Source organism: Acinetobacter sp. MF4640, assembly GCF_002018895.1.
Taxonomy (GTDB): domain Bacteria; phylum Pseudomonadota; class Gammaproteobacteria; order Pseudomonadales; family Moraxellaceae; genus Acinetobacter; species Acinetobacter johnsonii.
The window spans coordinates 57672-113211 of sequence record NZ_MVOM01000003.1; the positions used below are offsets into that span (position 1 = coordinate 57672).

Sequence of the window (55540 nt, forward strand, 5' to 3'; positions counted from 1 at the left end):
TATAATTCCGCCGAGCCTACAATACATTCTTTACTATTAGAAATAGCTTCTGTTTTAAAAATTACTCTTCTTTTCTCTAAGAGAATATCAACCACATCAACAGTAAATAATACGGGAGTATCTAAGTAAATTGGCTTCAAAAACTTATTTTCAGATTTAAGGTATATGCACCCAGGCCCTGGTAATGTATTTGCAAAAATAGTTGAAAAAATACTTGATGCAAAAGCACCATGCACAATCCGACTTTTAAATATCGTATGTTGGGCATAACTTTCATCTAAATGAACAGGATTCACATCTCCTGAAAGTTGAGAGAAAATCTCTACATCCTTTTCCGAAAAAACTCGTAATAGCTCAACTTTATCACCTATTTTTATTTTTTCAATGTTCACAATCTACTCCTTATTCTATAAACTTTTTATAATCACTTAAAATTGAATAATAGCTTGAAGCAGGGTACACATAAAAATTATCTAAATTATTACTACTAATATGCTGAGCACCAAGACGTATATGAAAATTGTGAACACCTAAGTTCTCTTTTCGCACATCAAAATGAGATTGATCAAATTTCAACTGATCAAATGCAAATTTATAAATCAATAATGCACTTTCAATTGCAGCATATCTTGTCTTATTTTGATTTAATATCCAACTTCCCCAGCAAAAGGACTTAGGAGTTGTTTTAAAATCATATAACCTAACTGTTCCAATCCTTTCATTGTTATCATTTCTATAAATAATAAAATAAAATTCTTCGTTATTTCTTTCCCGATCTTTATACTTTCTTATCCACGCCTGCTGCTCTTCAACCAAAGCTGAAGATTGAGAAATATGCTTATTGAGTTCTGGATTACTTCTCAAATCACAAATAAATTTTGCATCATTTTCTGCAACTAATTTTAAATGTATCGTTTTTGATTTAAGTTCATTAATTTTTATGACCATACGATCAGACCTCCTTTAAAAATTCTTGGTAATCACGAATATAATCAGATTCATCAAAATGTTCGCTTGCTAAAACTAGCAAAACACAATCCTCTGAAAAATTATGCATTTCCCGCCAAACCAAGCCCTCAATCACCAACCCTTGTGTTGGATTATCTAAAATAACTTCGTCTTTCTTATGACCATCATCCAAAATAAATCGACAACTTCCTTTTAAACAAATGGCCACTTGTTTTAAATTAAGATGTGCATGAAAACCACGAGGCTTATCTACTGTATTAAAAATGTAATATAAACGCTTAACCTCAAAGGGGATGGACTGATTGGATTCAATAGCCACTAACCCACCACGGTCATCACCAAAGTTCGGTAAGTCAATTAACTTTACTAAACTCATTTTATTCATTTACCAAAGAAATCAGATATTGACCATAGTCATTCTTACTCATGCTTTGACCAATTTCCAAAATCTGCTCTTGACTTAGCCAGCCCTGATTAAAAGCAATTTCTTCTAAACATGCCACTTTATAACCTTGGCGTTTCTCTAAGGTTTCTACAAACTGTGCTGCTTCTAGTAAACTTTCATGTGTTCCTGTATCGAGCCATGCAAAACCACGGCCTAATAACTCTACGTTTAAATCACCACGCTCCAAATACATTTGGTTCACTGTAGTAATTTCTAATTCACCACGTTCAGAAGGTTTAACTTTTTTGGCAATTTGGACCACTTCATTGTCATAGAAGTACAGCCCCGTTACCGCAAAATGAGACTTCGGAAACTGAGGCTTTTCTTCTAGGGAAATTGCTCGTTGCTGTTCGTCAAATTCAACTACACCAAAACGCTCAGGGTCTTTAACTTGATAACCAAAGACTGTTGCGCCTTTTGCACGAGCAACGGCTTGTTTTAACATTGGTGTAAAGCCTTGACCATAGAAAATATTATCGCCTAGTACTAAACACACATTACTATCACCAATAAACTCTTCGCCGATAATAAACGCTTGTGCCAAACCATCCGGACTTGGCTGAATAGCATATTGAAGACGAACACCAAATTGTGAACCATCACCCAGTAAACGCTCAAAGCTCTCTTTATCTTCTGGTGTTGTAATAATAAGGATATCCTGAATTCCTGCCAGCATGAGCACAGAAAGTGGATAATAAATCATGGGCTTATCATAAATAGGTAAAAGTTGCTTTGAAACACCTTTTGTAATTGGATACAAACGTGTACCTGAGCCACCGGCCAGAATAATACCCTTTGTTGTTATTGCCATTATGCGTTTACACCTAATCTTTCACGTTGATAGCTACCATCTTGAACTCGACGGCACCAATCTAAATTATTTAAATACCATTCAACCGTTTTTCGTATGCCCGTTTCGAAGGTCTCTTGTGGCGTCCAACCAAGTTCTTTTTCAATTTTTGCCGCATCGATCGCATAACGCAAATCATGCCCTGGACGATCTTTCACAAAAGTAATCAGTGTTTCATATTTCTGCCCAGTGGACTGAGGCTTTAGCTCATCCAAGATCTTACAGATCGTTTTTACAACTTCAATATTTTGCTTTTCGTTGTGTCCACCAATATTATAAGTTTCACCAACTACACCTTCTGTGACAACCTGATATAAAGCACGTGCATGATCTTCAACGAATAACCAATCACGAATTTGATCACCTTTGCCATAAATGGGTAAAGGTTTCGCATCTAGAGCATTGAGAATGACCAAAGGAATCAGTTTCTCAGGGAAGTGATAGGGCCCATAATTGTTTGAACAATTCGTCACAATCGTGGGTAGACCATACGTACGCTGCCATGCACGAACCAAATGATCTGAACTGGCTTTACTTGCAGAATACGGTGAACTTGGTGTATAGGGCGTTGTTTCGGTAAATAAATCTGTAGTTCCCTCTAAATCACCATACACTTCATCGGTCGATATATGATGGAAGCGAAAAGCTTCTTTTGCGTCTAAGGTGAGACTTAACCAATATTTTCGTGCGGCTTCCAACAAGCTATAAGTGCCCACAATATTGGTCTGAATAAATGCAGCAGGACCATCAATAGAGCGGTCAACATGCGATTCAGCAGCCAAATGCATGACTGAATCTGGTTGAAATTCATGAAATATTCTTTCTAATACGACTTGATCACAAATATCTGTTTGGGAAAATTTATAGCGTTCACTTTTTTCAATGGATCGCAGTGACTCCAGATTACCTGCATAAGTCAACTTATCTACATTTAAAACATGATGATGGGTGTTTTCAATAATATGACGTATTACTGCTGAACCAATAAATCCAGCGCCACCAGTTACTAGAATGCGCATTTCAAGCTGTTCCTATCATTTCATCACATTTGTATTTTGGTTTTTTAAGTAAGTTACAATGTATTCCGTTTAACTGCCAGATCGGCTCTTACTTAAACTCAACACGCTTAGCCACTAACGCATATTTCACTTGCTTCAATATACGTAAAACCTCCAGTTGGATTTTAGCCCAACCCTTCTTCTTTTGCTTTTTCATCCGCGCTTTACGCTCTGCAAGCAAATCACTTGAAAGTACCGTTTTCTTTTCAGGATATAACATCATTTCCTGTATACATAAAGCAGGTGTCATCTGATACACGGGATGAAATGTATGACGTACAAATTCATCAAACATCACTTGGTCTAGTGGGATCAATTGAATTTTTTTCACATACTCCAAATATTTTTGAGCACCAACAAAACTCAGGATATAACCTGCGGTGCCTAAGTTTTTTCCAATGAGTTGAACAATATAACGCATGCCATTTGCTATTTCTGACTGAGTTTTACCTAGAAAAACCTGATCAGCAAATGCTTCCGTCTTAATAATATCCCATTCGGTACTGATCCAATCTGAGTTATTTAATAGTTCAGCAGCATCCTTCCCTAAATACACATCATCTTCAAAAATAGCCAAATGAGGGATTTGCTCATCCACCATTTTTTGCCATATCGAGACATGACTCATAAAACAAGCCAATTCCCCTGGACTTAAAAAGTCATCGTGAATGTTAAGCTGCATTTGTTCAGCTAAAGGACGTGCTAAATTGGGTGTTAGCGCATCAAAAAACTCAAACCCAATATTTTGTTTGCCGAACTCTTGCACGATGTGCTCACGACGCGCTGTGGCTGTCTTTAAGCTGATGACTATATTTTTCATATCAATACTACTTACTTCGATGCAACCAAATGCTTCATGGCATAAAATTTATCACGCCACATCCGTTTTTGTTTTTTAAGACCGTGAGAAAAACTACGCCCTTCTTTTTCTTTACGAGAAATACCTTGTGCTGCCACAGTGCCTAAAATATCACTGTCCAAGCCTGCAGGTTTCACCAAGGCAGGCCATACACCCAATCCCTTCCCATTTTTACTGAGCCACGTTTGAAAGAAAATATCGACAGGCATAGCCATTTTTTTCCCAGCCTGCATAAATGCTTCAGCACCTTGACGCGACCACACCAACCCTAAACCACGAATAGGAAAATAAAAAGCATGCCATAAGCTCATACCCTCAATATCCGTAATATCTTTGGCCAGCTTTTTCTTTTTGGTTGCAATGTTAAGCAAATACCAATCCAACTCCTTATGCTGATCTAGATACTCAATCACACCATCAAGCTTGCGTTTAAAGTCTCGATTGATTTTCATATCATCTTCAAGTACCACCAAATAGTCAGCATCCGTACTTAAAAATTTTTCCGCACAGCCATAATGACTTAAATAGCAGCCTAACTCTGAATTCATTAATCTACGGCCAAGTACGTGGTTCGCCCCTTGGTCATCATAATTTACAAATTCAGTTAAATCTTTTCCACGACCATCGACTGCAGAAAAACGCTCAAAAGGCCAGTTGACTTGATTCAGCTGCTGAGTTGCTCGTTCAAGTCGTTCCTGACTGCCGTCCAAATTAATCAAATAAGTAACAACTTTCATCATGAACCTTTAAACTAAAACTGAATGGGGCAAATAGCCTGCTAATTTTTCATGCATAGCAGTACTGATTTTTTTCGCAGCGTCACTATCAAGCTGATCCAAACTCTGTATACAACCATACTTAATCTCAGGATTATGCAACGCCTGTATAAAACTGTTCAAACTGTCCTGATTTTTAAGGTAGGCCAATTCAAGATCTGGTTTCAACTCCGCCTGCTGTTTTTGAATCTTAATGTGGTTCATTAATGAAATTGGATTCAACTGCTCTACACTACGAAATTTAAACTTGATCTGGGTTTCTAAAAGCTGTGGATGTTCCAGCAAATAATCTTTTAATGCATGGCGATCTACAATATGTGGATAATGATGGATTTCAAAAAATTTCTTAAAGCCCAAAACATCCGCACCAAGCATCTGCGCAATCATATGTTTCGGCTGAATTGGCTTTCCAAATTGGCGACTCATTAGCTGACGATATTTGAGCTTTACTTTGAGTGCAAAACTATTTTGCCAATGACCATAGATCACCAAGCTATCCGTTTTTAAAAAGTCTTCGACTTGTGCAGGCGCATTAAAAAAGAAATCGTCATTGAGATAGATAAAATATTCCGACAATCCTTCAATATTCCACAGCATGCTTTCAATGGAACGGGTATTGAAGGTCGGTAAATACTCTTCAAAACCTCTAAAAATTTCTCGGTGATCAACCACACGAATTTTATCTACAGCGCACAAACCTTGCGCTGCAAATTCATCGATAAACTCAGGACGCTGATTATCTGCCACTACATAGATATGACGACAAAAAGGGACATATTTTAAAATTGAAGCAATGTTGTAATAAATTTCGTTATTACTGGCGAAACGCGTATCACTGACTGCATCAGATGCATCGTCACCAGTCAGATATTTATGGCGTTTCTTTTTTAATTCAAGATCATTGCCATCTACCCAGGCAATCACGATATCAATATTTTGCATTCACTTGATCACTTCAAAATCTGAGTCTAATGGACAATTATTGCCAAGCATCCTTAATCCACTGTGATGGCAATACATAACGATACCATTTCCCACCACCACCATTAATCGCATCAGGTGGATTGATTTCACCATGGAAAATAATGACCTTAACCCCTTCAGGTTTTACAGGGGGCTTAAAGTATGCCAGCGGAATTTTTTGCAAACAGTGATACTTGTAACTCTTACACCAACTATCAGGCCAGTAAGAAAGTTTTTTCTCTTGATCGACATACCAAGACAAATAAGCTTGCTCATTGCGAAACTTTTGACGAATTTCATCAAAATTTTCACGAAAATAGGGCATCAATCCTGGGAAAGCTCCCAGTTTAAAACGGTAAACCGAACTATTGCCTGTAATACGCCAAGGACGTTTCCAGTCATGGATAATCAGGAAGTCCCCAGGATGGGTAAAGAAACTGTCAATATTGTCAACAATCACCACATCCAAATCTAAAAAGAGTGCATTACCTTGTAAGCCGTACAAGTCTGGCTCAAATGTAGACAATTTATTCCAACCGCGTTCAGGACTTCCTTCTGGAAGCGCTAAAGGTGGAATGGGAAAACATTCAACTGCAGGGTCAATTCCTTCGGTGCGGTCTGTTAGACAAACCATTTTAAAATCAACCGTGGTGTGACGCTTCACCATGTTATATAAACGATTGACGTACTCGGCCCCATATTTGGTGCCCCATTTCATGCATAACACAATATTTTGATCTGTCTGTGTTTCAGCCTGTTTTGACAACGAGTCGTTTACGTTTTCCTGCATGTTCTATCATCCACCAGCATTCTGCGTTGTATCATAACATTTCTTGCAATAAGTTAGTGTATGGCTTTTTCAAAGCTCTCATAATACTCAAAAATAGTTTGTGCTATGATACGAAAACGCTTTATGTAAATCCTTTGCAAGGTTCACTTAAGCCCTCATATGAAGAATATATAATCAGGTTGATATGAAAATAGCAGTTGCAGGCACAGGTTACGTCGGCCTTTCTAATGCCATGATCTTCTCACAACATCATGAAGTGATTGCACTAGACATCATCGACACGAAAGTCGACATGTTGAATCAAAAAATCTCTCCGATTCAAGACGCAGATATATCGACATTTTTAAGCGAGAAACCGCTCAATTTTCGTGCCACAACTGACAAATATGAAGCCTATCAAGGCGCTGATTTTGTCATTATTGCAACACCCACCGACTATGATACCCAAACTAATTATTTCAATACACAAAGTGTGGAAAGTGTCATTCGAGATGTGGTCGAGATCAATCCTCAGGCAACGATGATTATCAAATCAACAGTGCCAGTGGGCTTTACTCAAAAAGTCAAAAAACAATATCATACTGAAAATGTGATCTTCTCCCCTGAGTTCTTACGTGAAGGAAAGGCGCTGCATGACAACCTTTATCCCTCTCGGATTATTGTTGGTGAAAAGTCAGAACGTGCTCAATTGTTTGCAGATATGCTGATCGAAGGTGCAATCAAAAAAGACAGTCCTGTATTGTTCACTGACTCAACTGAAGCCGAAGCGATTAAGTTATTTGCCAACACCTATCTCGCAATGCGTGTCGCTTACTTTAATGAACTCGATACCTATGCCCAGTCCTTCGGTCTGGATACCCGTCAAATTATTGAAGGTGTATGTTTAGATCAACGTATTGGCAATCATTATAACAATCCATCGTTTGGCTATGGTGGCTATTGTCTACCTAAGGATACAAAACAACTTCTTGCCAACTACAATCAAGTGCCGAGCAACCTGATTCAGGCCATTGTAGATTCCAACAGTACGCGTAAAGACTTTATTGCAGACTCTATCATTGCAAAAAATCCTAATACCGTCGGTATTTATCGTTTAGTGATGAAAAGTGGCTCCGATAACTTCCGTGCGTCAGCGATCCAAGGCGTCATGAAACGCATCAAAGCCAAAGGCATTGATGTGATTGTTTATGAACCAACCTTAAATGAAGATGAATTTTTCAAATCCAAAGTGATTAATGATTTAGAGCAATTTAAACAACAAAGTGATGTCATCATCGCCAATCGTAAGTCACAGGATTTAAGCGATGTTGAAGACAAAATCTATACCCGTGATATTTTTGGAGGCGATGAATGAACGTTTTGGTAACAGGTGCAGCAGGCTTTATCGGCTTTCATGTCTCTAAAAAACTACTCGAACGTGGTGATAGTGTTGTCGGTTTTGACAATATGAATGATTATTATGATCCTGCTTTAAAGCAAGCTCGTATCGACTTATTACATCAGACTGCTCAGCAAAGTGCTGGCCAATTTGACTTCATTCAAGCCAATCTTGCCGATAAAACAGCAGTTGATCAATGCTTTTTGCAACACCAATTTGACCGTGTGATTCACTTGGCTGCACAAGCAGGCGTACGCTACTCACTTGAAAATCCAATGAGTTATGTAGAAAGCAATATTATTGGCTTTACCAATATTATTGAAGCTTGCCGCTATGCGAAAACACCACATCTGACCTATGCCAGCACCAGCAGCGTATACGGTGCAAATACCACCATGCCTTTTAGTGAGCAGCATGGCGTAGACCATCCTATTCAGTTTTATGCAGCAACAAAACGTGCAAATGAATTAATGGCGCATAGCTATAGTCACCTATTTCAATTGCCAACCACAGGCTTACGTTTCTTTACGGTCTATGGACCTTGGGGACGCCCCGATATGGCGCTGTTTAAGTTCACCAAAAACATCATTGCGGGTCAATCAATTCCCGTATTTAACCATGGTAATCACACCCGCGATTTCACATTTATTGAAGACATTGCTGAAGGCGTGATTCGCTCAAGTGATCAAATTGCTAAGGCCAACCCAAATTGGGACAGCAATCACCCAGATCCAGCGACCAGCAATGCGCCTTTCCGTATATTCAACATCGGCAATAACAATCCTGTGAAACTCATCGAATATATTCAAGCAATTGAAAAAGCCGTTGGCCAAGAAGCCATCTTAGAACTGCTCCCACTTCAAGCAGGCGATGTACCTGATACCTACGCAGATAGCAGCGCTTTAGAAAAAAGTGTAGGGTATAAACCCTCTGTTTCAGTTGAAGCTGGTGTGAAACAATTTGTAGATTGGTATCGTGACTTTTATCAGGTTTAAATAAAAGCCACTCGCTAATTAAACCAATCTAAAATAAAAACCCTAATTACTGTGTAATTAGGGTTTTTAAATACAGGTGTATTTAAATTAAATTTTAGACCGTTACACTATAAAATTTTTCTTACTAAATCACCATCCAACACAAAACTGTCCCCTATACCTATACAAATTCTTTGAGGTAGAAAAAATCTATCCTTCGGTTGAAGATCCTCAACTAAATAAGCGAAGCTTATTTAGTTGAGGATCTTAGCAATAGGATAACTTTTATTTATACTCGATGAGGTTTATGGAATGGCTTTTATTAAAAATTACAGTATCAAAAAATATTAAGTCTATACAAAACATTGGCTTAAATTATTTAAGAGAAATACCAAATTAAACACCACCAGAGCCATCATAAATAATCCTATGATGACTCTACCTTTATAAAAATAATTTATTTATTTTTCTTTTTGCATATATTTATCAATATATGATTAAGAACGCCATAATTCTCCAAGTTTTACATCCCACTCAACAGGAGAAATAACCATACGCCCTGCATTTGGGGTCAATGTGATTTCACTAAACAGCACTTCATCTTGTGACAATAGGAAGTCAATTCGGCTATAACCATATTCCAAACATAACTGCTCAGATAGCTCAACCATTTTATGCATCTTGCACGGTTCTATCACCGCTTCTGGCGTATTTTCTTTGCAATCTACGGTGAAAGGCTGTAGCACCCAAGAGGTATCATAAATATTTGAATACTCTGTACCATCACTCCCTTGGACATCGACTTCAATATACTTAGGCTGCCCTTCAAAACAGTGGACACGACATGTTGTAATGGTGGCATTCGTGTTAGCATCACGATATAAGTCAACATAATGCTCTGCCAAGATGAGCGGCGAAATATTTTTATAGTGCCACTCTCGCTTGCGGTAGTACATATTCATTTTTAAACTGTTATTTAGTTTACTTTTTGCACGTTTAATATCAAATGTACTTTTATCACGGCAAACAATCGCACTTCCACTGTCATGAGTACACTTTAAAACGAATTGGTTCGGAAATTGATTAAAATCAATACTATTAAAGTCACAATATGTCCCTACAAGTGGAACCAGATATTTTTCTCCAATCCGATCTATAACCAACTCTCTTACTGCCGATTTATCAGCTAATTTGGTATGTAGTGCACTTCTATCAAAAATCATTCGTGCAGTAACTTTCTCATTAAAACTTTCAGGTTGATTAAAATTTGGGGTATACCCTAATTTATTAATGAACCTCTTTTTTAAATATCTCTCATCAGAAACAAACAATGTTCTAAATACTTTTGCTTTATATATAAGACTGTTAATCATGGATAAAATTTTAAATACATCTCGTTTTTACCAAATAATAACAAATAAATTAGACTATGTATGCTTTAAGCATATTATTTTTTACTAAAAGTTCAAAATAACTTTAGCTGCTTTATAAACTATTTAATAACAATAAAATATAATCCATATATTTTTCAAAACAATGAAAATAAAAAAAAGGCTCCAAAGAGCCCTTTTTTTCATCGAACCATTTATTTTACATAAGTCAACCAGTGCGCGTATTTCGGGTCTTTACCCTTAACCGCATTAAAGAATGTGGTTTGAATTTGTTCAGTAATAGGACCACGCGTACCTGAACCGATTTCACGGTCATCATATTCACGAATAGGCGTCACTTCAGCAGCAGTACCTGTAAAGAATGCTTCATCCGCAATGTAGAATTCATCACGCGTAATACGACGCTCAACCACGTCATATCCTAGGTCTTTTGCAATCGTGATAATGGTTTGACGCGTAATACCATCAAGCGCCCCACCCGCGATATCTGGCGTATGTAAAACACCATCTTTCACCAAGAAGACGTTTTCGCCAGAACCTTGGCATACATAACCTTGGGGGTCGAGCAGCATTGCTTCGTCATAACCTGAATGCGCTACTTCTTGGTGAGCCAAAATCGACAAGGTATAGTTACCTGACGCTTTCGCTTTACACATCGTCACGTTTGGATGGTGATGGGTAAATGATGAAGTTTTTACGCGAATACCTTTCGCCATTGCTTCATCACCGAGGTACGCGCCCCAGCTCCACGCAGCAACCACCGCATGAATCGTATTGTCTGTTGCAGCAATACCTAATTTTTCAGAACCAATAAAAATAATTGGACGCAAGTAGCAAGACGCTAATTTATTTTCACGAACCACATCAATTTGAGCTTGCTCTAGTGTTGCTTGATCAAACGGGACTTTCATTTGATAAATTTTTGCAGAGTTCAATAAACGCTTAGTGTGTTCTTTTAGACGGAAAATAGCCGTGCCATTCGGTGTTTCATAGGCACGGACACCTTCAAACACACCCATGCTGTAGTGCAAGGTATGTGTTAATACGTGAGTTTTTGCCTCACGCCAGTCAACCAATTGTCCATCTTGCCAAATAAAACCATCACGATCAGCCAAATTCATGACACACACTCCAAATTTATATACACAGTCATGTTACCCAATGCTCACGATTGAGCTTGGATCAATTAATCTTTGCCATAATTTGCAAACGATCACTCGGGTATCGCGCCAGTCCGCAGCATTTACTTGCATGGATTGATTCGCAAGGGCTAAACGGTGGCTCTCGGCTCGTTCACTGAGATAAGCTTGAATCAATGCAGTCGCATCGTCACTGGATAAGCAACTGGCTTTTGCGGCGTCTTCAAGGATTCGTACATTGTCGGAATAATGGGCAAGATCTGGATGAGATCCGCTCCATGCCAACACAGCATACTGTGCCATAAATTCGATATCGACGATACCACCTGCGTCTTGTTTTAAATGAAAAATTCCATCTTTTTGTTGTTCTTTAGAAGAACCCAAATGGTCTTTCATTTTTTGACGCATCTTCAGCACTTCTGCGCGTACATTTTCCTCATCTCTTGGCTGTGTCAAAATCCGACAGCGCAATGCTTCAAATTTATCACGCAAACTTGGCTCACCTGCAATCGAGCGAGCACGCACCAATGCTTGATGCTCCCAGACCCATGCATTTTTCAACTGATATTGCTCAAAGGCTTTTAAACTGGTGACCAAGACCCCCGCCTCACCCGATGGGCGTAAGCGCGTATCGATTTCATAAACCCGACCATCGAGGGTCTGCGTGGTCATCAACGACATAAATTTCTGCGCAACACGCATTGCAAACTCAAATCCACTGATCGACTTCAGCCCATCGGTATCGGCTTGCTCATCCATATAATGAATAAAGACCAGATCTAAGTCCGAGCCATAACCCAGCTCAATCCCGCCAACTTTTCCATACCCCACCACAGCAAATGCCAAATGATCGATCGAACAGCGCTGTCCTTCAACATCGAGCGGATAACCATGTTTCTTTGCCGTCATTTGGTAAGCCAAATTTAAAGTTGTACTGACCGAAACTTCTGCAATATCGGTCAAAGCATCGGATACTTTCATCAACGGACTTTCAGCCAAGACATCACTGGCTGCAACCGCCAATACATTGGATTTTTTAAATAGGCGCAGCACACGCATCAAATCTTCAACGTCATCAAGCTCAATACGAAGCAACTGTTGACGCAGAGAATCTTCCAAATCTTGACGGCGCGGTAGCTCAAAGTCCATGGACAAAAATTCATCCAAGAGTACTGGATAATGGGTCAATTCTTCACAAATCCATGGACTTACGGTTGCCATTTTCACCAAGCGCTGTAACGCCCCTTTACTCTCAATCAACATGACCAAATATACGGTGCGCCGCATCACAGACTCGACCAAAGGCATGAGGCGAAGCAACGCGGCTTGCGGCTTATCTGACTGTAAAATCGCTTCAATCAAATGCGGCCAAAACATTTTTAAACGCTGCACCGCTTTTGCAGGCAGTTTTTTCAGCGCATGACCATTCCAAAATTCATGAATGAGGTTTTTTGCATTCGCATCCAACACCTCATTTAAACGCGCTTCTAACTGACTAAAGCTTTCTACAAAAGGGTCATGTTCTTTTTCTTTAATTAAATGCTCAAACTGGTAAATAACTTTGGCGCGCTTTTGGTTTAAGTGCTCAATAAATGCATCCCAACTGACAAAACCCAAGGTGTCAATCATCCTTTGTCTGAGTTCTGGTTCTGTTGGTAAAGACTGGGTTTGTTGATCATTCAGAGCTTGAATGGCATGTTCTACACGGCGCAGAAATAAGTAGGCATCTTCCAGCTCACTGACCGCTTGCCCATCCAGCAAACCCACTTCACCCAAATGATGCAAGCTCACTAAACATTGACGGTCTTGTAATTCTAATTTTGCCCCACCATAAATTAGCTGAAAAACCTGCACAATAAATTCGACTTCACGAATACCACCTGCACCCAACTTAATATCATCTTCGATATTGCGGCGTAATACTTCACGCTCAATCATGGCTTTCATTTCGCGCATGGCTTCAAAAGCGGTGTAATCGACATACTTACGGAACACGAAAGGACGAGTCATGTCCAACAACTCATTCCCCTCTTTGCCCCCTGTCACAATCCGCGCCTTAATCCACGCATAGCGCTCCCACTCGCGACCATGCTGGCTTAAATACTTCTCCAGCGCCGCATGACTAATGGCCAATGCAGAACCATCACCCCAAGGACGTAAGCGCATATCCACACGGAAGACAAAACCATCAGCCGTGATATGGTCCAACAAGTAAATGAGTTTCTGACCCCACAAAATGCAAAACTGTTGTACGTCTATGCATTTACGACCATCAGTTTCACCTTGCTCATCAAAAGCAAAAATCAAGTCGATATCACTGGAGAGATTCAACTCTTGTGCACCGAGCTTCCCCATCGCGACCACAATTAAATCTTGAATTTTATGGTTATAACCCACAGGCTGACCATGTTTAGTCACCAATGGCGCTAAGGCAAACGCTTTTGCCACACAAATGGCTGCATCGGCAAAATCCGATAACTCTCGCGTTAGCGTCATCACATCGATCAGTTGATTGGCATCCTGCCAAATCCAGCGAAACATTAAACGCGCACGTAAAATTCGGATGGTGCGCATCCATGTGCTTTCATCACTGATCTCTTTTAAGCTGTTTTGAACGACATTGAAAATTTGTTCGGTGGTCAATGGCTGAGAAAATTGATCAATTGCATAATCTTGTTCAAGATAAACCTGATGTATAGATAGGACTTGTTCCGCATATTGACTTGCGCGCAATGTCTTTTGCAATTGCTCAGCATTCATGATCGACTCTTTCGGATTGTTTTGGTTATTTATAACAGCAGATCATGAGATTAGGCGAATTATTTTATAAGAAAAGTATGATTATTCACTAAATTCTTGCTGGGATGTCGCAAGTGACAATGCTTGATGTGCGCTGTTCGAACGTGGCAGGCTGACGATAAAAGTTGAACCTACACCTTCTTTCGATGTGACTGAAATTTCACCTTTATTCAAATCAACAAAACGCTTACACAACACCAGACCTAGACCAGTCCCATTCTCCCCAGCTGTCCCCTTAAAACTAACGGTTAGTTTCGGTTCAAATAAAGATTCGATTTGCCCCAAGGTCATACCTAGACCCGTATCTTGAATGTAGATATCGATAAAATCATCACGTTTTTTGGCATCAATCGTCACAACCCCTTCGCCATGCATATGGGTAAATTTCAGCGCATTTGAGACCAAGTTTTGGATCACCGAGGTCACCATATTGATATCTGCAAAAATTTTTAAATCATCGGGGACACGGTCAATCAGTTGAATATTTTTATTGATGGCCAACGCATGCAACACATCAAAAACAATTTGAGAGGACTGCTTAAGCTTGTAATGGATGGGGTGATAAACAAAGCGCCCGCCTTCTGCCATCGCCCAATTCAATAAACTCTCTAACAAGCTATAAGTCGATTGTGCTGTATCATGCAGATAATCTGCAATGCTTTGCACACCAGACTCATCCAAACTTTTGCGCTCTTCAGCCAACACTTCTGAGAATCCAATTAAGCCATGAAAAGGCGCCCTTAAATCATGTGCAATAATTTGGAAAAATTTAGTTTTACTGACATTCATAGCCACCTGTTGTTCATACAACTCTTTGAGCTCCGCATTTTCCATACGCAAATGCAGCAAATTGAGAAAACCAGAGGCCAGTTCATAGACATTTTCTACAGCATCTTGCGTAAAAGCCTCCAACTGCTCATCAAAGAAAATCACTTGCCCTACAGATTTATCCGATACCTTTAAATCCAATGCGATGATCCGCTGATGTTTAAACCCTAAAGCAGTCACCTGCTGAGAAAGATGATGATAATGGCAATGCAGGCTATCAATCGCAATCTCCCCTTCAAAATGAGTAGCAAAATTGGCTGCAGCGGGTAACTGAAAAGCATTGAATGCGTGTTTGCCCGCATACCAACTATAAGATTCATTGCTAAACGTTAGAATTGCGGCATGTGCACCTAAAATTTTTCGCGCAAATTTGAGAAAGCTCTTAATTTTATTGTCATTACTGTTCACGCCCAACAATAAAGATAAGTGACAAGCACTTAACTGTTCTGTATCAGACCCGATATCTAGCAATTGAATACCCATTTCTGCCTCATCTTTTGTGATTTTCGGCACAAACCTATTATTTACTTGTATTTATTAGCAAATTTTCAACATTAAAACAATATAAAAATACAACAATACAAGCGTGGCATTTAACAAAAAAATTAATTATTTCAGAATTTTATCTTGTGACTACTTTCTCTTTTTGAAAACTCGTTATTTATCAGAAGGATTAAAACAAAATTGTGAGTCCATCATATGAGGACATAATTAAGCAAACCCGCACCAAACATTCAATTACTTTAAGCCATCTGTAATGTTTTATGGCGATTTGATTCAAATCTTAAATTTCAGGCAATAAAAAACCCAAGACTGAATATGCTTGGGTTTTTTAATATCTTGGTCCCGAGGGTCGGACTCGAACCGACACGTCATCTCTGACAGCGGATTTTGAGTCCGCCGCGTCTACCAATTTCACCACCTCGGGAAGGTGTTGATGCGTATATTAAACTTTTTGAAAAACTTGTCAACGCAAGTTGATAGTGATTGGCTATTTTTAAGTCATATTTGATTTTTTAGCTTTATATTTGTGCAATTTCAGCGTTTTTCTGCAAAAACGCATATACTAAGCGCAATTTTGACCTCCCTTATTTTGACGCTGCTTTCCCATCATGCAACTTTCTGATTTTAATTTCGATCTCCCTGATGAACTCATTGCCCGTTACCCTTTAGACACGCGTAGTGCTTCTCGACTGTTACACCTCGATGCTCAAGGTCAGCATCATGACTTTCAATTCACCGACATTTTAGATTTGCTCGATGCAGGTGATTTACTGGTCTTAAATGACACCAAAGTGATGAAAGCACGTCTCAAAGGCAAACGTGCCAGTGGCGGAGCTGTCGAAGTTCTGGTTGAACGCATGCAAGATGCATTTATTGCACACTGCCACATCAAAGCCAGCAACACACCCAAAGCGGGAGCTGAGCTCTTTATTGGCCCAGATGCCGTTAAAGTCACAGTGCTAGGTCGTCATGAAAATTTATTTATTGTGGAGTTTTCCCAGCCAATTTTAACGGTGCTGGATTTATACGGACAACTTCCGATCCCTCCCTACTTCAATCGTGAAGCTGAAGCCATTGATACCGAGCGTTATCAAACAGTATTTAATGATCCAACCAAGTTAGCCAGTGTCGCTGCACCTACCGCAAGCTTACACTTCGACCAAAAGCTGTTGGATCAACTTGAAGCCAAAGGTATTCAGAAAACCTTTGTCACTTTACACGTCGGTGCTGGCACCTTTCTGCCTGTACGTACCAATGACATTGCCAATCACATTATGCACAGTGAATGGTGTGATGTTCCAGAGCACGCCGTTGAGCTGATTCGCCAAACCAAAGCTCGTGGCAACAAAGTCATTTCTGTTGGAACAACCGCCACCCGTGCCGTAGAAAGTGCAGCGCAGGCACATGATGGTGAACTCAAAGCGTGGACGGGAGATACTCAAATTTTTATCTATCCAGGTTATGAGTTCAAAGTGGTGGATCGTCTTATCACCAACTTCCATCTGCCTGAATCGACCCTGCTGATGTTGGTTTCAGCGTTGTCAAATCGTGATAATATTTTGGCAGCTTATCAACATGCGGTGGCCAACCAGTATCGCTTCTTTAGTTATGGCGATGCTATGTTAGTCGACCAACTTCAACCCAAATAAGAACCTCACATGCCTATCGATACAATCAAACATTCCATTCATATTCGACGTAAAAAGAATAAAGTTGTGTTTGATAATATCGACAGACTTTGGGACATCGGCCGAGGGGCCGATTCGGCACAAGACATTCTTGACCGACTGCACCCTTGGAATGCCCCGATTACCCTGAAATTTGAAAATGTGCTGCCTATTCTACTTGGAATAGTCGGCATTTTTTTTATTGTGCCAGTGTTCTTTATTGGAGAACATATTTGGACCTTATTTAGCTTTTTATTCGGCTTAGGCTGTCTGCTTTGGGCCTATTTAAGTTATGAGCAAGATGATCCGCTTGAAGAGGTCACTGACTATCTCGAAAAACAAATTATTCATAAAAAATACCAACTCAACGAGTTCACCCCTCCACAGCATATTGGCGTAGCACTACAACCTGCATTTTTTATTGCCCATCTCAAACAGCTGTTTCCAATTTTTAATCAAGGCACCATCAGCAATGATATCCCTTATTACGCCAGTACCACTTGGCAGGATGAAGCAGGACAACAACATCAGGTTTTGCTGTTTCAATACCACTTTGTCGATGAAATTCGCGTGCGTGATAAAGATGGCAATGAGTTAAAAGTTAAAGAAGTGCATAAAGACTTATGGGGATGTTTTGTCTTTGAGGTACCCACGCAAGGACTCGCGATTACCGCATACAATAAAAAGTTTTATTATCCTTATAGCTTTCCATGGCATAGCAGTGATATTCAGATTAACCAGAAACTCAAATTTTTTGGTACTGACCAGATGCAGATGGCCAAACTTCTCTCCCCTGCATTTGTACTACGTACTGCCGATTTTTTCCGTTCTCGTGAAGGCGATTTACTTTTTCATCCTGAAAAAAATATATTGTGCTATATCAGCCCACAAAACCTGTTTGAAATATCCAGCAAAGCAAAAAAAATCAATGACATTTCGACATTGCGTGGACACTTACGCACTTTTAAATTACCTTATCTAGAGCGCTTAGAGTCTGATCTAACGCAATTTTTAAAATAATGACATTTTGCCGTTTGAGGACTGTATGGGGCTATTGATTTTCTTCTTGATTATTATTGCAATCGTGTTTGGCGTAATCGTCATTCGCAATAATATTGTGCGACACCACAATGCAACCATTCGCGCATGGTCGGATGTAGCAACCTATGAGCGTCAGAAAATAAAAATTCTAGATGGCTTAGAACCTTTGGTCGAACAATACTCCAGCTTTGAAAAAGGTACCTTGGAAAAAGTTACTGAGCTCCGTCAGAACATTCTCAACCTGAACTTGAACAATACGGATGTCAACCAATTACAGCGCATTGAAGCATTAAACCAAGAGCTGATGCGTAGCCTCAATGTCGTGGTCGAAAACCACCCTGAACTTAAAGCCAATGACATTTATCTAAAGATGATGAATGAAATTGAAGAGCAAAATGAAAATGTCGGTGCTGCGATCAGCATCTTTAACCGCAATGTCGAACTGTTTAACAACCACATTCAAATCTTTCCGAACAACATTGTAAACACCATGACTGTCAGTAAAAAAGCTGTGCGTCCATTCCGTGACGCTGCTGCGCTGCAAAATTTTGATTACCGCCCCAATTTCAACTAAAAGATCGCTTTAACACAAACAACAAATCCAAGGTACTTAAAATGAGTGCCTTTTTAACCTCTACGTTCACAGCCTCGTCCAGGCGATCAACTCTTTTTGATTCTAATCACGACTCACTCGTCGCCATGACATAAATTCAAACCGAAACAGCCCTTACAGCACACAACCCTACTCCGAAATGCTTTGCGTTAAAAGTGTTACAACACTGGTGTTTATTTGCATAATCAAGGAAAATAGCCTCCTTTTAGCGGCGAACTGTTTTTTCGCTCTTGCACTGCAAGCAGAGCAGTGCTTTGCTCTTGTTCAGGATATTTTATGAAGTTTGAAAAATTAGGTCAGTCGGGTCGCGCCCGTCGTGGTCGTTTAACTTTAGAGCATGGTGTGGTTGAAACCCCTGTGTTCATGCCTGTCGGTACTTATGGTACGGTGAAAGGCATGCTCCCGCGTGATATTGAAGACATCAAAGCGCAAATTATTTTAGGTAACACCTTCCATCTTTACCTACGCCCTGGCCTTGAAGTGATTAAAGAGCACGGCGGCCTGCATAAATTCATGAAGTGGGATAAACCCATTCTGACCGATTCAGGCGGCTTCCAAGTCTTCAGTTTGGGCGCGATGCGTAAAATTAAAGAAGATGGCGTAACGTTCCGCTCTCCAATTGACGGCTCTAAAGTATTTTTGTCTCCTGAAATCTCAATGGACATCCAACATACATTGAACTCAGACATCGTGATGATTTTTGACGAATGTACGCCTTATCCTGCAACGCATGAAGAAGCGCAAAAGTCGCTACAACTGTCATTGCGTTGGGCAAAGCGTTGTAAGACTCAGCATCATGATGTGCTTGAAAATAAAAATGCGCTCTTCGGCATTATTCAAGGCGGTATGTATGAAGACTTACGTGATGAGTCTTTAAAAGGCTTGCTTGAAGTTGGTTTTGACGGTTATGCCATTGGTGGCCTCTCTGTCGGTGAACCGAAAGAAGAAATGATCAAAGTGCTGGATTACCTTCCAGAAAAAATGCCGGCAGACAAACCGCGCTACCTAATGGGCGTAGGTAAACCTGAAGACATCGTAGAAGGCATCCGCCGTGGCGTCGATATGTTTGACTGTGTCATGCCTACACGTAATGCCCGAAATGGACATTATTTTGTGACCGACGGTTTAGTGCGTATCCGTAACAGTAAATACCGTCATGATCAAAGTCCGCTTGATCCACACTGCGACTGTTATACCTGTACCAACTTTACTCGCGCTTATTTATTCCATTTGGAAAAATGTGGCGAGATGCTGGGTTCAATGCTAGGTACTATTCACAACTTACGTTACTACCAACGTTTCACTCAAGACATTCGTGATGCATTGGATAATGATCGCTTTGATGCCTTTGTTGAAGATTTTTATGCACGTCGTGGTTTAGAAGTTCCACCTTGCCCCCAAGATTAATTGTTGTGAGCATTTGCGCTTGGTAAAAAGACAAGGTAAATTGCAGAACAAGTCTATTTATGATCAATTCGTTGGTCACCGTTTTTTTAGTTTAGGAATTTGAAATGAGCCTTTTTATTTCTACAGCTCACGCAGCGGGTGAAGCTGCACAACAACCAAGTATGGTCGCAAACTTATTGATGATTGCTGTTTTTATTGCAATCTTCTATTTCTTAATTTGGCGCCCTCAAGCAAAACGTGCCAAAGAGCACCGCTCCTTGGTTGAAAGTCTTGGCGTAGGCAGCGAAGTAGTATTTGCTGGTGGCTTAATGGGTAAAATCACTAAACTCGAAGGTGACTTTGCAGTGGTTGAACTGAGCCGCGGTGTAGACGTAAAAATTCAACGCGCAAGTGTGATTTCAGTTCTTCCTGAAGGCACATTAAATAACCTTTAATCAAAAAAATTAGTCGTGCATCCGCACGACTTTTTTCATTTTAAGAAGAAAACAAATGCGTTACCCAGCATGGAAATATCTACTGATTCTCGTGGTTTTGATGATCAGTACATTATATGCCCTGCCTAGTTTGTATCCGGATGAGCCTGCGGTTCAAATTTCTGGTGCCAAAGCTGGTACCCAAATTGACCAAAGCATCGTACAAAAAGCAGAGCAGATTTTAAAATCTGAAAGTATTTCAAGCCATGACAACAGTTTTAGCAATAATGCTGCACTGTTACGTCTTGACTCTAGCGAAGCACAATTAAAAGCCAAAGAAGCGTTACGTCGTGGCCTTGGTGATGACTATGTTGTCGCGTTAAACTTGGCGCCAACCACGCCAGAGTGGCTACAAAAAATTGGTGCAAAACCAATGAAGCTCGGTCTGGACTTACGTGGTGGTGTCCACTTCTTATTAGAAGTGGATATGGATAAAGCAATTTCTCAGCGCATGGAAACCTCTGCGACTGATTTACGTCGTCAGTTCCGTGACAACAAAATTAAATTTAACAGCCTTGCATTAAACAACAACACCATTACCGTTCAGTTCGCCAACAACGATGATCGTACTGCGGCTCAAGACTACTTGCGCAGTAATGGTAATGAGTTTAATCAGCAAGCGGTCGCAACTGCGACAGGTTCAACCTTACGTTTAACCTATACCGATGTTCGCCGCCAAGAAATTCAGTCTTATGCGGTGAACCAAAACTTAACCACTTTACGTAACCGTATTAACGAGTTAGGTGTGGCAGAAGCCTTGGTACAAACACAAGGTAGTAACCGCATCGTGGTTGAGCTTCCAGGTGTTCAAGACACTGCTGAAGCAAAACGTGTCTTGGGTCGTACAGCAAACCTAGAGTTCCGTTTGGTCTCTGACCAAAATGACCAAGTGATTGACCCTTATACGGGCAAGAGCAATGGTCAACCGCTTCCACCAGGAACCGAGCTTTTTGCATATCAGTCTTTAGACAGCGGACGTGAATTACTTTTAAACCGTAACCGTATTTTAACGGGTGAACGTGTTCAAAACGCATCAAGTGGCTTTAGCCAAGACACTGGCGGTGCTGAGGTAAACATTACCTTAGACACAGCAGGTGGAAAACTGATGGCCGATGCAACCCGGAATGCGGTGGGCAAGCGTATGGCTGTGTTGTTCATCGAAAATAAACAACGTATTAGCTATATCACCGATCCTGCGACTGGCGTGCAAACCGAAGTCCGTACACCCTATGCAGAGTCTGTCGTGATTAACGCTGCAACTATTCAAGCAGTCCTCGGCTCTCAATTCCGTATCACGGGTCTAGATTCACCTCAAGAGGCATCTGAACTTGCATTGATGCTACGTGCAGGTGCACTTGCTGCACCAATGTACTTTGTTGAAGAACGTGTAGTGGGTCCAAGCCTCGGTCAAGAAAACATTGATAAAGGTGTGCTATCAACTCAAATCGGCTTCTTACTGGTCGCAATCTGGATGGTGGTGTTCTTCCGCGTATTTGGTTTAATAGCTAACTTTGCCTTGGTTTTCAACTTAGCCATGATTCTAACCGTCATGTCTTGGATTGGTGCCTCCCTCACCCTGCCAGGTATTGCGGGTATCGTGATTACCATTGGTATGGCGGTCGATGCCAACGTCTTGATCTGTGAGCGAATACGTGAAGAAATGAAGTGGGGAGCATCACCCAAACAAGCCATTGTGGCGGGTTATGACCGTGCTTATAACACCATTTTCGACTCAAACTTAACCACGTTCTTGGTTGCGTTTATCCTATTTGCTATCGGTACAGGCCCAATTAAAGGCTTCGCTGTGACCTTAATGATCGGTATTATCTGCTCTATGTTTACTGCTATTACAGTAACACGTGCGATTGTACAGCTCATTTATGGCAAAAAACGTAACTTGAAAAAGTTGAGCATATAAGGAGATCGATGATGACTGATGTGACTCAACAAGATTCAAAAAAATACGGCCGTCCAGATGATGAGCGTGTGATTGATTTTATGAAGATTGCGCTGCCTGCAGCCATTCTTTCTATTGTCTTAACCATCGGTAGCCTATTCTTTATTTTCACCAAGGGTCTTAACTTAGGTTTGGACTTTACTGGTGGTATTTCTGCCGAATTGAACTATAGCAAACCAGTGAAATCAGCCGATGTCTCTGCTGCATTAACCAAAGCTGGCTTTCATGACCCTGTAGTACAAACCATCGGTTCAGATCGTGATTTGATTGTGCGTATGCCTGTACAAGAAGACACAGCTGCAGAAGACTTAACCAAAACCATTACTCAAGCTGTACAGCTACCGGGTAACTCCGCTTCAGTCAACAAAGTTGATGTGGTGGGTGGACAAGTCGGAAATGAGCTCTACATTCGCTCAGCAGGTGCTGTGGCTTTAGCGTTACTGCTAATGTTGGTCTACGTAACGGTTCGCTTTGAGTTCAAACTGGCAATGGGTGCGGTACTGTCTTTATTCCATGACGTGGTGGTCACCATTGGTATTTTTGCCATGATGCAGTGGCCATTTGACTTAACTGTATTGGCTGCAATTCTGGCTCTGATTGGTTTCTCACTGAATGACAATATTGTCGTTTCGGATCGTATACGTGAAAACTTCCGTAAGATTCGTGGCGCTTCGCCTTTAGAGATCGTTAACATCGCTTTAACTGAGACCCTACGTCGTACCATTCACACCTCAATGACTTTATTGTTGGTGGTGATCTCGATGATGATCCTCGGTGGTGATGGCCTTAAATGGTTCTCTGTTGCAATGTTTGTGGGCGTTTTTGTGGGTACCTACTCTTCAATCTACATCGGTACAGCTTTTGCTTTATGGCGTGGCTTAAACCGTCAAGACTTTATTGTTCAAGTGAAGCCTGAGTTTGAAGAAGAAAATGAAATTCCATAAATGCACACCATAGTGTGAAAAAGAAAGCCTCTCAATCGAGAGGCTTTTTTATGTCGGTGTGAAGGTGTTGTACCAGCTCAATCTGAGGCAACGCATAGCCACGACAGGACTGTTCTGCCCGCCAAGCCACGGTCAACATCACATCTCCCAACTCAAAATTTTGATAAGCAAAACTCCCAATCAGCGGATGACTACACATGCCGCCATTATGCATTTGATGGGCTTGGGTGTTCAGTTCATTTAAGTTTAAACGAATGCCTAAACCCGAGGCTTTAAGCACAGCTTCTTTGGTGGTCCAGACCTTAAACCAGTATGCTTTGTCCTGATCGAACTGGTGCCACACGCGAAGTTCCTCTACGTGAAAAGCATGTTTAGCCAAAGCCTCAAAACGGACTTTTCGGCTTAATTCTTCCACGTCCACGCCTAGATCCTGCACCCGCTCACTCGTAGCTAAAGCGTAGTAGTTTTGGCTGTGACTATGATTGAAATAAAAGGAAGGTTGATCAAGTAAATAAGGTTTACCTGTCTCACTCAGCGCAATGGAGCGATCATCCACAACCATCTGCTGTTGTTCAGATAAGCATTGATTGCGATATTGATAAATGGCTTGTTTTCGCTGCGTAATTTGCTCAACACGTGACAGGCTGTGATCCACCTGCACAATGTCCCCAATCTTTTTCAGCTCAACACGTATTGTCCTTGCCACTTTGCCTTCCTATCATGGTTTCATGCATCATAAAATAAAAAAGCCCAAAGATCACTTTGGGCTTTTCAGCATCAAAACTTTAATGCCTGATTAGCGTTTGAATTTCTTCTCAGCTTTCTTAAATTTCTGAACATAACGACGCTTACGCGCTGCAGTACGTTCATCCACCTGTGACTTACGTCCTTCAAATGGGTTTTCAGAGGTTTTAAACTCAATACGCACTGGCGTACCTTCAAGTTTGTACACTTTACGGAATACGTTTTCTAAATAACGACGATAATCCGCAGGGGTTTTATCAACTTTGTTACCATGCACCACAATCGTAGGTGGATTTTGTCCACCCATATGGGCATAACGCATTTTAATACGGCGACCACCGACCATTGGCGGTTGGTGCGCATCCGTAGCATCACTTAAAATTTGTGTGATTTTTGCAGGTGAAACTTTCAAATGTGACGAATCATAAGCACGGTGAATCGATGGATATAGATCCCCCACACCCGTACCATGCAATGCAGAAATCAAATGCACTTTCGCCCAAGGAATAAAGTCAAAGCGACGATCGACATCCAATTTACATTGTTTACGATCATACTCAGACATATTGTCCCATTTGTTAATCGCAATCACCATCGCACGACCCGCTTCAAGCGCGTAACCAATCAAATGTAGATCTTGCTCAACCACACCTTCACGTGCATCAAGTACAACCACGATAACATGGGCATCTTTAATGGCCTGTAGCGTTTTCACAATTGAGAACTTCTCAATCATTTCATCGACTTTACCTTTACGGCGCACACCTGCAGTATCGATTAAGGTGTACTGACGGCCATCACGTTCATACGGGATATAGATCGAGTCGCGGGTTGTCCCCGGTTGGTCAAATGCAACTACACGCTCTTCACCCAACAAACGGTTCACTAGCGTTGATTTACCAACGTTTGGACGACCAATAATCGCTAAACGTAAGCCTGTGTTCTTGTCGTGCTCATCTGCATCTTCATCTTCAGGCACACTTGAAAGCACATCTTCAAGCATTTGCTGTACACCGCGACCATGGCTCGCAGCCACTTGCATGGGTTCGCCCATACCCAACTTGTAAAATTCAACAAGTGCAGCTTCGGCATGTACACCATCAACTTTGTTCGCCACAAGGTAAACTTTCTTACCCAGTGTACGCAGCTCACGCGCAATTTGCTCATCCGATGCGAGCAGGCCTGCGCGTGCATCGACTACAAATACAATAATATCGGCTTCATTGATGGCAGTTTTGGACTGTTCTGCCATGTAAGAGTCGATACCGCCTTCATTTTCGCCAATACCACCAGTATCAACCACAATGAAAGACTTATTTTGAAATACAGCATCACCATATTTACGGTCACGAGTCAGACCGGCAAAGTCAGCAACAAGCGCGTCTCGGCTTTTGGTGATCTGGTTAAATAGCGTTGATTTTCCGACGTTCGGACGACCAATGAGCGCAATTACGGGTTTCATAGATTAACCTTTATTCAAGATCAGCCAGTGAGACTGGTCTGAACATCAGAAACTGGAAGAAAAATTAGGTGAAAAACCTGAATAAAAACTCGGGGTTTTGACTAAGCAAACACCCCGAGGAATTTAAAAAAATACGAATTTCGACTAGTTTAACATAAGTCGAACAGAATTAACGATTCTGCCAAATGCTTAATGCACCCTTTCGTGTTGCAACATAGAGTTGATCATCAATCACGCGTAAAGTACGAACTTCACCAGACGTCTTCGCACGACCAATCAGTTCACCTGTCGCAGGGTTCAGCATGTGCAATACGCCATCCAAATCACCAACAATCAGATCTTGGCCCAACATCACTGGATTACTCAATTGGCGGTTCAGCAAGCTGTCATTTTCCCAAAGCTTTTGACCCGTGCTAATTTCATAAGCCACCAACTTGCCATCAGTTTGCGCCACAAATACACCATTACCCACCACTTCAGGGCGCTGCGTACTACTCGAATCTTCACTCCACACCACTTGCTGTGAAGCCAAATCTGTCATGGTCACTTGACCTTGATAGCTGGTCGTAATCAAGTACTGGCCTGCTACTACAGGATCACCATCAACATCATTCAAACGTTGAATATCGGAACGACCATCCGACACAGCCACACGGCGCTGCATTCGTGGCACACCTGTGAGCACATCTAAAGCATAAACATAGGCATTAGCTGAAGAAATGAGCACTGTACGCGCATCAACAGGAACAGGCGCTGCATTACCACGTAAGCTAAGTTGTACATTTGGTAAGTTATAGGTCCACACTTGCTGACCTGTTGCCAAATCATGCGCAAAAACAGTGCCATCATTACTTACAGAAATGACACGACCCGCTTGAATCAACGATGGCGCAAGAAGTGCACCTGTTAATTGTGCTGTCCATTTTTGCTCGCCAGTTGCCTGATCTAAAGCAAACAATTGACCTTTGGCGTTACCTACAATGACATGACCATCGGCAGCTTCAACGCCTGAACTCAAACCGGCTTTAGATACTTCTTTCTGCCATAGTTTTTGTTTGCCTTGATATGCCGTCACTAGACCTTTAGGGTCAAGTGCAAAAACTACACCGTTGTCTGCATCTAAGCGTAAACGTAAAGGATCAGCAGTCGAAGTTGAAGACACACTTTGAGAAAATACAGGAGTCAGGGTTTTCGCCTGCGTCAGTTTTGGAAGTGGATTCGGCTTAACTTCTTCTACTTTTCCGCTACTTGCACAACCCGCAAGTGCTAAAGTTAATACGGTTAATGCGCACGAAATTTTGTATTTTCTATTCATTCAGTTTCTTCCGCTGCTGTTTCTATAAGTGGACGTTCGATTTCAGGATCATCAACTAAAATACCAACACTTTCGAGTTTAATTTGTAAAATTTGGCGTTCTTGTTTACGTTCAACCAACTGATCCCATGCACTTTGATAGGCTTTCTTTGCATTTTCGATGTCGTTTTTAGCCACATAGACATCGCCCAAAGCTTCATCGGCTGTCGCTTTAAAAGCAGGATCTTTTACCAATGCAAGGTTTTTAATCGCATCATCAAACTTCTTTTGCGCCAATTGTGCATACGCTAAACGCAATTTCACAATTTGCACTAAGCCGTCGTCATCCACTTTCGAGTTTTCAACTTTCTTCAACGCTTTTTCAGCACTGGCATAATCCGCTTTGTCATAGGCCAATTTTGCCATCAACAATTGCGTTTGAATGGCCTGCGCCGAATCTGGTGCTTCTTTCACAATTTTGTCCGCAGTTGCAGACAAGGCTGTAAATGCATCACCTTGCGTTGCACGTGCTTCATCCATCAATTGCTGAACTTTAGCCGTGTTCATTTGGTTCTCAGCTAAAGTCTTCTTCTGCCAGTATTGCCATCCAAAAAAGGCAATCAGCGCAATTAAAATCCCACTAATAATGGCTGAACCATATTTCTTAGTGAAAGACTTTAAACTATCAAGTTGTTCTTCATCACTTAATGCGCTCATGTGACTACCCTTTCCTTATATTTTGGCTTATTTTGAAGAAAATTTTTCAATCATAAATGGCACGATGTCATCCACCGCAACCAAAGTTTGTTCAGCTGTTGCCAACTCTTTTACGGCAAACTGTGCAGCTTCCACCTCGCGCTCACCCAAAATGAGGGCAAACAATGCGCCAGACTGATCCGCTTTTTTCATTTGCGACTTCATTGAACCATGTGAACCAACTTTCAAACGAAGCGTACTTGATGCAGCATCTAACTGGTTACGAATCTGTTCTGCAAGCACCAAAGCTTTGCCTTGAGAAGCGGGATCTGCCAATAAAAACATTTCGCAGTCACGTATAGGTGTAGCGTCTTCCACTTGTTCAAGCAACAACAACAGACGTTCCATACCCATCGCAAAACCAACTGCAGGTACAGACTGATCTGCCTTGCCTTTAAGCTGACCCACTAAACCATCGTAACGACCGCCCGCACAGACTGTGCCTTGTGAGCCCAAATGCGTGGTGGTCCATTCAAAGACAGTTTTATTGTAATAATCTAAGCCACGCACCAGTTTTTGATTAATCACAAAGTTCACACCTGCATCGGTTAAATACTGCTGCAAAGTTGCAAAGTGCTGTAGCGTCTCTTCCCCCATAAAGTCATGCAACTTCGGCGCATTTTCTAAAATGGCTTGGGTTTTGGCATCTTTAGAGTCAAGGATACGTAGTGGGTTGGTGGTTAAACGACGCTGTGAATCTTCATCCAAATCATTTTTATGTGATTCTAAGAACTCCACCAATGCCGCACGGTAAGCTGCACGCTCATCAGACTCACCGAGAGTATTCAACTCAAGTTGAACTTTATCTGCCACACCCATGCGTTTCCACAGACGTGCCGTCATCAAAATCAGCTCAGCATCCATATCTGGGGTTGCGACACCAAAGGTTTCCACGCCGAACTGGTGGAACTGACGGTAACGACCCTTTTGCGGCTTTTCATAACGGAACATCGGCCCGATATACCAGACACGAGGCGTTGCACCGCGAAGCAAGTTATGCTCCAGCATGGCACGTACACAGCCTGCTGTTCCTTCAGGACGTAAAGTCAAAGACTCAGGCGGATTACCTTTGTCCAAGAAGGTGTACATTTCTTTTTCAACGATATCCGTTGCATCACCAATCGAACGTTTGAACAAATTGGTTTGCTCAACAATAGGCAAACGAATTTGCTGGTAGCCATACGCATCCATCAATGATGCGAGATGCTGTTCAAGACGTCTCCACGCTGGTGTTTGCGTAGGAAGAATGTCATTAAAACCTTTGATTGCGACAATTGAACTCATGATGAACTACGGATGATCTCTTTAGATTTAGCTTCTTCAAGCTCTGAAACACGCTGACGAACCATCGTTTCGATTTCGTCAACCAACTGATTTGTGTCAATTAAATGGCTCTTTTCACCATTACGATACACCAGTGAACGTGGACTTGCACCAACTACACCAATATCGGCTTCTTTGGCTTCACCCGGACCATTCACTTTACACCCAATCACCGACACATCCATTGGGGTACGAATATCTTCTAAACGCTCTTCTAAGGCTTGCATCACTGAAATCACGTTAAACTCTTGACGTGAACAGCTTGGACAAGCAATGAAGTTAATGCCATTTGAGCGAAGACTGAGTGATTTTAAAATATCAAAACCAATCTTAATCTCTTCTTCAGGTTCCGCTGCCAAGGAAATACGCATGGTGTCCCCAATGCCATCCAACAACAAACCGCCCAAGGCAATCGCAGACTTCACTGAACCCGTACGGTAAATTCCAGCTTCCGTCACACCCAGGTGTAACGGATTATCAATTTGCTGTGAAAGTAGGCGATAAGCATCCATGGTTAAAAACACATTGGATGCTTTCACTGAGACTTTGAATTCGTGGAAATCTAAACGGTCTAGAATATCAATATGACGCATCGCCGACTCAAGCAATGCCTGACCGGTTGGCTCACCATATTTCTTTTGAATATCTTTTTCCAGTGAACCTGCATTCACCCCAATACGCATAGAAATATCGTTATGACGTGCTGCGGCCACTACTTCACGGATTTTAGCTTCAGAGCCAATATTCCCGGGGTTAATCCGTAAACAGTCCGCACCCAAGTCTGCAACACGCAGTGCAATCTTGTAGTCAAAATGAATATCTGCAACCAACGGTACCGATGAACGCTTACGAATTTCACCAAAAGCCTCTGCCGCTTCCATCGTCGGTACAGAAACACGCATGATGTCCGCACCTACATCTGCACAGCGCTGAATTTGCGCCAGCGTTGCTTCCACATCACAAGTTTCAGTATTGGTCATACTTTGAATGCTGATGGGTGCATCGCCACCGACATAGACTGAACCTACACGAATCTTACGAGTAGGCTTGCGTTTAATTGGATTTACAATCATTGCTTTTCCTTGATCCCATTAACGTGACAAGCGGAAATCTGCTTTTCCACCGACGGTATATGGTGACAATGAAATACTTTCATTATTTAAGCTGAGTGACACAGCAGCGGCATCATCGATACGAATTTGAAAAGGAGTCTCACCCGCAAGCTCAAGTGTAGAGGCTTGACGCCCTGTTGCCAGTACTTTCCCCGTTGAATCGACAATATGTACAGACGTAGGACGATTGAACTCAAGTTTCAACTGATCCCCTGTAGTTGCAGCAGCCCCATTCATATTGATGATTTGTACATCAGATGCCATCTGCGGAGTCGCAGCCTCATCTGTACTGCCTGACCAATTCTGAATCATGCCGAACAACGCTGCCAAAATCGCAATTACAACAATCGCAATCAGTCCACGTTTCAACCATTTACGATTACGATCACGGTTAGAACCGGGCAATTTACCCATGATTTTAATCGGTGAATTATTCAATGCGTGATTTGGCAATAGCCCCGTATCATTGGCATAGATGTCATCAAAACGCTGAATAATCGTAGTAGCATCCACTTTGAGGAACTTCGCATAAGTGCGATAGTAACCCTTAATGAAAGTTGCTTCTGGAAGCGCCGTATATTCGTCCTGCTCAAGCGCAGTTAAGGTCTTGAGTGGAATATTCAACTCTTTGGCAACGTCGCTTAATTCACGTTTTTGTGTAATACGAATTTGACGAAGATAATCACCCGGACGTTGGATATTTCCTAAAGCATTGCTAGAACCATTCGATTGTGGTGAATTAGGATTTACTTCCATACGGCCTCAGTAGTGTACTGTAATTGCAAATAACGTTTGTATTCTTGACTGTCTGGATACAATGCACGTAGCTGGTTGACCAGTACTTGCGAACCCATCGTGTCATGATTTGCTCGCGCAATTCGGATCCCAATCCAAAGCGCACGTGCATCTAAGTTTTTCTCGCCAACTGCTCGCACAAACTGTTCATAGTACTGCGTAGCATCAGCATTTTGCTGACGTAAATATGAAATTTCCGCCATTTCGATCATGGCAAGATAGGCACCTGAGTTTACCTGTAGAGCTTGTTTAAAAGCAGCTTCTGCTTCCGCCATTCGACCTACTTGTAGATACGCACGACCTAAATTTTCCAATGCTCGATAACGTTGATCATACCCTAAAGTTGAACCTGCAACTTGAAGTTGATCAATCGCGTCATTATAACGCCCAATTTGATATAAATACGTACCGTAGTTGTTACGAGCCTGTGCATTTTTTGGCTCAGCCGCAATCGCATGCTTAAAATAACGCTCAGCCTTTTCCACATTTTGTGGACTGCCTTCACGCTGTAACAATACGCCCATCATCATATTTGCAGATGCATCACGAGAGTCGATGTCTAATGCCTGATCCAATGTACGTTTCGCAGCATCGTAATCATTCGACTTAATATATTCAGCCGCCAACTGCGTTCTAACTTGTACTGCTTTACTTGGATCACCTTTCGTATTCACGGTTTGGCAACCCACCAAGTACCACACTGACACACCCAGTGTCAGCGCAAGGCAAAGTTTAGAAACGGGTTTTTTCAATTGGCATCCCCTTATATTATCCTTGTGAACGTAGAATCTCGTTTTTCTCTGCTACTTTCTTTTTCCACTGCTCAGCACGACGTGTTCGATCGGCCACTTGACCGACCAATTGTCCGCAGGCAGCATCAATGTCATCACCACGCGTTTGACGAATCGTACACACAAATCCAGCATCAGACAAAGTTTTTTGGAAAGAAATAATGCGGTTGCGACTTGAACGACCATAAGGCGCATGTGGAAATGGATTAAACGGAATTAAATTAATTTTACTTGGTAAGTTCTTCAACAGTTTAATCATCTGCTGCGCATGCTCAGGATGATCATTCACCCCATCCAACATCACATATTCAATCGTGACATGCTTACGCGCACTTTCATTACCGTCTTTAGCGATATAACGCTGACATGCTGCAATCAGCTGTGCCAATGGATATTTTTTATTGATTGGAACCAATTCATTTCGCAGTTCGTCATTTGGTGCGTGTAGGGAGATTGCCAATGCAACATCAATATCTTGTGCCAATTGATCAATTTTCGGCACTACACCTGAAGTTGACAAGGTCACACGGCGCTTAGACATACCATAAGCAAAGTCATCTAGCATAATACGCATTGAGCTCAATACGGCATCATAGTTGAGTAATGGCTCGCCCATCCCCATCATTACGACGTTGGTCACCGAGCGCTCACGCTCAGCTACAGGCACATCTTCCATATAAGAATAGTTTGCGACCCATAACTGACCAATAATTTCATCTGGGTTTAAGTCGCGCTGAAAACCTTGTTTACCGGTTGAACAGAATGAACAATCCAGTGCACAGCCCACTTGAGATGAAATACATAAAGTACGGCGCAAACCACTGCGATGCTCAGCAGGGATCAATACGGTTTCAACCAAAGAGCCTTCGCCCTCACCAACACGAAACACCCACTTACGCGTGCCATCTTTAGAATAATTTTTATGCACCACTTCTGGCGCTTTAATTTCACAAAGTTTTTCAAGTTTTTCACGTAACTTGCCTGAGATATTGGTCATCTCTGCAAAATCAGTCACAAAAAACTGGTGAATCCATTTCATCACCTGTCCTGCGCGAAACTTTTTTTCTCCCATATCTTCGAAGAATTTTTCAAGCTGCGGACGTGACATGCCAAGTAAGTTCACTTTCGCAACAGAATTTTGCTGTGCAGGAGCGGATGGAGATTGTTGCTGTTCAGCCGAAACTGTAGAGACAGCGACCACTTCAGTACTCATGTGTATTACCTAAACCATGTCTAACGATGAAAGGAGAAGCTCAATAAACGAGCAGAAATTTATTCAGGGAATAAAAAAACCAGATAAGTATAATAACACTTATCTGGTTTGAATACTTCGAATTAACGAGTACGTGGAGCAATCTCAGTTTGAGCGAAGAAGTAGTTAACTTCACGATCAGCAGATGCTACAGAGTCAGAACCGTGAGCAGCATTTTCGTCGATGCTTACAGCGAAGTCAGCGCGGATAGTGCCTGGAGCAGCTTCTTTAGGATTCGTTGCGCCAAGAATTTCGCGGTGAGCAAGAACTGCGTTTTCGCCTTCAAGAACTGAAACAACAACTGGACCAGAAGTCATGAACGCAACTAGGTCAGCAAAGAAACCACGTTCTTTGTGCTCTGCGTAGAAACCTTCAGCTTCAGTTTGAGTCAAGTGTTTCATTTTAGTTGCAACGATTTGAAGACCAGCTTTTTCAAAACGAGCAAAGATGTCACCGATGTGGTTTTTAGCAACTGCGTCTGGTTTTACGATAGATAAAGTACGTTCAATAGCCATGATTGGCTCCTTAAGTCAATGTAGACATGAAAATTTTGGCGCATTATACCGACATAATGCACAATTTTCTGCTTTTACTCTGTAAAAAGTTGCTTTTTTCGATGCAAGGATTATCGTGCTTCGTCAATCCATGCCATTTGAATTGCTTCAAGCAAACCTTCAGTCGACTTGGTCGGATCATCACTAAAGTCTGGTAAGGCACACACCCACGCATGTAAGTCTGTAAAGCGAATCCACTGCGGATCGACATCTGGATGAGCTTCATACAACTCAATAGCAATATCAATAGTGTCTGACCAACGTAAGCCCATGGTGGAGTCTCATCACAATGTAGAAGATGCTGTACTGTAGCAAACTCTGAAATTTAAGCGCTAGTTTGTTTGAGATAAAATTGGGCTTTTTTACAACACGATATTTAAAAATGGTGCACTACAAATTAAAGTAACAGCTACCACAGCACCTATAGCCGCTCCCACCAACACATCACTTGGATAATGTAGCCCTAAAATCATGCGTGACGCGGCAACCAAAACAGTAAAAGGCAACATGAGCACCAATAAAATTGGCTGTACAAAGCCCAATAACGTACTGACCATCACTGCATGTAGAGTATGACCTGAAGGAAAACTAAAATGGTCAAGCGGTCGCTCACCCATTCGAATCACCTGATGTACTTGATAGGGTCTTGGGCGAATAGTTTTGATTTTTAAAACTTTATAAATTAAAGTCCCACACAATGAACCAAGAATCAAATACACGATTTGTAAACTGTAGACCAATCCTTGCAACAACCAAGTTAAAGCCAACATCGTGTACCAAAAGATGCCATCCCCCAATCGACTGATCCGCTTAAAAAAATTGGCTACAGCATGAGAATGGGAAAAATGATTGAGATAGACACAACCTTTTAAATCTAAATCTAATATTCTTATTTTTGCAGTTTTAAGATTCATACCACTTCTCCTTAACAACAATGTTGAAAGTTCAGCTGGAAAATCATTGTTATATGACGATTTAATTCATCAAAATCGCTTCTCGTTAAGCTCATGTTAAAGGGTGTTTTTGACAGTTTGATGATTTAAGTTAAAACCCATCAAAATTACCCAACTCGTATTTATCACTAACGCTTTTAATACAGCTATTGGTTAAGGTGCTGCCTTAATATTTGCCGCGTGATATAAGGCTTGCTCAAACTGTTTTACAGGATACTGCCACCCCACACTTTCAATGTCTTGACGCGCTTGAGTTCCCATACATCTAAGCACCTTTTGCTCTGGCAACTGAATAATAGTTTGCATAAAGTGTGCCACTTGTCCAAAAGGACTCAACCACCCTGTTATACCTTGCTTGATATAACGCTGCGGACTGGCATAGTTATAGGCCACCACAGGTAAGCCACTGGCCATAGCTTCGAGTACCACATTACCAAAAGTCTCTATTTGACTAGCAAAAACAAAAGCATCTGCACTGGCGTATGCTTGAGCGAGTAACTGCCCTGTTAAGCTTCCCGTAAAAATAACATCTGAGCCATTTGCTATCTCGGTTAAGCGCTTACGATCTGGCCCATCCCCCACAATCACCATTTTCAACTTGCGTGATTGCTGTTTCTTGATATTCAAATAGCTTTGAATGAGCACATCGACTTCTTTTTCTGGAGATAAACGCCCCACATATAACAGCACCGTAGTATTGGCATCTGCTTGCCAACGCTGACGCAATTGTTCTGAGCGATGCTCTGGATGGAAGCGAGTTGTATCCACCCCTCGGCCAACCTCAACCAAAGGACAAGTCACTCCAAAGGCCTGGAGTTGATTTAACGTCGTTTGACTCGGCACACAGGTGAGTACCGTATGGTTATGAAACCAGCGAAGATAGCTTTCAATTGGTTTGACCAGCAAAGCCAAATCAAAGAAGCGACTAAAGTCATGAAAAGTTGAATGAAAGCCACTAGACACTGGAATTTGATGTGCTTGAGCAGCATACAGTGCCGTCAACCCCAACGGTCCTTCCGTCACAATATGGACCACATCTGGTGCGAAGCATTCAATCGCTTTGCTGACTTTGACATACTGTGGCATACCAAATTGCATATCGGCATATTTAGGAATGCTTTTCGCCCAGACCAAACACTCCTGTTCTGCCTGAAAGTCGGCACATATGTTTTTTTGTATTGGGCGGATGAGCTGAATACGATGTCCCAGTGTCTGCAAACCTTTACACAGTTGTAACAAAGAGTTCGCAACACCATTGATTTCTGGTGACCATGTTTCCGTCACGATGGTTATTTTTAACTTGGGTTTGAGGGTTTCTTCAAGGATAGAGAGTTCTTGCTGAATATTATGCTGATGTTGTTGCTTGAGATAAAACCGCTGAGGTTCTGGGAAATTGTGCTGTTTGAATAATTTTGTTGTCATTGAACCGATCATGTTATTCCAAACTTTTCTTATTTTCCTCCAAGTTTAGTTAAACTTTTTGACAGTTTTATGATAATGAATGCAATCAAATAAAAAGACACCTATGATTAGTAGGTATCTTTTTACATATTAATAGTTTAAAGACCTAAAATTTAAAACATCAAATTAATATACAAGCTATCTTTATACACACCTGCTGGGGTTAAGGCAGTTGGGCGCTCCATCAATTGCACCAAGACTACAAACTTATTTTGCTCAGTTGCTGGTTGAGCAATAGGGCTATTCCAACGTGATGCACTTGCTCCTGAAATATTCATTTGAGTTCTCAATTTATAGTTTTTCTCATTGACTAAATAACTACTCCCTGTTGCATTAGTTAAATTACGCGAATTGAATTTAATCGCGTAATTACTATCACAAGCCACTGAGAAAGAAGTTGCAGCTTGACTAAGATACGATGAACTTAGATTCAACTGGCTTGAAGTTAAACGCTCAATTTGACACTGTTTTGCATAAGCTATTGGGGTAACCGCCACACAAAACAGCAGTATAATAATGTTCAGTTTCATGGCTCTACTCCATTTATTTACACTGAAGATCCAGTACTGATGAGTTGTCATCATTCTTAGTATCTGTAATTGTAAGTTCTGCCGAACAACTGCGTGCTTCTTTAGTTTTAATTTGTATCTTATATGTTCCCGGAATCAAACCATAAAGCGTTACGCTACCATCAGTAGAAATCGGATAAACCTCTCCTTCACCATTATTATCAATATAAAGCTCTGAACCAGCAGCAAAAGACCGATTGTTACTGTCTACTGGTTTAACAGTGACTTGTTTCGCATGGAATACTGGGAAATTGATGATATAACCGCGTTGATTTAAAGCTGTTAATTGTTTGCTTGAATACTGTATTTTATCTTCGATAGGTAGTTGATTTTGATCAAATGCAATGTCGTATTTAACATAAGGAATAACATCATGAATAAAGGCATACCCCTTTTTATTGGTTTTATCAACATAGGTCAGCGATCTTAAAATATCAATATCTTGATAATCCCCTACTTTGACTAGAGTAAATGCGTTATCAACCATTTTAGTAAAACTGATTTTATTACCCAACCAAACAACTGCTCCTCGATAATTTAACTGTGATTCACGATCTTCACGACCTTGCACATGATAGAAATCTAAATCTCCTACATCTGTTTTAACAACACCATTAAAGTTAAACATCGTATCTTCACTACGACGGTTTACTCCAAGAGAATAATCGAAACCGACTTGATTGGAATCATATTTCACCAACTGGAGATTTGTATTTTGGTCAGCTGATTGACTAAAGTAAACGGACTTATTATCAAAACTGTAGCTAAGTGAAAGAATGCCGCCTGAGTCTTTCCTGTCACCAAAAGAGTTGAAATAGCTTAAACCAAATGAAATTTGACGACCAAAATTCCGATTAAACCCAACATTTATTACCTTTTGGTTACTATTAGGAAACTCAGGATTTTCATAGTATTTTTGTTCTGCATAGTTAATATTTAGATTATGTAAATAGGGCACATTACTCATACCAAAATATGCAAGATTTTCAAACTTCGGATAGTTAGAATTGGCACCTAACTCATCTCCTAAAAATTTAAAATCTTTTTCTGTATATTTTGAACTCGCCCCCATTGAAAATCGACCAAAGTCTTTACTTGCGGATAACCCATAGGAATAATTAAATTGGTTTTCATCATCATGAGAAGCAAGAACAACACTATCGAGAACAAAAATATTACTAATCGCTTGTGTCCACATGAACCCTATATTTTGTATATCTTTACTGTAAGATAAATTGCTTCCTAACGTAGTTGAGTTTGACATACCTCTGCGAAAATAAGTATTCACAAAGAAGTCCCTATAATCACTGCTATCCAAATTATAGTTGTAACGAAGTTTACCTGCTGCAACACTATATTCATTCAAACCAGATCGTAATAGTCTATTGGTCACCATAATAGGAAAGCTTTGTACACTTCGATTCCCGAGTACATCCTCAACTACAATTTGCGCATTACCTGCTTGTTGGATTTGTGCCCCCATCAGTAAGTTATAATCACCAGGGCTCACCTTTTGATTATAAATATTTACGCCATTTATATATAAATCAACAGTAGAAGGAACGCGTGCACTCCCTTGTAAACTTGGCATATTCCAGTACACAAAATTTGGTCTTTCAGTGTAATTCGTCCCCCAATTTAAACCTGCAAAACGTAAAGAATTAATCAAAGGGTTATATGTAGTTGTAGTATCCCCTATCGTTAAGCGGGTCATATGTTTAGGAAATTCAAAATCGACACTACTACTTAGGCGAACCACCCGCTCATCAGTGGGGGTATTCTGATACAACATAGAGTTTTTCATGATCCAATAATCTTTGAAAACCCCTAGCTCCATAAGTCCACTATATGAGTTATTAGAATTACTAGTTGCATAAAGAAAATCATAATTTATGAAACCACCAAAACTGGCTTTTTCTGGAATAACACTTCCATTTAAGTTATTAAAATCAGATTCAAAAGAGTCTGTAGGAATAGTCAATTTAATGGATTGTGATGTGTCATCAAACGCTGACTGAATTACTCCTGATGACACTGAACAAAACTCTGGCCGAGAGGAGAGCGTTTTTAATTGGCTTGTTGTAATTTGACGTTCTGCCAGTATATTACATTCAATATAGTATTGATCGCCTTCTTTTAATAAGGCAACATCCGTATGATGATCTAAATCATTAATCCATAAATTTGCAATATTTTCTTCCAGCACAGCTTCACTGGCATTCACATTTAGTGCAAAAAAAATATGAATAACGATAAGTATTCTTATTTTCGTATTCATCGTAAACTCCCCACCTCAGACTAATCCGAGAATTTGAGTTCCACCATTTTATCGTTCTTATCAGTAAACAATTGAACATAATAATTTTTAGGATTTGATATTCGTGTATTGTTTAAATCATAAGACGTGCTTTTATTTGCAAGCAAATAACTCATAGTCTCCGTTTTAAAAACTTCTTTTTTATTAGCATCGACAATCTTCAAATTTGCAATTTGAATATGGGAATTCGCGTTATTTTTAACAACGAGTTTATTATTTTCTACATTAAATTTGAGCTTAACATCTTCTTGCTTTCCAACAAAGAGTGGTAAGTTAAAACTTACAAGAAAATTCACAGATGACTCTTTCACTGCCTGCGGAATCTCATCAACCATCACACGCCATGTACCTTCTTGCTGTCCACTTAAAATAGACTCAATGGGACGGTTAAAGCCCACACGAATAGTCTGTTTACCATTCGGCTGCAAAATAAAGTTTTTAGGATTAATAATTAAGGAGTTATCAGGCTCCAGTACGTTTTCGCCATTTTCTTTTTGCGTCCACTTAAATGCTTTTACTTCAAAAATTCTCTTCTCAGTTTCATCTTTAGATTCTAAGGTAAGTGTTGTGGTTCTTTGTTTTATTGGATTTTGAATATACATTTGGACTGGATCAACTGAAACACCAGCATTTGATACCGACATATAAAACATCGAAGACACCAAAATCGCTATTATTTTTTTCATGTTACACCGCCTTATTATAATTTATAAAAAAACCTAACCTGATGCTGTGATCAAGTTAGGTTTAGTAAAAAATTAGTAATAGACTTTGATACGATAAGTATCAGTATATGTACCCGCACGTTGGAATGCACCAACTGCTGCATTAGTTACCGAAACAGAATATTGATCGTCAGCTAGACCATTATGATTTGAATTACCGAATGGAATTACACCGCCACCTGTTTTATTTGTAACAATTGTTGTTGGTACACGAACACTGCCATCGTCCTCATGTTTAACATAAGTACTTGCACTTGTACCTGTGTTGGCTGTTTGAATGTTAAGTGTATAGTGCGTATTACTACGTACAGTGTAATTTGAACTTTGTGTTCCACCATTTTTATTCAGCGTAATGGCACTACCGCCAAGCACTTCACATTTTTTAGGGATTTCTAATTTAATAGGAATATCTTTTTCACAACCTAGAGAAGTACAGTTCCCCCAGTTATAACTAGGGCGTGATGCTGTATCATCCTCTGCATAAAGGGCTGTAGAACCTGCACTCATTAGCGTTGCAACTAGCGATGCTTGTAGTAATTTATTCATAGCGACTCTCCGAGATTTTTCTTTTAAAACTGATTAATTGTTATGATCACCCTTAATTAAACTGGACCTTGTTTGGCTACCAAGCTTTTCTTAAGCGTGTTTTTATTCTAGTTGTTCTGTATAAAAAACCATCTATGCAGCCTTTTTCACTCAAATAGAGACCCAACTTTAAAATCTCAACAAAGTAAAATTAATATATTGTTTTTATTGTCATTTTATTTATTAATTAATTTAATAAATCCCTGAAAATAGTTACACCACTTTCAGTGATGCACAATTTTAGTGTTTTTTTATATTTTAAGTAGATCTCTGTTTTATCTTAGAAATTTTTAACATTTCAAATTTACATTTAATTACATATTTGGGTGAATAATTTCTTAACCCGCTAAAAAATCCATTTTTCATCTTTTTTTACTTTACATTTCTACTAATTATTCAATTTAGGTCGATCATCTCGCTAAAATTCAAAGTTTATTCACATGCTATTTACCCAATTTCAGTTATTGAACAACATGACTAAAATCACATAATCAAACCTTAAATTTACATGACCTACTATTTTAGAAATCTAAATCTCACACTAAAAACTCAAACGTAAGCATAAGTACACTTTTTGAGAGTTGCATTTATTGCAATAAAGCTCATAGATACGTTATTAATCCAATAGTTTTTTGACAATATATGCTGCCCATATATCTAGCACTGAAATGGAATTCTTGTTGATTCCATATAACGATTTTGAACACGGGTAAGATCAACTTATAGCTGTGTACCGATAGCCATATCATGGCCCTATTTATACTCACAACTTTTTAATTAATAACTTTGCCCTACATAAAAAATGATAGTAGATCAATAAAAAAACCCTGCCGAGGCAGGGTTTTAGTACTTAAAATCAGCTAGATTAGAAACTTAGTTCTTTTCTTTATCTACAATCTTGTTTGCTTGAATCCAAGGTACGAAAAAAAGGAAAGCATTGCTTTCCCTTTTTTAAAGGCACGTAACGTAACCTTAGTTCTTCTCTTTATCGACGATCTTGTTTGCTTGAATCCAAGGCATCATCGCGCGTAACTTACCACCTGTTACTTCAATACCATGCGCTGCGTTTTGACGACGACGAGCAGTCATTGATGGGTAGTTCAACGCACCTTCGTTAATGAACATCTTCGCGTATTCACCAGATTGGATACGTTTAAGTGCATTGCGCATCGCTTCACGAGACTGTTCGTTGATTACTTCAACGCCAGTTACATATTCGCCATATTCAGCGTTGTTAGACACTGAATAGTTCATGTCCGCGATACCGCCTTCAAACATCAAGTCAACGATTAACTTAAGTTCGTGTAAGCATTCGAAGTAAGCCATTTCAGGTGCATAACCTGCTTCTACCAAAGTTTCGAAGCCCATTTTCACAAGTTCTACTGCACCACCACAAAGAACTGCTTGCTCACCAAATAAGTCAGTTTCAGTTTCTTCACGGAATGAAGTCTCGATAATACCTGTACGACCACCACCTACACCAGAAGCATAAGAAAGTGCTAGGTTACGTGCATTACCAGACGCATCTTGATGAATCGCGATTAAGTCAGGAACACCCGAACCACGTTGGTATTCAGAACGTACTGTATGACCTGGTGCTTTTGGTGCAACCATGATTACGTCAAGATCAGCACGTGGAACAACTTGGTTATAAAGAACAGAGAAACCATGAGCAAATGCTAATGTTGCACCTTCTTTGATGTTTGGCTCAATCACGTCACGATAAAGTTGTGATTGGAACTCATCTGGAGTCAAGATCATGACAACGTCAGCTTGAGCAACTGCAGCAGGAACTTCAGCAACTTTAAGACCTGAATTTTCAGCTTTTTTCCAAGAAGTAGAACCAGCACGTAGACCTACAGTTACGTCTACACCAGAATCTTTAAGGTTAAGCGCGTGTGCGTGACCTTGTGAACCGTAACCAATGATTGCTACTTTCTTAGATTGGATGATAGATAAGTCGCAGTCTTTATCGTAAAAAATTTGCATTGCTGTCTCCGCTAAAATGCTTGGTATTCTGTAATTCCATCAAGGGGTTTATTGTTTGATGAAACCCTCCTCTTTCTCAAAAGGAGGTTGAATCGTGTTAATTAATTAATTAAATGGTTAAAACTTTTTCGCCACGTGCGATGCCTGAAACACCTGAGCGTACAACTTCAAGGATGGTGTTCTCTGCGAGTGCATCAATAAAACCATCAATTTTTTCAGTCGTACCCGCGATTTGAATGGTATACGTCGTTGGGGTGACATCAACAATTTGCGCACGGAAAATGTCCGCCGTTCGTTTGATTTCAGCACGTGCCGAGCCAAGTGATTTGACTTTAATCAACATCAACTCACGTTCAATGTGCGCGCCTTCAGACAAATCAACCACTTTCACCACTTCAACCAATTTGTTGAGCTGTTTGGTGATTTGTTCAATTTTATGGTCATCGCCATAAGTCGTTAATGTCAAACGAGATAAAGTCGGATCTTCGGTTGGCGCAACGTTTAAAGTCTCAATGTTATAACCACGTTGCGAGAATAAACCCACCAAACGAGAAAGCGCACCAGCTTCGTTTTCTACAAGTACAGAGATAATGTGTCTCATGACGTGCGCTCCCCTTTACCTAACCACATATCTTGCATTGACTGACCTGCGATAAGCATTGGATAAACATGCTCTGTACGGTCAACCATCACATTAATAAATACGCATTTATCGTTGATCGCCATTGCTTCAGCAAGCTTAGACTCAAGCTCATCGGCATGGTTAATCTGAATACCTACATGACCATACGCTTCCATCAATTTAGGGAAGTCAGGCAATGAATCTACATAAGAACTCGAATGACGTCCTTCATAGTTCATATCTTGCCACTGCTTCACCATCCCTAAAGCTTGGTTATTCAAGCAGAGGATTTTTACGTTTAGGCCATATTGCTTACACGTCGAAAGCTCTTGGATACACATCTGGATGGATGCTTCACCCGTGATACACACAACTTGTTGGTCAGGGAAAGCCAATTTCGCCGCCATCGCATAGGGTAAACCAACACCCATGGTCCCTAGGCCACCTGAGTTAATCCATTGGCGTGGACGTTTATACTTGTAATAGTTCGCACCAAACATTTGATGCTGACCTACGTCAGAAGTAATGATCGCATCACCATTGGTGATTTTATCCAACGCTTCCACCACTTGTTGTGGTTTCATTACGCCGTTTGCACCAGGCTCATAACGCATGCCATGAACTTTACGCCATTCATTGATTTGCGCCCACCAAGCAGCGATATCTTCAGGATTTGGTTTAGACACATTCATCTGCTTGAGCTGTGTCAACATTTCTTGAAGAACAGGTTCTACCGCACCCACGATCGGGATATGCGCCATGATGGTTTTTGAAATCGTCGCAGGGTCGATATCAATATGAATCACTTTGGCATTTGGACAGAATTTTGCTGGATTATTGGTCACACGGTCATCGAAACGCGCACCGATACACAAAATCACATCAGCATTGTGCATGGTCATATTGGCTTCATAGGTACCATGCATACCCAACATGCCAATAAACTGCGGATCATTGCCTGGAAATGCACCAAGCCCCATCAAGGTATTGGTGACTGGGAAGCCCAAAATGTGCGCCAGTTCAGTTAACTGTGCAGAAGCATTACCTTGAACCACGCCACCGCCTGAATAAATCACAGGACGTTTAGCATGAATCAGCTCTTCAATCGCTTTACGAATTTGACCTGAGTGACCACGATGCGGCGGTTGATACGAACGCATCTTCACTTTTTCTGGGTATTCGTAAGCAAATTTCTCAGCAGGATTGGTTGCATCTTTTGGAATATCGACCACAACTGGACCCGGACGACCAGAAGCTGCAATATAAAATGCCTTCTTAATAATCGAAGGAATTTCGCTGGCATGGCGCACTTGGAAACTATGTTTTACGATCGGACGAGAAATACCGACCATATCTGTTTCTTGGAATGCATCTTCACCAATTAAATGTGACGCAACCTGACCTGACAAAATCACCATTGGGATTGAGTCCATATAAGCCGTTGCAATTGGAGTCACAGTATTGGTTGCACCCGGACCTGAAGTCACGAGAACCACACCCGTCTTACCTGTTACGCGTGAGTAAGCATCTGCCATATGACCAGCAGCTTGTTCATGGCGCACGAGGTAATGATTGATTTTGTCTTGTTGAAAGAACGCGTCGTAGATATGTAAAACTGCGCCGCCTGGATATCCAAATACATGTTCAACGCCTTCGTCCGCCAATGCGCGAACGAGCATTTCACCACCAGATAAAAGTTCCAACGTGATTCACCCTAATCTTTATCACTGCAATGGTGGAAGGCACCAGCAGTGTTTCATTCATTGATTGTCTGCACTGTTATAGCACACATATTTCTTAGTTTTCATAGCAATAGGAAAAAATTCTGATCTGTATGCTGTTTGAGCAATATGAGATCTAAAACGTGTTGGGATAAACACATTTTTTTACTTTGTTCACGGTCTCGGCTAGAAAGCGTGTCCATTGCATGAAATGACACTTTATCGAAGGGTGATCGAGTAAAGGCATATAAAACTAAAGACAGCATTTTTAGGAGTTTCGTGACTAAAGTCAAGTTTAAAAATTAGCTTTTTTTTGTTTATTTACAGAGCGTTTGTTTTTTATTCATCGCGAACAAAGAAAACTGAGTCGCTTTTTCTCGGTTTTTTAGTGCAAAAACAAATAGATTTCTATTTCACTGAATTTATTAATAAAAAAACATAATAAAACCTATAAATAAGTTTAATAAGATATTCACTTAAATTTAAATCCAACATCTATCTCAGATTTTTTCAGTTTTAAATATAGATCAGCATTTGTTCATCAGGTTTTAGCATAACCTTCTTATTTTCATACTGTGCCATAACGCATATTTCACGCATTAAACTGAGGATTTGACCTGCAAAATATTTCAAAAACACAGATGAAAAAATGCATCAAACACTGCTTATTGCTCTAAAATTGGCATAAAATAACGACAACGATAAACCCGATAAAATCCAATGATTACGGATATAAAAAGGACAATGGTAGATGAGTATTCAGTTTGCAAGAATGACAGCATGTTTGGTGGGGATGGGGCTTGCAATGGGAAGTACACAAAGCTTTGCCAAGACGTATTATAAGTGGGTTGATAGCCAAGGCTCGACACATTACACCACGACACCTCCCCCCAAAACAGCAAAGAAAAAAGGCAAAGTCGATACCTATGGTTGGAAAAATTCGCCACAAGCTGCGTCATCGGAAGCACCTCCACCTGCCAATATGCCGAATACCGTACCAGCTCCCCTCAATGCTGTACCGAGTGCTGCGCCAGCAGCACCAGCAGTTGATTTAGAAAATCAACGACGTGAAGCGAATGAAGCACTTGAACAAGGCCAACAAGTCCGCCCTGCGGTTTAATCATTCCGTACGGTTCCAGATTTATTTTCAGCTTGTTTAATTTCCTGCACAAAACATAGCGCAAAATTCACTTTTAGGTGCATTTTGCGCTATGCTGTGCAACAAACTTTTTAACCATTGTTCTACATACGTATATGACTACTCACATTGACCCTGAATATCAAGCGAGCGCGATTGAACCTACCGTCCAACAAGACTGGGAAGCTCGTAAAGCCTTTAAAGTTGCCGACTCTGTAGAAGGTCCACGTCGTTATATCCTCTCGATGTTCCCTTATCCAAGTGGCAAACTGCATATGGGTCATGTGCGTAACTACACCATTGGTGATGTCATCAGCCGTTTCCACCGCCTTAAAGGGGAAACTGTCCTGCAACCTATGGGTTGGGATGCTTTTGGTTTACCTGCTGAAAATGCTGCAATTGCACACCAAGTTGCACCTGCAAAATGGACCTTTGAAAACATCGCATATATGCGTGACCAATTAAAAAAATTAGGTCTATCAGTCGATTGGGATCGTGAATTTGCAACGTGTACCCCTGAATACTACCGCTGGGAACAGTGGTTGTTCGTGCAACTTTATAAAAAAGGCCTTATTTATCGTAAGTTATCTACCGTAAATTGGGATCCTGTGGATCAGACTGTACTTGCCAATGAACAAGTTGAAAATGGTCGTGGCTGGCGTTCAGGTGCGTTGGTTGAAAAACGTGATATTCCAATGTATTACTTCCGCATTACCGACTATGCACAAGAATTATTAGACGATTTAGATACCTTAAAAGACGGTTGGCCACAACAAGTCTTGACCATGCAACGTAACTGGATTGGTCGCTCACAAGGAATGGATATCACCTTCCCTTCAGCGAATCCTGAAATTTACGCAGACGGCCTTACTGTATTCACCACACGTGCTGACACCTTAATGGGTGTGACTTATGTTGCAGTTGCAGCAGAACATCCAATGGCGCTGAAAGCTGCGGAAAATAATGCTGAACTTAAAGCATTTATTGAAGAATGCCGTATGGGTTCTGTGGCTGAAGCTGACCTTGCCACTGCTGAAAAGAAAGGCATGGCAACAGGTCTGTCTGTGAAGCATCCTGTCACTGGTGAAGACATTCCTGTTTGGATTGCCAACTATGTGTTGATGTCTTATGGCTCTGGCGCAGTGATGGCTGTACCTGCACACGACGAACGTGATTTTGAATTTGCCAATAAATATGGCTTAACCATCAAACAAGTGATTGCTGCTAAAGGCGCAGACGATGCAGACTTTGATGCTACACAATGGCAAGAATGGTACGGTTCTAAAGAGGGTAAATTGGTCAATTCTGCTGAATTTGACGGTTTAGACTTTCAAGCAGCTTATGATGCGTTCCTTGCGAAATTAGAACCAACAACTCTTGCAAGCACCAAAGTTCAGTTCCGTTTACGTGACTGGGGTGTATCGCGTCAGCGTTATTGGGGTTGCCCAATTCCAATGATCAACTGTGAAAAATGTGGTCAGGTTCCTGTACCTGAAGAGCAACTTCCAGTGGTCTTACCGACTGATGTCGTACCTGATGGCTCGGGTAATCCATTGAACAAGATGCCTGAGTTTTATCAAACCACTTGCCCAAGCTGTGGTGGTGATGCGCGTCGTGAAACAGATACGCTGGATACCTTTGTAGAGTCATCTTGGTACTATGCACGTTATGCATCTCCTGATTTTACTGATGGTTTAGTTAAACCTGAAGCTGCTCAAACATGGCTTCCAGTAAATCAATACATCGGTGGTGTTGAACACGCGATTCTGCACTTACTTTATGCACGCTTCTTCCACAAATTGATGCGTGATGAAGGTGTAGTACAAGGCAATGAACCATTTACCAACCTGTTAACTCAAGGTATGGTTTTGGCAGACACTTATTACCGTGAAGCTGAATCAGGCAAGAAAACTTGGTTTAACCCTGCGGATATCGACCTCGAACGTGATGAAAAAGGTCGTATTCTGTCTGCGAAATACCAAGGTGATGGTCAAGACGTGATTGTTGGCGGACAAGAGAAAATGTCGAAATCGAAAAATAACGGTATCGACCCACAAGCCATTATTGATCAGTACGGTGCAGATACGGCACGTGTGTTCATGATGTTTGCAGCGCCACCAGATCAATCCCTTGAATGGTCTGATGCAGGTGTGGAAGGCGCAAACCGTTTCTTGAAACGTGTATGGCGTTTGGTTGCCAGCTTCCTTGAAAAAGGTAATGCAGCCTCTGCAATTGATACTGCTCAACTGTCTACAGAAGCACAAGACTTACGTCGTAAAACGCATGAAACCATTCAAAAAGTGGGTGATGACATCGAACGCCGCCATGCCTTTAACACGGCTATTGCAGCGATGATGGAACTGTTAAATGCGAACAACAAATTTGAAGCGAAAAATGATAACGATGTTGCGGTTGCTCGCGAATCGATTACGACGCTTTTAACTTTACTTGCACCATTTGCACCACATTTAAGCCAGACTTTATTGGCTGAATTTGGACTGGACTTAACCAGCGTGTTGTTCCCGACTGTAGACGAATCTGCACTCACACGTAATACGCAAACGATTGTGGTTCAAGTGAATGGTAAACTACGTGGCAAACTAGAAGTGTCTGTAGATACATCGAAAGATGAATTGCTTGCACTGGCTAAAGCATTGCCAGAAGTTCAACAATTTTTGACAGGTCTAACCAAGAAAGAAATTGTTGTGCCAAATAAATTAGTGAATTTGGTGGTTTAATTCAATCTCCCCTAACCCCTCTTTAATAAAGAGGGGAACTCCTCCCTTTGAAAAGGGAGGTCGGGAGGGATTTCTAAACAAAACCCAAACAAAGCCCGTTGCCAGTCAACGGGCTTTGCACATACAATCACGGCATATTATTTTTCTTTTATCAAAAAGAGCAAACAGAGGACAACACATGCATTTAGGCAAACGTTTGGCAGCTATTGTTTTAACTTGTGGCCTAAGTGCTGGCTTGGTCGGGTGTGGCTTTCATTTAAAAGGCACCAATCCAAGCGCAACACCGATTGCTTATTCAAAAATGAATTTGGTGCTTCCGAAGAACACCGATGAACTGCATGAAAAATTGGCCATTTATTTAGGTGCGTCGGGTGTACAGCTGAGCAGTGGTTCAGATGCCTATGTGCTTCGCGTGCTAGACTATAAACCACAGCGTTTAGAGCTGAACGGTAAACTGATTGAAGTATTACTACGCCTCAATGTCACCTTCCGTATCGAAGATGCCCAAGGCCGTCCAATCACTGAACCACGCACCGTAGTTGCAACGCGTAGTTATCAATACAACGTTGAAACCGTCAATACCGATGACCAAGAGAAAAACTATTTGAATCAAGTCATCGTGGATGATGTCGCGCAGCAAATTGTGCGTCAGATTTCTTCGAACCGCCTACCACCAGCGCAGCAGTAAGGTTTAACAATGAAACTTGACTATTTGCAAGCCTTAAAACGTGTCGATGAAGCTCGTGGCGCGTGGATTATGCAAGGTCAAGAGCCATTGCTTGAACAAAACTTACTGGATGCATTTCGAGCAAGTTGGCAAAAGCAAGAGATTGAACGACAACGGCATGACATCAGTAATGTCAATGACTGGAAAAATGTCTTTAATGCGCTCAACAGCTTGTCCTTGTTTTCAAGCCAGCTTGCCATTGAAGTTCATGGCAATATTAAACCCGATGCTAACGCTTTAAAGTTGCTAAAAAGCTATATCCAAAGCAATGAACAGAACTTGCTTTTGGTGGTGATGCCAAAACAGGACAGCGCCAGCCTAAAAACGGGCTTTTTCCAAACGGTTGAAGCCAATGGAGTGCATGTTGCCCTGACCGCGAATTATCCGCGTGATCGTCAGCAGATTTTAAGCATTGAAGCAGATAAGCTTGGTGTTAAACTGAGTCAGGATGCATGGCAGTGGCTAGAACAACACCATGAACACAACTTACTTGCAGCTAAAAATAGCTTAATGCGTGTCAGCGACACCTTTGCCGAGGTCGAGCTGATTCAGATTGATCATTTACATGCCTGCTTACAAGATCAGTCCCGCTATAGTACTTTCGATTTGAGTGATGCTCTGCTCGAAGGCAATCTGGCGCAATCGATTAAAATTTACCAATACCTGATTGCCTCAGGTGAACCCCTCAGTCTGATTTTGTGGAGCATAAGCAAAGAAATGCGTTTACTCATGCAACTGTTTGAGCAACCGCAAAATGCACTACAACTAGGGATTTGGAAGAATAAAGTCAGCGTCTATCAACAAGCATTACGTCGACTGAATCCGCAGTGCTTTTTAACGTGGCCCAGTCTCCTGCTTCGCATTGATGCTTCGATCAAAGGTTTGGGGCATGAAAATGCTGAACATGTCGTGATGCAAGCCATTGCAACGCTGTGTGGAAAATCACTCTTTCCCGCTTAAATTACCGCAACGAGTCTTTTAAAAATAATAATCATTTCTATTTGTTCAAAAAATTCACGATTTATCCGTATTTCGCTTTTATACTATCTGCAATTCTGTTTACTCCCTGATTCCAATGCAAAAAATAAAAGCTGTCAAAATGGTTATCGCGGTACTGTGTGTTGCCGTACTTGCTTATGTCGCGTGGACATATTTCAAACCAAAACAAGAACAACCACAATATATTAGCGAATCTGTCACTCGTGGTGATCTTGAAAATACGGTATTGGCGACAGGTACTTTAGATGCAACTAAACTGGTGAGTGTTGGCGCACAGGTCTCAGGTCAAGTACAGAAAATGTATGTGCAACTGGGTGATGAAGTTAAACAAGGTCAATTGATTGCGCAAATTGATTCAACCACTCAAGAAAACAGCTTCAAAACAGCAGAAGCCAATATTAAAAATTTGCAAGCGCAGCGTCTACAACAAGAAGCCAGTCTTAATGAGGCGCAACTGGCCTATAAGCGTCAACAGCAAATGTATGCGCAAGATGCCACATCAAAAGCAGAATTAGAATCGGCTGAGGCCAGCTATAAAACAGCACAAGCACAGATTAAAGCCATTGATGCACAGATTGAATCTGCAAAAGTAACCAAGTCGACCGCACAAACCAATATCGGTTATACCCGCATTGTGGCACCTACTGATGGTACTGTGGTGGCGATCGTGACTGAGGAAGGTCAAACTGTAAACGCCAATCAAAGTGCGCCGACTATTGTTAAAATTGCAAAATTGCAAAACATGACCATTAAGGCGCAGGTCAGTGAAGCGGACATCATGAAAGTTGAAAAAGGCCAACAGGTGTATTTCACCACTTTAGGTGATGACAGCAAGCGTTATGCTAGCTTACGTCAAGTTGAGCCCGCGCCAGACTCGATTACCGATGAAAGTACCACCAGCACATCAACCAGCACCGCAATTTACTACAATGCTCTATTTGATGTACCCAACCATGATGGCAAGCTACGTATTGATATGACTGCACAAGTCTATATCGTGCTCGATTCTGCAAAAAATGCGTTATTAGTCCCTTCTTCTGCAATTTCCACTCGTCCTGCAAATGCAAAGCGTAACAGCGGTTCAAATACGCAAGCAGCGTCATCGACACAAAGCAAATCGGACTCAGACCGACCTCAAGGTCCGCGACTTGAACGTCTGAATTTAAATGCAGCGCAACAACAATTGGTCAAAGAAGGTAAAGCTACGCTGAGCGTAGTCCGTGTCTTACAAGCGGATGGCTCAGCTCAACCCAAACAAATTTTGGTGGGTATCAATAACCGCGTCAATGCACAAGTGCTTGCAGGCTTAAAAGAAGGCGATCAAGTGGTGATTGCAGACAGTTCGGAGAACTCTGCGGCTTCTGCCAATAGCAGCAACCGCCGTCGTAACAGTCCACCAATGGGAATGTAAGCATGACCAAAAAAGCCTTGCTTGAAGTCAGTAATTTGGTGCGAGAGTTTCCAGCTGGCGAAAGTACTGTCCAAATTCTCAAAGGCATTGATCTGACCATTTACGAAGGTGAATTGGTTGCCATTGTCGGCCAGTCAGGTTCAGGTAAATCGACCCTGATGAATATTTTAGGCTGTCTCGACCGCCCAACCTCAGGAAGTTATCAGGTCAATGGTCGTGAAACCGGTAAACTCGAACCGGACCAATTGGCTGAATTACGTCGTGAGTATTTTGGTTTTATTTTCCAGCGTTACCACCTTTTAGGTGACTTAACCGCAGAAGGTAATGTTGAAGTCCCTGCGGTTTATGCAGGAGCAACACCGTATGCGCGTAAACAACGTGCCACTGCTTTACTGACAGAATTGGGACTGGGCAATAAAACTCAAAACCGACCAAGTCAACTCTCAGGGGGGCAGCAACAACGTGTCTCCATTGCACGTGCGTTGATGAATGGCGGTGATGTCATTCTCGCTGACGAACCGACAGGTGCCCTAGACTCGCATAGTGGCGTGGAAGTGATGCGGATTTTGCGTGAGTTAAATGCCGCAGGCCATACCATTATTTTGGTCACCCACGATATGCAAGTGGCGAAAAATGCCTCGCGGATTATCGAGATCAGTGATGGGCAAATCATTGCAGACCGTGTCAATCAACCTGAGCACGACACTGAACTGCATAGCGATCCTGATGCAGAAACTGCGATTTCTGCCCAACAAGAAAAAAATAAAAGTGTCTCCGCATGGCGTTCCCTACTCGACCGTTTAGGTGAAGCCTTTCGTATGGCACTTTTGTCGATGAATGCGCACCGCATGCGAACCTTTTTGACCATGCTTGGCATTATTATCGGGATTGCCTCCGTCGTGACAGTGGTGGCTTTAGGAAATGGATCACAACAACAAATTTTAAGTAACATCAGTAGTTTAGGAACTAACACCATTACGGTGTTCCAAGGGCGCGGTTTTGGTGATAACTCCAAAACCGCCAACTTTAAAACCCTTGTTCCTGCCGATGCTGAAGCGCTCGCCACCCAACCGTATGTGAGTGCGGTTAGTCCAATGGTGAGTTCATCCAAAACGATTCGCTATCAACAAAGTGAAGCCAATGCCACCATTAATGGTGTCGGTGGCGATTATTTCACAGTGAAAGGCCTGACCTTCAAAAATGGACAAACCTTTGACCAGCGAAGTGTCCGCGACCGTACCCAAGACGTAGTCATTGACACCAACACACAAAAACAGTTTTTTAGTGATGGTAGCAATCCAATTGGGCAAGTCGTACTTTTGGGCAGTGTTCCTGCACGCATTATTGGTGTAGTCGAACCACAAACCAGTGCTATGGGTTCCGATGATACGTTGAATGTATATATGCCCTACACCACTGTCATGAGTCGTATGCTCGGTCAGAGTAATGTGCGCAATATCGTGGTGCAAATCAATGATAAGTACTCCACCAGCGCGGCTGAAAACGCAATTGTGAACTTACTCACCTTGCGTCATGGTCAACAAGATGTGTTCACCATGAACAGTGACAGTATTCGCCAAACCATTGAAAAGACCACCAGTACCATGACCCTATTGGTCTCTGCAATTGCCGTTATTTCTTTGGTGGTGGGCGGTATAGGGGTAATGAATATTATGTTGGTCTCGGTCACCGAACGCACGCAAGAAATTGGGGTTCGGATGGCGGTTGGTGCGCGTCAAAGTGATATTTTGCAGCAGTTCCTGATTGAAGCCATTTTAGTCTGCCTGATTGGTGGGGTGTTAGGGGTATTGCTCTCGCTGGGTCTAGGACAAATCATTCAAAAATTTGCTGGGGGTAATTTTGGGGTTGCCTACTCAACCACGTCTATTATCGCCGCATTTGTATGCTCGACTTTAATTGGTGTGGTGTTTGGTTTCTTGCCTGCAAAAAATGCAGCCAAACTCGACCCTGTTGCAGCACTTGCCAGAGAATAAGGAAAAAATATGCCTTTTTTATTAACGCGCCTTTGTACCGCGATGCTGCTTGGCAGCACTTTGGTTGGCTGTGCAGCTGTGGTTAAAACCCCTTATCAAGCACCAGCAGTACAGACGCCGACTCAGTTTCAATACGACAAAGCAACCTCACAACAACGTCAACAAGCCCTGTATGCCGATCAATGGTGGACGTTATTTGGCGATGCACAACTCAATCAACTGGTCGATGCTGTGCTCGCAAAGAATGCCGATTTGGCCGTTGCAGGGATAACCTTAAAGCAAGCGCGCTTACAAGCAGAACTGGCTGAGAATCAGCAAAAAATTAGAGTGAGTTCAAGTACAGGTTTATCTACTGGACATAGTTTTAATTTAAATGATGGAAATGACACATCAAGCGGATTATCTGCCAAAACAGGACTCAGTTATGAAGTCGATTTATTTGGTAAATTGGCCCGTCAAACTGAAGCAAAGCGATGGGAAGCACTGGCAACTGAGCAAGATTTGCAAGCCACTGCTCAAAGCTTAATTGGCACCACGGCGAAGTTATATTGGCAGTTGGCCTATTATAATGAAAGTTGTACAACTGCCGAGCAAAGCCTTGCGACCTCACAAAAACTGTATGACTTGGTTAAAGTTCAGTATCAAGCTGGGGCTGTATCAGGACTGGACTTAACCCAAGCTGAACAGTCAGTACAAAGTCAAAAAGCCAGTCTGAGTCAAATTCAGCAAAGTTTGGTCGAGACCCGTACCGCAATTGCCGTGTTACTGCATATGCCTGTACAGCAGTTGAATATTGATGAACCTCAGCGTTTACCACGCTTAGCTTTGCCAAGTATCGCAGCGGGCTTACCTGCCGACATTTTGTCGCGCCGTCCAGACTTAAAAGCAGCTGAGCTACGTTTACGAGAGAGTTTAGCGACCAAAGATGCCACCACGGCGAGCTATTATCCTTCGATCAGTTTGACTGGGAATCTTGGTTCAAGCAGTACCTCGCTAACGCAACTGCTCAAGAACCCAGCCCTCACCTTAGGCGCAAGTTTAAGTCTGCCGTTCTTACAATATAACGACATGAAACGTGACCTTGCGATTAGTCAATTGGACTATGAAAAAGCTATCGTGCAATATCGTCAGACCTTGTATCAAGCTTTTGCCGATGTAGAAAATGGATTGTCAGCACGTACTGAACTCAGTCAACAGGTACAATTGCAACAACGCAATTTGGAGCTTGCTGAAAAGGTAGAACGCCTGACTCAAGTGCGTTATCGCTATGGTGCCGTAGCTTTAAAAACCTTATTGGATCAACAAGAAACCACGCGTACTGCACGCTTAACATTGGTCAATACCAAACAGAGTCAGTACAACGCCTATGTGACGTTGATGCAAGCCTTGGGTGGAAGTCCTGTAAAAGAACTACCAAAACAATAGTCCTAGCGCTATTGTTTTGTTCTCTTATTCTTTCACCAGATCTGGATTATTCTGGATCTGGTGAATACGTTTAATCTTATCTTGATCATCAAAAACAACTTCATACGAAAGTTGCTGACCATTAAAATAAATGGTGGTGTTTCAAAAAGTATGCTGGCGTTAAACAAATCCGTTATTAAGGTAAAAGAAAGTCAAATCAAAGGCTTTAAAATGATTTTCGAGCTTTTTAGAAAAGTTGCAACTTCTCCTAAATCCACGC

The 55540-nt window shown here is 41.4% G+C and carries 49 protein-coding genes, 1 tRNA gene and 1 pseudogene (1 of these 51 running past the window's edge); 16 read left to right on the forward strand and 35 right to left on the reverse strand.

Features of this window, described 5'->3' with window-relative positions:
- The 9 genes from MF4640_RS01640 to MF4640_RS01680 form a co-directional block, all read right to left on the reverse strand.
- Nucleotides 1–392, reverse strand: partial view of a MaoC family dehydratase gene (locus MF4640_RS01640; RefSeq protein WP_227518613.1) — the 5' portion only. The gene continues 13 nt to the left of window position 1, outside the view; only the first 392 of its 405 coding nucleotides appear in the window; its start codon is at nucleotides 390–392; its stop codon lies off the left edge, out of view.
- A gap of 10 nt (nucleotides 393–402) precedes the next feature.
- Nucleotides 403–948 carry a GNAT family N-acetyltransferase gene (locus tag MF4640_RS01645; protein ID WP_078388484.1) on the reverse strand — a complete coding sequence of 182 codons (546 nt, stop codon included), beginning with the start codon at nucleotides 946–948 and terminating at the stop codon, nucleotides 403–405.
- 4 nt (nucleotides 949–952) lie between these two features.
- On the reverse strand, nucleotides 953–1345 hold the full coding sequence (locus MF4640_RS01650; protein ID WP_078388517.1) for a sugar 3,4-ketoisomerase: 393 nt from the start codon (nucleotides 1343–1345) through the stop codon (nucleotides 953–955).
- Between the two features lies 1 nt (nucleotide 1346).
- On the reverse strand, nucleotides 1347–2225 hold the full coding sequence (gene rfbA, locus MF4640_RS01655; protein ID WP_078388485.1) for a glucose-1-phosphate thymidylyltransferase RfbA: 879 nt from the start codon (nucleotides 2223–2225) through the stop codon (nucleotides 1347–1349).
- Nucleotides 2225–3283, reverse strand: coding sequence for a dTDP-glucose 4,6-dehydratase (rfbB, locus tag MF4640_RS01660; protein ID WP_078388486.1), 1059 nt, complete (start codon nucleotides 3281–3283; stop codon nucleotides 2225–2227). Before rfbB ends, rfbA begins: the two co-directional genes overlap by 1 nt.
- An 88-nt stretch (nucleotides 3284–3371) precedes the next feature.
- A complete protein-coding gene (locus MF4640_RS01665; RefSeq protein WP_078388487.1) occupies nucleotides 3372–4142 on the reverse strand; it encodes a glycosyltransferase family 25 protein in 771 nt (256 codons plus the stop codon).
- Nucleotides 4143–4153: 11 nt separating this feature from the next.
- Nucleotides 4154–4918: a glycosyltransferase family 25 protein gene (locus tag MF4640_RS01670; RefSeq protein ID WP_078388488.1), complete on the reverse strand. Its 765-nt coding sequence runs from the start codon at nucleotides 4916–4918 to the stop codon at nucleotides 4154–4156.
- Nucleotides 4919–4927: 9 nt separating this feature from the next.
- Nucleotides 4928–5899, reverse strand: coding sequence for a stealth family protein (locus MF4640_RS01675; protein WP_004983556.1), 972 nt, complete (start codon nucleotides 5897–5899; stop codon nucleotides 4928–4930).
- A gap of 37 nt (nucleotides 5900–5936) precedes the next feature.
- Nucleotides 5937–6710, reverse strand: coding sequence for a glycosyltransferase (locus MF4640_RS01680; protein ID WP_078388489.1), 774 nt, complete (start codon nucleotides 6708–6710; stop codon nucleotides 5937–5939).
- A gap of 184 nt (nucleotides 6711–6894) precedes the next feature.
- Here MF4640_RS01680 and MF4640_RS01685 point away from each other — a divergent pair, with 184 nt between their 5' ends.
- Together MF4640_RS01685 and MF4640_RS01690 are read left to right on the forward strand one after the other, a co-directional pair.
- Entirely contained in the window at nucleotides 6895–8064 is a 1170-nt protein-coding gene (locus tag MF4640_RS01685; RefSeq protein ID WP_078388490.1) for a nucleotide sugar dehydrogenase, read from the forward strand.
- Nucleotides 8061–9083 carry an NAD-dependent epimerase gene (locus tag MF4640_RS01690; protein WP_078388491.1) on the forward strand — a complete coding sequence of 341 codons (1023 nt, stop codon included), beginning with the start codon at nucleotides 8061–8063 and terminating at the stop codon, nucleotides 9081–9083. Before MF4640_RS01685 ends, MF4640_RS01690 begins: the two co-directional genes overlap by 4 nt.
- A 476-nt stretch (nucleotides 9084–9559) precedes the next feature.
- On the opposite strand, the gene MF4640_RS01695 is transcribed toward MF4640_RS01690, so the two are convergent.
- The 5 genes from MF4640_RS01695 to MF4640_RS01715 all read right to left on the reverse strand — a co-directional run bounded on the left by MF4640_RS01695 (nucleotide 9560) and on the right by MF4640_RS01715 (nucleotide 16147).
- Nucleotides 9560–10435 (reverse strand): ATP-grasp fold amidoligase family protein, encoded by an 876-nt coding sequence (locus MF4640_RS01695; protein WP_078388492.1) that lies wholly within the window; start codon nucleotides 10433–10435, stop codon nucleotides 9560–9562.
- A gap of 212 nt (nucleotides 10436–10647) precedes the next feature.
- Entirely contained in the window at nucleotides 10648–11574 is a 927-nt protein-coding gene (locus tag MF4640_RS01700; RefSeq protein WP_004983545.1) for a branched-chain amino acid transaminase, read from the reverse strand.
- Between the two features lie 33 nt (nucleotides 11575–11607).
- Nucleotides 11608–14352 (reverse strand): bifunctional [glutamate--ammonia ligase]-adenylyl-L-tyrosine phosphorylase/[glutamate--ammonia-ligase] adenylyltransferase, encoded by a 2745-nt coding sequence (gene glnE / locus MF4640_RS01705; RefSeq protein ID WP_078388493.1) that lies wholly within the window; start codon nucleotides 14350–14352, stop codon nucleotides 11608–11610.
- An 81-nt stretch (nucleotides 14353–14433) separates the two neighbouring features.
- Nucleotides 14434–15702 (reverse strand): sensor histidine kinase, encoded by a 1269-nt coding sequence (locus MF4640_RS01710; RefSeq protein WP_078388518.1) that lies wholly within the window; start codon nucleotides 15700–15702, stop codon nucleotides 14434–14436.
- A gap of 358 nt (nucleotides 15703–16060) precedes the next feature.
- Nucleotides 16061–16147: transfer RNA gene (locus MF4640_RS01715), tRNA-Leu, on the reverse strand.
- Between the two features lie 184 nt (nucleotides 16148–16331).
- Between MF4640_RS01715 and queA the strand changes: the two genes are divergently transcribed.
- From queA to secF, 7 genes are all read left to right on the forward strand, one after another.
- On the forward strand, nucleotides 16332–17372 hold the full coding sequence (gene queA / locus MF4640_RS01720) for a tRNA preQ1(34) S-adenosylmethionine ribosyltransferase-isomerase QueA (RefSeq protein WP_078388494.1): 1041 nt from the start codon (nucleotides 16332–16334) through the stop codon (nucleotides 17370–17372).
- A gap of 9 nt (nucleotides 17373–17381) precedes the next feature.
- The gene (locus MF4640_RS01725; protein WP_078388495.1) at nucleotides 17382–18410 is read left to right on the forward strand and encodes a hypothetical protein; all 1029 of its coding nucleotides are present in this window, start codon (nucleotides 17382–17384) and stop codon (nucleotides 18408–18410) included.
- 25 nt (nucleotides 18411–18435) lie between these two features.
- Nucleotides 18436–19005: a LemA family protein gene (locus MF4640_RS01730; protein WP_078388496.1), complete on the forward strand. Its 570-nt coding sequence runs from the start codon at nucleotides 18436–18438 to the stop codon at nucleotides 19003–19005.
- Between the two features lie 315 nt (nucleotides 19006–19320).
- Entirely contained in the window at nucleotides 19321–20451 is a 1131-nt protein-coding gene (tgt, locus tag MF4640_RS01735; RefSeq protein WP_004697695.1) for a tRNA guanosine(34) transglycosylase Tgt, read from the forward strand.
- Between the two features lie 104 nt (nucleotides 20452–20555).
- Nucleotides 20556–20885 carry a preprotein translocase subunit YajC gene (gene yajC / locus MF4640_RS01740; RefSeq protein WP_004697692.1) on the forward strand — a complete coding sequence of 110 codons (330 nt, stop codon included), beginning with the start codon at nucleotides 20556–20558 and terminating at the stop codon, nucleotides 20883–20885.
- Between the two features lie 55 nt (nucleotides 20886–20940).
- On the forward strand, nucleotides 20941–22842 hold the full coding sequence (secD, locus tag MF4640_RS01745; protein WP_078388497.1) for a protein translocase subunit SecD: 1902 nt from the start codon (nucleotides 20941–20943) through the stop codon (nucleotides 22840–22842).
- An 8-nt stretch (nucleotides 22843–22850) separates the two neighbouring features.
- Nucleotides 22851–23825, forward strand: coding sequence for a protein translocase subunit SecF (gene secF / locus MF4640_RS01750; protein WP_171065426.1), 975 nt, complete (start codon nucleotides 22851–22853; stop codon nucleotides 23823–23825).
- Nucleotides 23826–23856: 31 nt separating this feature from the next.
- On the opposite strand, the gene MF4640_RS01755 is transcribed toward secF, so the two are convergent.
- The 20 genes from MF4640_RS01755 to MF4640_RS01850 all read right to left on the reverse strand — a co-directional run bounded on the left by MF4640_RS01755 (nucleotide 23857) and on the right by MF4640_RS01850 (nucleotide 44831).
- Complete coding sequence (locus tag MF4640_RS01755) at nucleotides 23857–24531, reverse strand: 4'-phosphopantetheinyl transferase family protein (RefSeq protein ID WP_171263836.1); 675 nt, start codon at nucleotides 24529–24531, stop codon at nucleotides 23857–23859.
- Nucleotides 24532–24621: 90 nt separating this feature from the next.
- Nucleotides 24622–26031: a ribosome biogenesis GTPase Der gene (gene der / locus MF4640_RS01760; RefSeq protein WP_004697684.1), complete on the reverse strand. Its 1410-nt coding sequence runs from the start codon at nucleotides 26029–26031 to the stop codon at nucleotides 24622–24624.
- Between the two features lie 169 nt (nucleotides 26032–26200).
- A complete protein-coding gene (bamB, locus tag MF4640_RS01765) occupies nucleotides 26201–27346 on the reverse strand; it encodes an outer membrane protein assembly factor BamB (protein WP_078388498.1) in 1146 nt (381 codons plus the stop codon).
- Nucleotides 27343–28041, reverse strand: coding sequence for a YfgM family protein (locus tag MF4640_RS01770; protein ID WP_005401704.1), 699 nt, complete (start codon nucleotides 28039–28041; stop codon nucleotides 27343–27345). The genes bamB and MF4640_RS01770 overlap by 4 nt, the downstream gene beginning before the upstream one ends.
- Nucleotides 28042–28068: 27 nt before the next feature.
- On the reverse strand, nucleotides 28069–29364 hold the full coding sequence (hisS, locus tag MF4640_RS01775; RefSeq protein ID WP_078388499.1) for a histidine--tRNA ligase: 1296 nt from the start codon (nucleotides 29362–29364) through the stop codon (nucleotides 28069–28071).
- Nucleotides 29361–30476 carry a flavodoxin-dependent (E)-4-hydroxy-3-methylbut-2-enyl-diphosphate synthase gene (ispG, locus tag MF4640_RS01780; protein ID WP_004697677.1) on the reverse strand — a complete coding sequence of 372 codons (1116 nt, stop codon included), beginning with the start codon at nucleotides 30474–30476 and terminating at the stop codon, nucleotides 29361–29363. Before ispG ends, hisS begins: the two co-directional genes overlap by 4 nt.
- Before the next feature lie 18 nt (nucleotides 30477–30494).
- Complete coding sequence (locus MF4640_RS01785) at nucleotides 30495–31271, reverse strand: helix-turn-helix domain-containing protein (RefSeq protein WP_078388500.1); 777 nt, start codon at nucleotides 31269–31271, stop codon at nucleotides 30495–30497.
- Entirely contained in the window at nucleotides 31262–32062 is an 801-nt protein-coding gene (pilW, locus tag MF4640_RS01790) for a type IV pilus biogenesis/stability protein PilW (RefSeq protein ID WP_078388501.1), read from the reverse strand. The genes MF4640_RS01785 and pilW overlap by 10 nt, the downstream gene beginning before the upstream one ends.
- Nucleotides 32063–32078: 16 nt before the next feature.
- Complete coding sequence (gene rlmN, locus MF4640_RS01795) at nucleotides 32079–33314, reverse strand: 23S rRNA (adenine(2503)-C(2))-methyltransferase RlmN (RefSeq protein ID WP_004697671.1); 1236 nt, start codon at nucleotides 33312–33314, stop codon at nucleotides 32079–32081.
- Nucleotides 33315–33436: 122 nt separating this feature from the next.
- Complete coding sequence (ndk, locus tag MF4640_RS01800) at nucleotides 33437–33868, reverse strand: nucleoside-diphosphate kinase (RefSeq protein ID WP_004983508.1); 432 nt, start codon at nucleotides 33866–33868, stop codon at nucleotides 33437–33439.
- Between the two features lie 110 nt (nucleotides 33869–33978).
- Nucleotides 33979–34179 carry a Fe-S cluster assembly protein IscX gene (iscX, locus tag MF4640_RS01805; RefSeq protein ID WP_004697668.1) on the reverse strand — a complete coding sequence of 67 codons (201 nt, stop codon included), beginning with the start codon at nucleotides 34177–34179 and terminating at the stop codon, nucleotides 33979–33981.
- Between the two features lie 90 nt (nucleotides 34180–34269).
- Nucleotides 34270–34821: a phosphatase PAP2 family protein gene (locus tag MF4640_RS01810; RefSeq protein ID WP_078388502.1), complete on the reverse strand. Its 552-nt coding sequence runs from the start codon at nucleotides 34819–34821 to the stop codon at nucleotides 34270–34272.
- Between the two features lie 192 nt (nucleotides 34822–35013).
- Nucleotides 35014–36294 carry a glycosyltransferase family 4 protein gene (locus MF4640_RS01815; protein ID WP_078388503.1) on the reverse strand — a complete coding sequence of 427 codons (1281 nt, stop codon included), beginning with the start codon at nucleotides 36292–36294 and terminating at the stop codon, nucleotides 35014–35016.
- A 140-nt stretch (nucleotides 36295–36434) separates the two neighbouring features.
- Nucleotides 36435–36851, reverse strand: coding sequence for a hypothetical protein (locus tag MF4640_RS01820; protein WP_078388504.1), 417 nt, complete (start codon nucleotides 36849–36851; stop codon nucleotides 36435–36437).
- A 13-nt stretch (nucleotides 36852–36864) separates the two neighbouring features.
- Nucleotides 36865–39168: a fimbria/pilus outer membrane usher protein gene (locus tag MF4640_RS01825; protein WP_078388505.1), complete on the reverse strand. Its 2304-nt coding sequence runs from the start codon at nucleotides 39166–39168 to the stop codon at nucleotides 36865–36867.
- 20 nt (nucleotides 39169–39188) lie between these two features.
- Nucleotides 39189–39893 (reverse strand): molecular chaperone, encoded by a 705-nt coding sequence (locus MF4640_RS01830; RefSeq protein WP_078388506.1) that lies wholly within the window; start codon nucleotides 39891–39893, stop codon nucleotides 39189–39191.
- A gap of 72 nt (nucleotides 39894–39965) precedes the next feature.
- Nucleotides 39966–40478 carry a hypothetical protein gene (locus MF4640_RS01835; RefSeq protein ID WP_078388507.1) on the reverse strand — a complete coding sequence of 171 codons (513 nt, stop codon included), beginning with the start codon at nucleotides 40476–40478 and terminating at the stop codon, nucleotides 39966–39968.
- Between the two features lie 1011 nt (nucleotides 40479–41489).
- Nucleotides 41490–42506 carry a ketol-acid reductoisomerase gene (gene ilvC, locus MF4640_RS01840; RefSeq protein WP_004983494.1) on the reverse strand — a complete coding sequence of 339 codons (1017 nt, stop codon included), beginning with the start codon at nucleotides 42504–42506 and terminating at the stop codon, nucleotides 41490–41492.
- 109 nt (nucleotides 42507–42615) lie between these two features.
- Complete coding sequence (gene ilvN / locus MF4640_RS01845) at nucleotides 42616–43107, reverse strand: acetolactate synthase small subunit (RefSeq protein WP_004697653.1); 492 nt, start codon at nucleotides 43105–43107, stop codon at nucleotides 42616–42618.
- Nucleotides 43104–44831 (reverse strand): acetolactate synthase 3 large subunit, encoded by a 1728-nt coding sequence (locus tag MF4640_RS01850; RefSeq protein ID WP_078388508.1) that lies wholly within the window; start codon nucleotides 44829–44831, stop codon nucleotides 43104–43106. The genes ilvN and MF4640_RS01850 overlap by 4 nt, the downstream gene beginning before the upstream one ends.
- Before the next feature lie 769 nt (nucleotides 44832–45600).
- Here MF4640_RS01850 and MF4640_RS01855 point away from each other — a divergent pair.
- The 7 genes from MF4640_RS01855 (at nucleotide 45601) to MF4640_RS01885 (ending at nucleotide 55281) form a co-directional block, all read left to right on the forward strand.
- Entirely contained in the window at nucleotides 45601–45969 is a 369-nt protein-coding gene (locus MF4640_RS01855) for a DUF4124 domain-containing protein (RefSeq protein WP_078388509.1), read from the forward strand.
- Between the two features lie 134 nt (nucleotides 45970–46103).
- Nucleotides 46104–48725 (forward strand): leucine--tRNA ligase, encoded by a 2622-nt coding sequence (leuS, locus tag MF4640_RS01860; protein WP_078388510.1) that lies wholly within the window; start codon nucleotides 46104–46106, stop codon nucleotides 48723–48725.
- A gap of 178 nt (nucleotides 48726–48903) precedes the next feature.
- Nucleotides 48904–49413 (forward strand): LPS assembly lipoprotein LptE, encoded by a 510-nt coding sequence (lptE, locus tag MF4640_RS01865; protein ID WP_058870310.1) that lies wholly within the window; start codon nucleotides 48904–48906, stop codon nucleotides 49411–49413.
- A 9-nt stretch (nucleotides 49414–49422) separates the two neighbouring features.
- The gene (gene holA / locus MF4640_RS01870; RefSeq protein ID WP_078388511.1) at nucleotides 49423–50412 is read left to right on the forward strand and encodes a DNA polymerase III subunit delta; all 990 of its coding nucleotides are present in this window, start codon (nucleotides 49423–49425) and stop codon (nucleotides 50410–50412) included.
- Between the two features lie 115 nt (nucleotides 50413–50527).
- Nucleotides 50528–51862: a MacA family efflux pump subunit gene (locus MF4640_RS01875; protein ID WP_078388512.1), complete on the forward strand. Its 1335-nt coding sequence runs from the start codon at nucleotides 50528–50530 to the stop codon at nucleotides 51860–51862.
- A 2-nt stretch (nucleotides 51863–51864) separates the two neighbouring features.
- Entirely contained in the window at nucleotides 51865–53856 is a 1992-nt protein-coding gene (locus tag MF4640_RS01880; protein WP_078388513.1) for a MacB family efflux pump subunit, read from the forward strand.
- A 9-nt stretch (nucleotides 53857–53865) separates the two neighbouring features.
- Entirely contained in the window at nucleotides 53866–55281 is a 1416-nt protein-coding gene (locus MF4640_RS01885; protein WP_078388514.1) for an efflux transporter outer membrane subunit, read from the forward strand.
- A gap of 159 nt (nucleotides 55282–55440) precedes the next feature.
- Here the strand turns inward: MF4640_RS01885 and MF4640_RS18925 are convergent.
- A pseudogene (locus MF4640_RS18925) lies at nucleotides 55441–55540 on the reverse strand (IS1 family transposase); the annotation flags it as partial.

Bases quoted from the DNA above. Each gene is read 5' to 3' on its own strand.
- MF4640_RS01645 (WP_078388484.1), bottom strand. From the start codon at position 948: ATGGTCATAAAAATTAATGAACTTAAATCAAAAACGATACATTTAAAA.
- MF4640_RS01650 (WP_078388517.1), bottom strand. From the start codon at position 1,345: ATGAGTTTAGTAAAGTTAATTGACTTACCGAACTTTGGTGATGACCGT.
- rfbA (WP_078388485.1), bottom strand. From the start codon at position 2,225: ATGGCAATAACAACAAAGGGTATTATTCTGGCCGGTGGCTCAGGTACA.
- rfbB (WP_078388486.1), bottom strand. From the start codon at position 3,283: ATGCGCATTCTAGTAACTGGTGGCGCTGGATTTATTGGTTCAGCAGTA.
- MF4640_RS01665 (WP_078388487.1), bottom strand. From the start codon at position 4,142: ATGAAAAATATAGTCATCAGCTTAAAGACAGCCACAGCGCGTCGTGAG.
- MF4640_RS01670 (WP_078388488.1), bottom strand. From the start codon at position 4,918: ATGAAAGTTGTTACTTATTTGATTAATTTGGACGGCAGTCAGGAACGA.
- MF4640_RS01675 (WP_004983556.1), bottom strand. From the start codon at position 5,899: ATGCAAAATATTGATATCGTGATTGCCTGGGTAGATGGCAATGATCTT.
- MF4640_RS01680 (WP_078388489.1), bottom strand. From the start codon at position 6,710: ATGCAGGAAAACGTAAACGACTCGTTGTCAAAACAGGCTGAAACACAG.
- MF4640_RS01685 (WP_078388490.1), top strand. From the start codon at position 6,895: ATGAAAATAGCAGTTGCAGGCACAGGTTACGTCGGCCTTTCTAATGCC.
- MF4640_RS01690 (WP_078388491.1), top strand. From the start codon at position 8,061: ATGAACGTTTTGGTAACAGGTGCAGCAGGCTTTATCGGCTTTCATGTC.
- MF4640_RS01695 (WP_078388492.1), bottom strand. From the start codon at position 10,435: ATGATTAACAGTCTTATATATAAAGCAAAAGTATTTAGAACATTGTTT.
- MF4640_RS01700 (WP_004983545.1), bottom strand. From the start codon at position 11,574: ATGAATTTGGCTGATCGTGATGGTTTTATTTGGCAAGATGGACAATTG.
- glnE (WP_078388493.1), bottom strand. From the start codon at position 14,352: ATGAATGCTGAGCAATTGCAAAAGACATTGCGCGCAAGTCAATATGCG.
- MF4640_RS01710 (WP_078388518.1), bottom strand. From the start codon at position 15,702: ATGGGTATTCAATTGCTAGATATCGGGTCTGATACAGAACAGTTAAGT.
- queA (WP_078388494.1), top strand. From the start codon at position 16,332: ATGCAACTTTCTGATTTTAATTTCGATCTCCCTGATGAACTCATTGCC.
- MF4640_RS01725 (WP_078388495.1), top strand. From the start codon at position 17,382: ATGCCTATCGATACAATCAAACATTCCATTCATATTCGACGTAAAAAG.
- MF4640_RS01730 (WP_078388496.1), top strand. From the start codon at position 18,436: ATGGGGCTATTGATTTTCTTCTTGATTATTATTGCAATCGTGTTTGGC.
- tgt (WP_004697695.1), top strand. From the start codon at position 19,321: ATGAAGTTTGAAAAATTAGGTCAGTCGGGTCGCGCCCGTCGTGGTCGT.
- yajC (WP_004697692.1), top strand. From the start codon at position 20,556: ATGAGCCTTTTTATTTCTACAGCTCACGCAGCGGGTGAAGCTGCACAA.
- secD (WP_078388497.1), top strand. From the start codon at position 20,941: ATGCGTTACCCAGCATGGAAATATCTACTGATTCTCGTGGTTTTGATG.
- secF (WP_171065426.1), top strand. From the start codon at position 22,851: ATGATGACTGATGTGACTCAACAAGATTCAAAAAAATACGGCCGTCCA.
- der (WP_004697684.1), bottom strand. From the start codon at position 26,031: ATGAAACCCGTAATTGCGCTCATTGGTCGTCCGAACGTCGGAAAATCA.
- bamB (WP_078388498.1), bottom strand. From the start codon at position 27,346: ATGAATAGAAAATACAAAATTTCGTGCGCATTAACCGTATTAACTTTA.
- MF4640_RS01770 (WP_005401704.1), bottom strand. From the start codon at position 28,041: ATGAGCGCATTAAGTGATGAAGAACAACTTGATAGTTTAAAGTCTTTC.
- hisS (WP_078388499.1), bottom strand. From the start codon at position 29,364: ATGAGTTCAATTGTCGCAATCAAAGGTTTTAATGACATTCTTCCTACG.
- ispG (WP_004697677.1), bottom strand. From the start codon at position 30,476: ATGATTGTAAATCCAATTAAACGCAAGCCTACTCGTAAGATTCGTGTA.
- MF4640_RS01785 (WP_078388500.1), bottom strand. From the start codon at position 31,271: ATGGAAGTAAATCCTAATTCACCACAATCGAATGGTTCTAGCAATGCT.
- rlmN (WP_004697671.1), bottom strand. From the start codon at position 33,314: ATGAGTACTGAAGTGGTCGCTGTCTCTACAGTTTCGGCTGAACAGCAA.
- ndk (WP_004983508.1), bottom strand. From the start codon at position 33,868: ATGGCTATTGAACGTACTTTATCTATCGTAAAACCAGACGCAGTTGCT.
- iscX (WP_004697668.1), bottom strand. From the start codon at position 34,179: ATGGGCTTACGTTGGTCAGACACTATTGATATTGCTATTGAGTTGTAT.
- MF4640_RS01810 (WP_078388502.1), bottom strand. From the start codon at position 34,821: ATGAATCTTAAAACTGCAAAAATAAGAATATTAGATTTAGATTTAAAA.
- MF4640_RS01815 (WP_078388503.1), bottom strand. From the start codon at position 36,294: ATGATCGGTTCAATGACAACAAAATTATTCAAACAGCACAATTTCCCA.
- MF4640_RS01820 (WP_078388504.1), bottom strand. From the start codon at position 36,851: ATGAAACTGAACATTATTATACTGCTGTTTTGTGTGGCGGTTACCCCA.
- MF4640_RS01825 (WP_078388505.1), bottom strand. From the start codon at position 39,168: ATGAATACGAAAATAAGAATACTTATCGTTATTCATATTTTTTTTGCA.
- MF4640_RS01830 (WP_078388506.1), bottom strand. From the start codon at position 39,893: ATGAAAAAAATAATAGCGATTTTGGTGTCTTCGATGTTTTATATGTCG.
- MF4640_RS01835 (WP_078388507.1), bottom strand. From the start codon at position 40,478: ATGAATAAATTACTACAAGCATCGCTAGTTGCAACGCTAATGAGTGCA.
- ilvC (WP_004983494.1), bottom strand. From the start codon at position 42,506: ATGCAAATTTTTTACGATAAAGACTGCGACTTATCTATCATCCAATCT.
- ilvN (WP_004697653.1), bottom strand. From the start codon at position 43,107: ATGAGACACATTATCTCTGTACTTGTAGAAAACGAAGCTGGTGCGCTT.
- MF4640_RS01855 (WP_078388509.1), top strand. From the start codon at position 45,601: ATGAGTATTCAGTTTGCAAGAATGACAGCATGTTTGGTGGGGATGGGG.
- leuS (WP_078388510.1), top strand. From the start codon at position 46,104: ATGACTACTCACATTGACCCTGAATATCAAGCGAGCGCGATTGAACCT.
- lptE (WP_058870310.1), top strand. From the start codon at position 48,904: ATGCATTTAGGCAAACGTTTGGCAGCTATTGTTTTAACTTGTGGCCTA.
- holA (WP_078388511.1), top strand. From the start codon at position 49,423: ATGAAACTTGACTATTTGCAAGCCTTAAAACGTGTCGATGAAGCTCGT.
- MF4640_RS01875 (WP_078388512.1), top strand. From the start codon at position 50,528: ATGCAAAAAATAAAAGCTGTCAAAATGGTTATCGCGGTACTGTGTGTT.
- MF4640_RS01880 (WP_078388513.1), top strand. From the start codon at position 51,865: ATGACCAAAAAAGCCTTGCTTGAAGTCAGTAATTTGGTGCGAGAGTTT.
- MF4640_RS01885 (WP_078388514.1), top strand. From the start codon at position 53,866: ATGCCTTTTTTATTAACGCGCCTTTGTACCGCGATGCTGCTTGGCAGC.